Origin of the sequence: Streptomyces violens (assembly GCF_000717745.1) — a bacterium.
Lineage (GTDB): Bacteria > Actinomycetota > Actinomycetes > Streptomycetales > Streptomycetaceae > Streptomyces > Streptomyces violens.
The window spans coordinates 111,963-169,089 of sequence record NZ_JOBH01000008.1; the positions used below are offsets into that span (position 1 = coordinate 111,963).

Here is a 57,127-nt window from a genome sequence, read left to right on the forward strand (position 1 = left end):
CATCCGGCGGCCGGCAGGCGGGCATGCGCGCGCCTCGGGAAAAGCGTTCATGAAGTGGTTACTCCAGGCAGCGGGACGTTACGGCCACTGAGCCGTAAGGACGCTTCCGTGCCGGCACGACGAGCGGACCCCACCGGTCAGTACCGGTGCGGCTGCTGCCGTGGAACGGCACACCTGGAACTACTTCGTGACTGCGATACCCATGGGGAGATCGTAGCGGTGGCAATCGCGCCGGGGCGAAGCGATTTCTACGGCAGGGCCGCTACGTGGTCCCGGCTGTCGGTGGTCTCGTGCGGGGGCGGGCTGATCGTTATGCTGCGCGGCGAACGATCAAACGCACACAGGGGGGCGCAGCGATATGCGGGAACCGGTGGATCTCAGGCGGCAGCGGATCTTGGGCGTGGTGAGGTCGCGCGGTGCGGTGCGCGTCGGTGATCTCGCGGCCGAGCTGGAGGTTTCGGTGGTCACCGTGCGCCGGGACGTCGAGGAGCTGGCCCGCGCGGGGCAGCTGCGGCGCGGGCACGGAGTGGTGCGTTCGATCGTGCCGGTCGAGGAGGCCGGGGCGGTGGGAGCCGCGGCCGGTGTGCCGAGGGCGCGGCCGGGTGAGGACGGTGCCGCGATAGGGCTGGTGGTGCCCGAGCGGCACTCGTACCTCTTCGAGATCCTGCACGGTGCGCGCACGGTGCTGGAGGAGGCCGGCATGCGGATCGCGCTGCACATCGCGCCCGCGGTGTCCGGTGGCGAACGCCCCATGGTGGAGCAGGCGTTGGCGAGTGGTGTGCAGGGCCTGCTGATCGCGCCGCGCTGGCGCGGGCTGGGCGCCGAGGAGGCGGACTACGGCTGGCTCGGCTCGCTGGAGGTACCGACCGTACTGATGGAGCGCCGCCCGCGGCCCGGCAGCGCGCTGCACGCGCTCGATTCCGTGTGCTCCGACCACTGGTACGGCGTCCATCTCGCCGTCGAGCACCTGATCTCGTTGGGGCACCGGCGGATCGTCCTGGGCGCCCGGGACGACAGCCCCACGGCCCGGGCGGTGCGCGCGGCGTTCGCCGCGATCGCGGCGGAGCGGGCGGAGGTCGAGGACTGGGCGGTGACACTGAGTTCGCCGACCGCCGTGCCGGAGCCGGCGGAACGGCCCCGGTCGGAGTCCGCGGCGGAACCGACGCCCGACGTCCTCGACCTCCTCCGCGCACGCGGCGCCACCGCCGCCGTCCTGCACGGAGACGTGGACGCGCTGATGCTGGTCCAGCGGTTCCAGGAGGCCGGGATACGGGTGCCGGAGGACTTCTCCGTGGTGGCGTACGACGATGTCGTCGCGGCGCTGGGCAGTACTCCGCTGACCGCGGTGGCGCCGCCCAAGACGGAGGTGGGGCGGGCGGCGGCCGAGCTGCTGCTGCACCGGCTGCGGCGGCCTGCCGGGGAGCGCCCGGCACCCGTACGGCGTATCGAGCTGCTGCCGGATCTGCAGGTACGCGGGTCGACCGGGCCGGTGAGCGAGGCTGGTGAGTGACCGTCAGAAGCGGCCCCGTCCGCACGCAATGAGCGTTTGATCGTTTCATTTTCTTCTGATCGGTCTATTGACCGGGTTGTGTTGCGCCGATCACTATTCCCGTGTCCCGAAACGAGCCGCGGGAGGCACGCATGCCCGGTCGACAGAGCCGTCGTTCCGTACTCGCGGCGCTCGCCGCCCTGTCCCTGTCCGGCGTGAGCGCCTGCACCGGCAGCGGCGGCAGCCAGCCGCGCACCACCGGAAAGAGATCCAAGAAGACCACACGCATCACCTTCTGGTCCGCCCTGCGCGGCAGCCAGGAGGTGGTGGACGAGTTCAACCGTACGCACGACCACATCCAGGTGGACTTCCAGCAGGTCCCGTCCGGCGCGCTCGGCGGCTACGCCAAGCTGAGCAACGCCGCCCGCGCCGGTAACGCGCCGGACGTCGCCACCATCGAGTATCCCCAGGTCCCCGGCTTCGCCATCGACGGCGTCGCCCGCGACATCACCGATCTCGTCGACGACGGACTGCGCGACAAGCTGCTGCCGCAGGCCCTCGAACTGACCACCTTCGACCGCCGGGTCTTCAGCGTCCCGCTGGACATCGAGCCGATGGTGTTGCATTACCGCAAAGACCTCTTCAGGAAGTACGGCATCGACGTCCCGACCACGTGGGACGAGTTCGAGGAGGCCGCGCTGCTGGCACGGAAGCGCGCACCGGACCGTCATCTGTCGCTGTTCCCCACCGACGGCATGACGCAGTTCGCCGCGTTCTCCTGGCAGGCGGGCGCCCGCTGGTTCGACACTTCCCAGGGTGCCTGGAACGTCTCCATGGCCGATGCGCCCACCCGGCGGGTGGCGCGCTACTGGCAGCGGCTGGCGGACCAGGACCTGGTCGCCAGGTTCAACACCGACGGCAATCGCTTCCCCGCCGCGATCGGGCAGGGCCGGATCCTCAGCCGGCTGCACGGCGCCTGGGACGCGGGCGCGCAGATGAACGCCCACCCGGGGCAGGCGGGCAAGTGGGCGGTCGCGCCGCTCCCCCAGTGGGACACCCGGCGGCCGGTGAGCGCCACCCACGGTGGGTCCACGTTCGCCGTCACCAAGGACTGCCGGAATCCCGAAGCCGCGATGGAGTTCATCAGCTGGCAGGTCACCCACCCGGATGCGTTGCGTGCCCGGCTGTCCAGCGGTACGAGCAGCCAGTTCCCCGCCGCGCCCGGCCTGATCGAGGTGGGTCGCAAGGCGTTCGACCGCCGCTACTACTCGGGCCAGGACATCTACGCGCTCTTCCGCGAGCAGGCCGAGCTCATAGACGACCGGTGGACGTGGGGGCCGCGGATGACGGCGACACAGAAAGTCATGCAGGACGGGTTCGCCCGTGCCGCCGGGGGCCAGGGCACGATCATCGACGCCGTACGCGAGGCACAGCGCGGCACCCTGCCCGACCTCAAGGCCCTCGGCCTGTCCACCACCGAACGCAGCAGCTGACCAACCGTCAGAGAGCATCAGAGAGGCAGGTGACACCATGACCACGACCACCACCGGCACGGACACCGTCGCACTTCCGCGCCGGACCGCTCCCCTGTCGTCCGCCGACCAGCGGCGCGGGGCCCGCAGACGCCGGCTCGGCGCGTGCGGCGTGCTGATGACGCCGTTCTTCGTCCTGCTCGTGACGGTCTTCCTCATCCCCGTCGGTACCGCCGTGTGGCTGAGCTTCTTCGGCGCCGACCAGCCGGGACTCGGGTTCGGCCCGGAGCGGACCGTCTTCGTCGGGCTGCGCAGTTACGCGGCGGTCCTCACCGACCCGACCTTCCTCGGCGGCCTCGGCACGGTCGCCGCGTACTGCCTGTTCTACATCCCGCTGATGGTGGTGTGCGCCCTGGCGCTCGCCCTGCTGCTGGACTCGGGCGTGGTGCGGCTGCGGGCGTGGGCGCAGCTCGCGCTGTTCCTGCCGCACGCCGTGCCCGGCATCATCGCCGCGATCATCTGGCTGTACCTCTACACGCCCGGCATCAGCCCGGTGATCGAACTGCTGGCACGCGGCGACATCACCGTCGACTTCCTGGGCGTCCACACGGTCCTGCCCTCGATCGTGAACATCGCGGTGTGGAGCAACCTCGGCTACAACACCATCATCTTCTACGCCGCGCTGCAGGCCGTCCCGCGCGAGGTGATCGAAGCCTCGGTGGTCGACGGCGCGGGGCCGGTACGCACCGCCCTGCAGGTCAAGACCCCGCTGGTGCGCTCCTCGATCGTGATGGTCGCGATGTTCACACTGATCTGGGGACTGCAGCTGTTCACCGAGCCGATGCTGCTCGGCCAGCAGACCCCGATGATCAACTCGCGCTTCACCCCGAGCATGTACATCTACGACGCCGCCTTCAACCGCAACAACTACAGCCTGGCGGCGGCCGCCTCGGTGATCCTGCTCCTCTTCACCATCGCCCTGTCCTACGGCGTGACCCGCTGGACGAACCGGTCCGCCGAGAAGCAGGAGGCCGCCCGATGACCACCACCTCCGCAGCGCTGCGCCCCCGGCTGCTCGGCCGGACCGCCGTGAACACCGTCGTCGGCGTGTGCGTGCTGTACACCCTGCTGCCCGTCCTGTGGCTGGTGCTGGCCGCCACCAAGAACCGCGACGCGCTCTTCAGCAGCGAACTGCTGTCCCTCGGCGACTTCTCCTTCTTCGCCAATCTGGGCGAGCTGTTCGCCATGGACGGCGGGCTGTTCAGCCGGTGGTACGGCAACAGCCTGCTGTACGCGGTGCTGGGCGCGGCGCTCGGCGCGCTGATCAGCGTCGCCTGCGGTTACGCCTTCGACAAGTACGCCTTCCGGCACAAGGAGAAGCTCTTCGGCGTGGTGCTGGCCGCGGTCATGGTCCCGCAGACCGTGCTCGCACTGCCCCTGTACCTGATGGCGTCCGGCGTCGGGCTGGTCAACACCTTCTGGGCGGTCTTCCTCCCCGTCCTCTTCAACCCCTTCGGCGTCTACCTCGGCCGGATCTTCAGCCAGGGTTATGTGCCCGACGAGGTGCTGGAGGCGGCCCGCATCGACGGCGCCGGCGAGCTGGCCACCTACTTCCGGGTCGCCCTGCGGATGCTCGGGCCGGGGCTGGTGACCATCTTCCTCTTCCAGCTCACCGCGATCTGGAACAACTTCTTCCTGCCGATGGTGATGCTGTCCGACCAGGACCTTTACCCCCTGAGCCTGGGGCTGTACACGTGGAACAGCTCGGCGACCGTCTCGCCCGAGTACTACCCCGTCGTCGTCATGGGCTCGCTGCTCGCGGTGCTGCCGCTGATTCTCGCCTTCATGATGCTGCAGCGCTTCTGGCGCTCGGGGCTGACGGCGGGAGCGGTGAAGTAACCATCGGTACGAGTAACCACCGGTACGACCCGTACGACCCGTGCGACAAGTCGAAGGAGTTCCATGACCGAGGCGCGACACCGGCCGCGCGCCGCGCTCGCCATGAGCCAGGACGCCGCCACGGCCGTCTTCGGCCCGGACGAGACGGCCGCCCTCGCCGCCATCTGCGACCTGGCACCGCCCCCCGTACTCGACGACCTGACCACTGAACGGGCCCGCACGGTCCTCGCGGAGACGGAGGTGCTGGTCACCGGCTGGGGCTGCCCGCCCATCGACGCCGCGGTACTGGCCGCCGCGCCCCGCCTGCGAGCCATCGCGCACTCCGCGGGCAGTGTCCGCCACCACCTCACCGACGCCTGCTGGGACCGCGGTATCGAGGTCTCTTCGGCGGCCGCGGCCAACGCACTGCCGGTGGCCGAGTACACCGTCGCGATGATCCTGCTGGCGAACAAGCGCGTCCTGGAGCGGGCCCGCGACTACCGCGCCACCCGCAGCCGCGACGCCTGGCTGCGCACCGACCGCTCGGTGGGCAACTACCGCAATACCGTGGGCATTTGCTCCGCTTCGCTGATCGGGCGCCGGGTGATCGAGCTGCTGCGTCCGTACGATCTCCAGGTCCTGCTCTACGACCCGTACGTGACCGAGGCGGAGGCCGCGGCGCTGGGGGTGACGGGCGTCGGTATCGAGCAGCTGTTCGCCGCGAGCGACGTGGTCAGCGTGCACACGCCGCTGCTGCCCGCCACCCGCGGCCTGGTCAGCCGCGAGCTGATCGGCCGGCTGCGCCCCGGCGCCACACTGATCAACACCTCCCGGGGCGCCGTCGTCGACCAGGACGCACTCACCGACGCCGTGACCTCCGATCGCATCCACGCCGTCCTGGACGTCACCGAACCCGAGCTGCTGCCCCCCGACCACCCGCTGTGGGACTGCGACAACGCCCTGCTGACCCCGCATCTGGCGGGCTCCCAGGGCAACGAATGGCGCCGCCTCGCCGACCTGACGGTGAGTGAAGTGGCCCGGTGGGCCGCCGGCGACGGCTTCGCCCACCCCGTACACCGCGAAAGGCTGGCGTTCCTGGCATGACCGAAGTCACCGACTCCTTCCTCCAATTCCCCTCGGACGACCGCGTGTTGAGCCCGCACACGGGCTACACCCGTGCCCACTGGGAGGCCGCCGCCGACGGGCTGGTACGCGCCGCCCTGCGCTGGGCGACGCCCGGCGGGGCGCTGCTGGACCTGCCCGGGCGGCCGTCCCGGTCCGGCGTGCGCTCCGACGGGCTGGAGGGGTACGCGCGGACGTTCCTCGCCGCGGCGTTCCGCGTCGCGGGCGCGGACGGCGCGGACCCGCACGGCTTCCTGCCCCGGTACGCCGACGGGCTCGCGGCCGGCACCCGCACACCGGGCCGCGAGGACACCGAATCCTGGCCGCTGATCCTGGACCACCACATCCAGGGCCAGCCGATGGTGGAGTCGGCCTCCGTGGCGCTCGGCCTGCGACTGACCCGCCCGTGGCTGTGGGACCGCCTCGACACCGACGTACAGGACCGCACCGAGGAATGGCTGCGCGGCGCCCTGCGACACACCCCCGCACCCAACAACTGGTACCTCTTCGCCGTCACCGTCGCCGCCTTCCTGGAGTCGGTCGGCCGCGGCGACGCGGAGACCCGCCGTGCCATCGACCGCGGCCTGCACCTGCTGGAGACGTGGTACCGCGGCGACGGCTGGTACGCGGACGGCGACGGCCGCGCCTTCGACCACTACAACGGCTGGGCCCTGCACCTCTACCCGGTGCTGCACGCCCATCTGGCGGGCGACAAGGGCCTGCTGGACCTGTACGGGCCCCGGCTGAGCGAGCACCTGAAGGGTTACTCGCTCCTCTTCGGCGGCGACGGCGCCCCGATCCACTTCGGCCGCTCCCTGACCTACCGTTTCGCCGCGTCTGCGGCAGTGGGTCTCGGCGCACTGACCGGCCACACTCACCTCCCACCGGGTGTCTCCCGCCGCCTCCTCAGCGGCGCCCTGCGCCACTTCGTCACCCGGGGCGCGGTGGGAGCCGAGGACGGGCTGCTCAACCTGGGCTGGTACGGGCCGCACGAGCCCACCTGCCAGTCGTACTCGGGCCCCGGCTCCCCGTACTGGGCCTCCAAGGCGTTCGTCGCACTCCTCGCCCCCGCCGACGACCCGCTGTGGACGGCCACCGAGGAGACGGCCCCCGCCGAGACCGCCGACCGGGTGCTGGCGCTCCCCGCGCCCGGCCTGCTCGTCCAGACCACCGCGGCCGACGGCATCGCGCGGCTGCACAACCACGGCAGCGACCACGTCCGCCCGCACGAGGGCGACAACGCCGCCGCGCACGACGTGCTCTACGGCCGCTTCGCCTACTCGACCGGCACGGGCCCGACCTCCTCCGCCAACGCCCCCGACAACCACCTGGTCGTCGAGATCGGCGGACACTCCTCAGTACGCTGCCGAATCCATCCCCTGGGCGCCGGCGGCGACAACGACTGGGCCTGGGCAGCCTCCTGGCACCGCCCGGTGTTCGCCTCGGGCCCGCCGATGGTGCCGGGCCTGGAGGTACGCAGCGTCACGGTGGCCCGCGGCCGATACGAACTGAGGGTGCATCAGGTCACGGGCCTCCCGCACGGCGCCCGCATACACCTGACGGGCTGGGCAACGCCCCCGACCGGTGCACTGTCCTCGCAGCTCCACGGCCTGCACGGCTGGACGGACCGTGACGAGGTGCGCGCACCGCAGGGCACGGCCTTCACCCCCTGGGCGGTACTCCCCCGCCTCAGCACCACCCCCGTCGAGGACGCCGACGCAACGGTGACCGTGGCGGCCCTCGCCTCCCTGACCGGCACGGCAGAGGCGGCGCCACTGACCGATGTCGCCACCGTGGTGTCGGCGGACGCCGAGGAGATCCACATCCGGTGGCACGCCGACGACTCGGTCACCCGGATCACCTTCACGCCGATGACTGTGGAACACGGCTGGCCGGCCACCGACTCCATCGCTGCGGGCGCTGTATAGGCCCCTGTATAGGCTGGCGCGCATGGATGTGACGGGGTGTCTTGGGTGCGACCTTCTGGCCGGGCGCCGGGAGTTGCCCGGCGGTGTGCTGCACGAAACCGCTGCTTGGATGGTGAACCACGTCGTCGGTCCGATGAATCTCGGCACCTTGATCGTCGGCCCGCGGAAGCACGTCGTGGCCATCGCGGAGCTCGACGACACGGCAGCGGCGGAACTCGGCCCCTTGCTGCGCGAGACCGCCCGTGTCGTGGAGACGTTGTGCCGGCCCGAGCAGACCTACGTCTGCATGTGGTCGCATGGCCGCGATGCACGCAAGCACCTGCACATCGCGGTCCAGCCGGTGACCGCGGAAGTGCGGGCCCGCTACGGCGGGCTGCGCTCCGAGCAACTGCAGGCCCGCATGCTGGCGGACGGTGACGAGCCGGACATCAGGGATGTCGAGCAGTTCTGCGAGCGGGCTCGCGAGCTGTTCCGAACCGGGCAGGCTCAGCGGTTGTAGATGCGGATGCGGTAGCGCAGCCCGGACGTCGAGGACTGCCAGCCCTTGTCCTCGGCGACCTGCCACGTCGGATCCGGCGTCGGAGCGTACGTGTCGCCGTCCACCGTCGAGTCGACTTCGGTCACCGAGAGCGTCGTGGCGTACTGCAGGGCGGCACGGTAAATCTCACCGCCGCCGATCACCCATGCCGCTGCAGGGGCGGCCGGATCCAACGGCTCGGCTGCGAGCTCGAGAGCCTGGGCGATGGATCCGGCCCGTTCCGCGCCGTCGGCCGCCCATTGGGGATCGCGAGTCACCACGATGTTGCGCCTGCCGGGCAGCGGGCGGAATCGCGGGGGCAGCGAATCCCATGTCTTGCGCCCCATCACCACGGGATGGCCGAGAGTGGTCGCCTTGAAATGCGCCAGGTCCTCAGGCAGTCGCCACGGAATCGCGTTGTCCGCGCCGATCACGCCATCGAGGGTCTGCGCCCAGATCAGCCCGACGTTCATACCGCGACCGGGGCCTTGATGGCCGGGTGGTGCTGGTAGCCGACCACTTCCACGTCGGAGTACGCGTAGTCGAAGAGCGAGTCGGCGTGGCGCAGACGCAGCTCGGGGAACGCGAACGGGGTGCGTGTGAGCTGCTCGGTGACCTGCTCGACGTGATTGTCGTAGATGTGGCAGTCGCCGCCGGTCCAGATGAAGTCGCCCGGCTCGAGTCCGGTCTGCTGCGCCACCATGTGTGTGAGCAGGGCGTAGCTGGCGATGTTGAACGGGACGCCGAGGAACAGGTCCGCGCTGCGCTGGTAGAGCTGGCAGGAGAGCTTGCCGTCGGCGACGTAGAACTGGAAGAACGCGTGGCACGGGGCCAGCGCCATCCGGTCCAGCTCGGCGACGTTCCAGGCGGAGACGATCATCCGGCGGGAGTCCGGGTCGCGGCGCAGGGTGTCGAGGATCTGGCTGAGCTGGTCGATGTGGCTGCCGTCCGGGGTGGGCCAGGAGCGCCACTGCACGCCGTATACCGGGCCGAGCTCGCCGTCGGCGTCGGCCCACTCGTCCCAGATGCTGACACCGTGCTCTTGCAGCCAGCCGACGTTCGAGTCGCCGCGCAGGAACCACAGCAGCTCGTACACGATCGACTTGAGGTGCACCTTCTTGGTGGTGACCAGCGGGAACCCCTGCGAGAGGTCATAGCGCAGTTGGTGCCCGAAGATGCTCCGGGTGCCGGTGCCCGTCCGGTCGGCTTTGGCTGTCCCGGAGGTGAGCACCAGGCGCAATAGGTCTTCGTACTGGGTGTCCGCCACGGTCGTCGAGTCTACTGGCCTCTGCACGGGCTCGATTGTACCTACTAGTATGTATGCTCCTTCGGAAGATCCTTCAGGGAAGAGAACCGCTGGAAAGGGAGTCTCCGACATGCCATTTGTACGGATTGACGCGCTCGGGACCGACAGCGAGCGGCTCGACGCGCTCGGGCGGGCCGTACAGGACGCCCTCGGCGAGACGATCGGGTTTCCGCCCGAGGACCGGTTTCAGGTGTTGACCGGACACGATGGCGTCAACAGCACGTTGCGCTACGGCAGTTACCTGGGCGTGCGGCGCGATGAGGGGATCGTGTACGTCGCGATCACGATGCGTTCCGGGCGCGCCCCCGAGCAGAAGCGGGCGCTGTACCGGCGGATCGCCGAGCTCGCTCAGGAGTATGCGGGGACCGAACCGCGGAATGTGTTCATCACGCTGACCGAGAACGAGTCGATCGACTGGTCCTTCGGCCACGGGGTGGCGCAGTACGAGCCAGGGGCCGCTGACACACTGTGAGGCCGTCCCGGGCAGGGCCAGCGGCAGCACCAGTGACAGGAAGCGGAGCAGCACGTGACTACGGCGATTACCGAGATTGAGACGTATGGCGTCGAGCGGATACCGGACGAGGATCGTTCCGCGCGTCCGGTCGACCTCTTCCGGCTGGCCTTCGGCGGTGCCAATACGTTCGCGACCTGTGTGCTCGGGGCCTTTCCCGTGCTCTTCGGGTTGTCTTTTCTGCAGGGGCTCGCGGCGACCGTGCTCGGGCTGGTTGCCGGGGCGTTGCTGCTCGCTCCCATGGCGTTGTTCGGGCCGGTCAACGGTACGAACAATGCCGTGTCCTCCTCCGCGCACCTGGGCGTGCACGGGCGGATCGTCGGGTCTTTCCTCTCCCTGCTCACCGCCGTTGCGTTTTTCTCGATCTCGGTGTGGTCCTCGGGGGACGCGCTCGTCGGGGGTGCCCACCGGCTCGCTGGAGTCCCTGAATCGGGGCCGGCGTACGGACTCGCGTACGCGCTTTTCGGCGGGCTCGTTCTCGTCGTCTGCCTCTACGGTTTTCGCTTCATGTTGCTGGTCAACAAGGTGGCGGTGGTGGCGGCTTCGGCGATGTTCGTGCTCGGCGCGTTCGCGTTCGCGGGGGACTTCGATCCGGGTTACGCGGGCGCCTTCGCCTCCACCGGTGACCCACTGTTCTGGCCCTCGTTCGTCGGTGCCGCGCTGATCGTGCTGTCCAACCCGGTCTCCTTCGGTGCGTTCCTCGGCGACTGGTCCCGCTACATCCCCGACAAGACCTCGCGCCGCCGCGTGATGGGCGCCGCGTTCCTCGCCCAGTTGGCAACGCTGCTGCCCTTCGTCTTCGGTCTGGCCACCGCGTCGGTCATCGCGGAGAAGGCCGCGCGGTACGTCGACCCGGCGGCGCCCAACTACGTCGGCGGCCTCCTCGCCGTCTCGCCCGGCTGGTACTTCCTGCCGCTCTGCCTGATCGCCCTGATCGGCGGCCTGTCCACCGGTACCACCGCGCTCTACGGCACGGGCCTGGACTTCTCCAGCGTCTTCCCGCGCTTCAGCCGGGTGCAGGCCACGCTGTTCATCGGGGTGCTGTCGATCGCGTTCATCTTCGCCGGGCGCTTCGCGCTGAACCTCACCCAGTCCATCTCCACGTTCTCGACGCTGATCATCACCTGCACCGCGCCCTGGATGGTCGTCATGATCCTCGGCTATGTCACCCGCCGCGGCTGGTACGACGCGGACGCCATCCAGGTCTTCAACCGCCGCCAGCGTGGCGGCCGTTACTGGTTCACGCACGGCTGGAACTGGCGCGCCATGGCCGCCTGGCTGCTCTCCGCCACCGTGGGGCTGCTCTTCACCAACCTGCCCGGCCAGTTCGTCGGCCCGCTCGGTGGCCTCGCCGGCGGCGCCGACATCTCGCTGCCCGTCGGCCTCGTACTGGCCGCGGTGAGCTACCTCCTGCTGCTGACCGTTTTCCCCGAGCCGCGTGCGGTGTACGGGCCGGACGGGCCCCGGTTCGTCCGGGCGTCAGCGGCCGAAGTGCCGCCGATCGTCGGCGACTCCGGATCGTCGGTGTCCGCAGAGGCGCCGGTCACCGCCCGCTGACTGCACAGCAACCCCACCGCCACCTACACTTTTCGATCATGTTCAACGACGCCACCGGAACCGCCCAACCCCCGCTCTTCGACACTATGTCGACCATGCGGGCCATGCGCCGCCTGAAGCCCGATCCCGTGCCGGACGAGCTGCTGGAGCGGCTCGTCCAGGCCGCGGTCTGGGGTCCCAGCGGGGGCAACATGCAGCGGTACGAGTACGTCCTCGTCACCGACCCCGATGTCATGGCACGGCTGGCGCCGCTGTGGCAGCGGTGCGTGGACGCCTATCTGGCCACCACGGGCAAGCACGCGCCCGAGGGGATGGACGAGGCCGCGTACGGGCGCATGGTCGCGGCCATCGAGTACCAGCGCGACCACTTCGCGGAGACTCCCGCCCTGGTCATCCCCTGTTACCGGATGCCCGAGCAGCAGCCGGACGAGGCGGGGCTGCGGGCTTCGGCGCAGGCGTTGGGTGCGGACGCGGTGCAGGAGCTGGCGCGGATACAGCCGCGCTTCACCGCGCTCGCGGAAGGCTCGTGCGTCTATCCGGGCGTGCAGAACCTGCTGCTCGCCGCACGCGCGCTCGGCCTGGCCGCCAACATCACCATCTGGCATCTGATGCTGGAGCGGGAGTGGAAGCAGGTGCTGGGCATCCCCGAGGAGATGCGTACCTTCGCGGCGATTCCCGTGGGCTGGCCCGTCGGCAACTTCGGTCCGGTGCGGCGGCGCCCCGTCTCCGAGGTCATTCACCGCAACGCCTGGTGACCCTCTGTTGAGGGACTGGCCGCGCCCCGGCGGTGGGGGTGAGCCGACTCACTCCCCCGTCGGGGCGCGGTCACTCGCTCCGCACGGACTGTTAGGTGTAACATGCATCTATATGAGTGAGGTCAAGGCATGGTGCTCCGCCATCCAGCACAGCTTCCGGGCGGGGCTGAAGATGGAACGCGTACTCTCCGATCCCTGGGCGATCGGCCGGGCCGTACTCGCCGTCGTCGCAGCCTCCGTCGTCGGATGGCTGCTCGATGATCCGCTGGCCTGGGCCATGATGACGGTCGGGGCCTTCATCTGCGGGATCGGCACACTTCTGGCGCCGGTCCGGCACCGGGCGGTGAACGCGCTCGTCCTCGGGGTGGGCTTCACCCTCGCGACGCTGATCGGCGTGTACCTCCACCCGATGGGCTGGTGGTTCCTGATCGTGCTCGCCGTGGCGTCCTACGTCGCCGGACTGTGGCGCGCCCTGGGCGTGGCCCCCGGCATCCGGGCCTGCCTGGTCACGATCGGCCTCATGATCACCGCGGACCTCTCCCCCGGCATCCCGTCCGGGCTGACCATGGTCCAGTGGATCGCGGTCGGTTCCGCCATGGTCGTCGTCGCCCAGCTGCTGCCCCCGTACGGCCGTCGCCACCCCGCGCAGCGCAAGGCGGTGGCCGCCCTGTACCGGAGTCTGGCGAGCACCGCGCGGGCCGCCGGGCCCGCCGGGTACCTCTCGTCCGCGCCCTTCACGGCGGCCCGCTCGGCCCTCGACCTGCTGCCGGCGTTCGCCCGCCCCGCCGCGGCCCCGCTCTTCGGGCTGCTCTCGGAGGCGGAGGGCATCCGGCGGGCCCTGCACTTCCTGCCCCGGACGGCGCGCGTGCCGCGTACCGCCATCGCCGAGGCGCTCGACGCGGTCGCCGGTACGGTGCTGACCGCCCGGCGCCAGGACGCCGACCCCGAAGCGCTGCGGCTGCTCGACTCCTGGCGCGGCCCCGAGGCCGACGCGCTGCTCCCCCGCCTCCGGGAGGCGGCGCGGCTGGCCGACCACTGGCTCCAGGCCCGCGGTCCCGAAGGGCTGGACCAGGTACTGGACGCTTTCCCCGCCGAGAACGCGCTGCGCTCCGGATGGCGCCGGCTGTCCGCCGAGATGCGCCCGGGCGCTCCCCTCTTCCGGCACGCCATCCGCATCGCGGTCGGCACGGCTGCCGGTGAGGCGGCGGGCCGCGCGTTCGGCGACTTCTGGGGCCACGCCCTGCCCGACCACGGCTTCTGGGCGGCGCTCACCACGATGCTGGTGCTGTTCCCCGACTATGGGCACACCTTCGCGCGCGGCTGGAGCCGGCCGATCGGCTCGATCCTCGGCGGGCTCGTGGCGTGGGTGGTGCTGCTGCCCGGCGAGTGGAGCCCCGGCTGGCTGGTGATCGGCGCATCGGTCCTCGCGGCCTGCGTCTTCCTCACGCTCCGCGTCGGCCAGCTCGTACTGAACTTCTTCATCACCGCCTGGATCGTCTTCCTCATCAGCCGGCTCGGCTCGGCCCCCGACCTGATCGAGTGGGGCCGCCCCGCCGACACGCTCGTGGGCGCACTGCTCGGCCTGGTCGTCTTCGTGCTGATCCCGACCTACCACCACCACCGCACGCACGAGCTGCTGGCCGACTGGCTGCGGGTGCAGCAGCGGCTGCTGCCGGTGCTGGTCACCGGGTACGCCGAGGTCGGCGCCGTGGACCCGGCCGGCATCGATGTGCTGCGCCGGCAGTCCCGGCAGGCCAGGGAGCGCCTGGACGGCGCGATCGCCAGCCTCGGCCACGAGCCGCGCCGTCACCGCGCACGGTGGACCGCCGCGGAACTGGCCGGTATCCAGCGGTCGGTGTACGAGATCACCCAGTGCGCCGCGCTGCTGTACGACGGGCGGCCGGGTGCGGAGGCGGACGCCGTGCCTGAGACTGCCGAGTTCGCCGCGGTACTCGATCATCACCTCGCCGAGCTGGCCGCCGTCGTCGCCGCGAAGGGCCGGCCGCATCCCGGCGTCCTGCGCGCCGCCTTCGACGCGACGGCCGCCCGCAGCGGGCTCGCCGACCTGGTCGACCGCACCGCGCCCGACGGCGTCGCACACGCCCGTGGCCGCGCCCTCACGCTGTGCCTGCACACCGTGACGGCGGTCGAGGGGCTGGTCTCCCGACTGGCTTCCGGCGCGGAGGCCGGCGCACAGGGCCCGGCAGCGAGCCGGTTGGACGCCGTACGGGACCATCGAGCCCGGATGTCGTACGCCACCCCCCAACACACCACAGGGAGCTGACCGACCGATGACCACGAACACCGAGCACGCCCAGCGGCTCACCCAGCGCATCGAGGCAGCCGTCGCCGCCCCGGCGACCGATGACGCCTTCGACGTCGAGGCCGCCTTCGCCGAGGTGCTGGCAGGCATCGGCATGAGCCCGGAGGACACCGGGGGCAAGGTCACCTTCCTCGGTGCCGACCCGGTCGTACCGAGCACCCTGCGGCTGGGCGGGGCCGCCGCCATCGCGCTCGCGGCCAAGTCCGCGGCGGTCGCCAAGCTGTGGCGGCTGCGCGGCGGCGCCGGGCAGGACATCACCGTGGACCTGCGGAGCGCGCCGCACCGGCTGTGCCCGTTCTACGACCGCCGCTGGGAGCTGCTGAACGGCTATCCGGCAGCCTCCACGTCCAATGTGAACCAGGCGCTCGGCTTCTCCTTCTACCCCACCGCCGACGGGCGTTGGGTGATGCCGCTGAACCCCTACCCCGGCATCAAGGTGGCCGCCCAGAAGCTGCTGGACGTACCGGACGACGGCGCGGCCGTGGCGCGGGCGATCGCCCGGTGGAACGCCGCCGACCTGGAGCAGGCCGCCGTCGAGGCCGGGGTCGTGCTGCCCGTGCTCCGCTCCCCGCTGGAGATGCTCGACGAGCCGCAGTACCGCGACCACCTCGCGCACATGCCGCTGGTCGAGATCGAGAAGATCGGCGACAGCCCGGCCGAGCCCCTGCCGGAGGGCGTCGAACAGCCCCTGTCGGGCATCCGGGCTCTCGGCATGGGGCATGTGATCGCCGGTGCGGGCGCGGGCCGTGCGCTGGCGCTGCACGGTGCCGACGTACTCAACATCTGGCGCCCGAACGAGCACGAGCACGACACCACCTATGTGACGGCCAACGTCGGCGTCCGCTCCGCCACCCTCGACCCGCGCTCCGCCGACGGCTCGGCGCGGCTGCGCGAACTGCTGGGCGGGGCCGACGTGTTCTACGCCAATCGCCGCCCCGGTTACCTGGAGAGCATCGGGCTGGGTCCGGAGCAGGCCGCCGAGGCGCGCCCCGGCATCATCCACGCGACGGCCACCCTCAACGGCCCCACCGGGCCCTGGGCCGACCGGGTCGGCTTCGACCAGACGGCCGGCAGCCTGGTCGGCATGATGAACCTGGAGGGCGACGGCGAGCGGCCCGGCCTGCCGCCGATCCTCGTGGTCAATGACTACATCGTCTCCTGGCTGATGGCCGCCGGTGTCAGCGAGGCGCTGGCCCGCCGGGCGCGCGAGGGCGGCAGTTACCGGGTGCATGTCTCGCTGACCCGCGCCGCGTTGTGGATCCTCAGCCTCGGCGTCTTCGACAAGGCGTATGCGGCCGAGGTCGCCGGCACCGGTGAGCGCCACGCCTACCTCGACCCCGAGACCTTCACGGACGAGACCCCGCTCGGTACCTACCAAGGCGTCACCGATCAGGTACGGATGTCCGGCACTCCCGGCCGCTATTCCTTCACCCTCGTCGCGCGCGGCTCGTCCCGGCCGGAGTGGCTGGGGGCCTGACGCCCTTGGCGAGAACCGGTCCCAGCCGGAACGCACCGGGCTTCGCTCGCCTCCCTATCGATGAGCGGGGCCCGGGCCGCCCGCCGTAAAGGCGTTGCCGGGCGGCCCGGCCCCGGACGTCGCGACGGGTGGGAGTGATGGGTGCATGGGGCTGACCAGCCAGGCGCTCGTATACGTGGTGGCGGTGGCCGCCGTGCTCTGTGTGGTCCTCACGGTGTGGGGCTGGCCCCGGCTGGCCGGGCGCGGGCTCCGGCCCGTACTCGGTCGGCTCGCCTCGATCGCCGTCACCCAGCTCGCGATCGTCTGCGCGCTGGCCCTGGGCGTCAACTCCGCCTTCGAGTTCTACGGTTCGTGGGACGAGCTGCTCGGACGCAACGAGCAGGCGCCGGTGTCGGTCATCCGGCACGACGGCCGGGACGTGGCCGCCGGGGTGCGGGGCGGGCTGGTGCAGGCGGCCAGGCCGCAGGGGCTGGACCGGGTGACGGGGCTGCCCGCCGGGCCGCCGGAGAAGGCCGGCAAGGTGGAGTCCGTACGGATCATGGGGCGCCGGACCAGGGTGGTGAATCCGGCCTTCGTCTATCTGCCGCCGCAGTACTTCCAACGCCAGTTCCACCGGCAGCGGTTCCCCGTCATCGTCGCGATCAGCGGCTATCCCGGCGGCATCATGAACCTCGCGCAGTACTTGCAGGTGCCGCAGACCGCCGGGCGGCTGATCGCCCGGCACGCGATGCAGCCGACCGTCGTCGTCATGATCCGGCCGACCGTCGCACCGCCGCGGGACACCCAGTGCGTGGACGTGCCCGGCGGGCCGCAGGCCGAGACGTTCTTCACCAAGGACCTGCCGGACGCACTGAAGTCGGCCTACCGCGTCGGCCACGACCCCAGCGCCTGGGGCGCCCTCGGGTACTCCTCCGGTGGCACCTGCGCCCTCGAACTCGCCCTGCGCAATCCCGGTGTCTACACCTCGGCGGTCGCGCTGTCGGCCGACTACCGGATCCGGGACGACCTGACCACCGGCAGCCTCTTCGGCTCCGGGCCGCGGGCCGCCCAGCGGCAGCGCGAGCACGACCTGTTCTGGCGGCTGGCGCATCGGCCGGTGCCGCGGATCTCCGTACTGGTGGCCAGCAGCCGGCAGGGCGAGCCGGGGTACGCCGACACGATGCGGTTCGTGCGCGCGGCGAAACCGCCGATGACCGTGGACTCCATCATCCTGCCGCGGGGCAGCCACCACTTCACGACCTGGCGGCAGGAGATCACTCCGGCGATGCGGTGGATGGGCGGCCAGCTGACCTTCCCGCAGGATGTGGCGCCCCGGCCGCGGAAGAGCGGGCGGTCCTCGCCGTGACCCTTGACAACGGCATTGGTCTGAACCATTTTTAGCGCAGACACGGTGGCCACCGTCCCGTACGTGCCCCTTGGTTCGCCTCTTCCGTACCGGAGACAGTCATGCCCCGTACCTCAGATGTCAGACCCGGCCGGCACAGACGCCGACTCACGACCCTCCTCGCCGCCGTCGCGGCCGTCGTCTGCGCGGCAAGCAGCGCCCAAACGGTCGCCGCCGCCCCGCAGGCCGACGTCAATGTCGCCAAGAACTCGGGCTACGAGTCCGGGCTGAGCAACTGGACATGTTCCAACGGCAGTGGCACGACCGTCACGAGTCCCGTGCGCAGTGGCACGAGCGCCCTGAAGGCCACCCCGGCCGGCTCCGACCACGCCAAATGCACGCAGACCGTCGCGGTGAAGCCCGGCTCGACGTACAAACTCAGCGCGTACGTCCGGGGCGCGTACGTGTACCTCGGCGCGTCCGGCACCGGTACCACCGACGTCTCGACGTGGACGCAAGGCGGATCCGGCTGGCAGCAGATCGGTACCAGCTTCACCACCGGGCCCAGCACCACGTCCGTGACCGTCTACACCCACGGCTGGTACGGCCAGCCCGCCTACTTCGCCGACGACCTCAGCGTCTTCGGTCCCGACGGCGGTGGCGGCACCGATCCGATACCGGGCATACCCGCGGCCCCGACGGGCCTCGCCATCGGTTCCGTGACACCCTCCTCCGTCGCCCTCTCCTGGAACGCTGCCAAGGACGCCACCGGATACACCGTCTACCGTGACGGCGCCAAGGTGCAGTCCGTCAGTGGCACCTCCGCGACCGTGACCGGCCTGAGCCCGGCCACCGCGTACCGCTTCCAGGTCGCGGCGACCAACGCGGCCGGTGAGTCCGCAAGGTCCGCCGAGGTCACCGGTACCACGGCCGCCGACGGCGGGTCCGGAGGCAGTCCGGCGGTGCCCAAGCACGCGGTCACCGGCTACTGGCAGAACTTCAACAACGGCGCGGCCGTCCAGAAGATCAGCGATGTGCCGGGCCAGTACGACATCATCGCGGTCTCCTTCGCGGACGCCACGAGCACGCCCGGCGCGGTCACCTTCAACCTCGACACCGCGGGCCTGAACGGCTACACCGTCGACCAGTTCAAGGCGGACATCAAGGCCAAGCAGGCGGCCGGCAAGTCGGTGATCATCTCGGTCGGCGGCGAGAAGGGCACCGTCTCCGTCAACGACGCCACCTCGGCGGCGAACTTCGCGAACAGCGTGTACGCACTGATGCGGGAGTACGGATTCAACGGCGTCGACATCGACCTGGAGAACGGCCTCAACCCCACCTACATGACACAGGCGCTGCGCTCGCTGTCGCAGAAGGCGGGCAGTGGACTCGTCCTCACGATGGCCCCGCAGACCATCGACATGCAGTCGACGTCGGGCGGCTACTTCCAGACTGCGCTGAACGTCAAGGACATCCTGACCGTCGTCAACATGCAGTACTACAACAGCGGTTCGATGCTCGGCTGTGACGGCAAGGTGTACAGCCAGGGCTCGGTGGACTTCCTGACCGCACTGGCCTGCATCCAGCTCGAAGGCGGGCTCGACCCCTCCCAGGTGGGGATCGGGGTGCCTGCCTCCACGCGGGGCGCGGGCAGTGGTTATGTCGCGCCGAGCGTTGTCAACGCCGCTCTGGACTGCCTCACGAAGGGCACCGACTGTGGCACCTTCAAGCCCGCGAAGACCTACCCGGGCCTGCGCGGCGCCATGACCTGGTCGACGAACTGGGACGCGACCGCGGGCAACGCCTGGTCCAACGCGGTCGGCCCGCACGTCCACGCACTGCCGTAGCGACCGCCGTAACGTCTGCCGCAGCGGCGGTCCGCACGGCCGTGTTCACCTGGCCGTGATCCAGACATCACCTCCTGTTCGCCCGGGCGACACTCATCCCGTACGAAAGATCAGCGAGCATTCACGTGCAGTTCGTTGTGTTGGGATGAGTGTCGCCGTGAGGGGAACAAGAGTGCAAAGCCGTCGTCGGGTCCGTATGAGGCGTACGAGCCGATGGAGCACTCTGCTCGCCGGGGCCTGCGCGGGCACTCTGCTGCTCACCGGGTGCGGGGCGCAGGCCACCGATGAGGCGGAGGTGAGTCGCCGGTCCGCCGAGCCGGTACCGACCGGGGTCGACTGCGCGGGCGAGGGCAAGGCGCGTGGCTCCGGTTCGACGGCGCAGCAGAGCGCGATGGAGCACTGGATCGACGCGTACCAACGGGCCTGCCCGAGCGCGCAGATCGCCTACAACCCGCTGGGGTCGGGGGCCGGTGTCGCGCAGTTCCAGCGGGGGGCGACCGCGTTCGGTGCCACCGACGGGGTGCTGAGCAAGCAGGAGATCGCGTGGTCGCGGGAGGTCTGCCGGGGCGGCCGGGCGATCCATCTGCCGATGGCCGGCGGCCCCGTCGCCATCGGTTTCCATCTGCCGGGCGTGGAGAATCTGGTACTGGACGCACCGACGCTGGCGAAGATCTTCGATTCGCGGATCACCACCTGGGACGCCCCGGCCATCAAGAAGCTGAACCCGGGCACGAAGCTGCCGTCCCTGCCCATCCGGCCGATGCACCGCTCGGACGACTCGGGCACGACACAGAACTTCCAGGAGTACCTGGCCGGTGCCGCGCCCGAGGACTGGCCGCACCCCGCCGGAAAGGCGTGGGAGGGCAAGGGCGGTGGCTCCGCGACCGGTTCCTCCCGCGTCGCGGCGGAGGTGTCCTCCTCGGAGGGGACCATCGGCTACTTCGAGCTGTCCTCCGCCGTCTCCCGCAAGATCACCACGGTCAGCATCGACACGGGCGCGGGCGAGCCGGTGGCGCCCACGACGGAGACGGCCTCGGCCGGCATCGGCGCCGCGGACATCGTCGGAGAGGGCCACGACAAGACGCTCGCCTTTGACTACGACGCACCAAAGCCCGGCGCGTACCCCATCGTCCTGATGACCTATGAGGTCGTCTGCGACAAGGGCAACCAGGCCGCGTCCCTGCCGGTCCTCAAGTCGTTCCTGAGCTACACCGCCAGTACCGAGGGCCAGAAGCACCTCGCCGCGCTCCACTACGCCCCGCTCCCGGCCGCCGTCGCCACGGAGGTCCGCCGGGCGGTGCGCTCGCTGTCATGAGACCAGGGGCGGCCCCGGCGGGGCCGCCCCTGACTGCGTTGTGCGGTGCGATCAGAAGCCGCAGTACACGCTGGAGCCGTAGTCGCTCAGCAGGTCGTCGCGGACCCAGCCGGTGACACCCGTGCTGTCGTTTCTGAGGTACGTCCAGGTGTAGTCGCCGGCCACCGTGTAGCAGTGGTAGTCGAGCCGGTGGCCGGAGTAGGCGATGCCCTTGCTCACACAGCCGGTGCTGGACCCGCTGCGCTGGTTGGCGCCGCTCGCGGTGGCGTTCCAGGCGCTTCCGTCCTTGTCGGCGGCGGTCTTGCCGCAGGACGCGGCGGCCACCGCCGGAGTGGAAAGGGTGAACGGCAGGCAGACGGCCACCGCCGCGATGGCGGGCAGAACGGCTGCGAGTCGACGCTTCATGAAATCCCCCAGTTGCATTCTTTTGTTGGCACCGCTGTTGGCACCGCTTGTCGGCACGGCTCCTGCTTGCCGGGTGGCCTGAAGCAAGAACAGTGACCACTGCACCGCGTGGGATGCACGTGGCGTTAGTACGATCCTGTTCTGAACATGGCGAAGAAAGCATTCCGCCCCGGAGTGACCGATTTCGGGTGTCCGCGAGGCCGAAAAGCCGCTACGGGCGCACAAATTGGCACATGACGTGAGGAGAGGCACGTTGAGCGCTCGCATACTGGTCGCCGAGGACGACGTGAAACAGGCCCGCCTGATCCGGCTCTACCTGGAGCGGGAGGGGAACGAGGTGCAGGTCGTCGGCGACGGCCGCGCCGCCGTGGACCGGGCCCGCTCCTCCCGGCCCGACCTCATCGTGCTCGACGTGATGATGCCGAACGTCGACGGACTCGACGTCTGCCGCATCCTGCGCGCCGAGTCCCAGGTCCCGATCCTGCTGCTCACCGCGCGCACCACGGAGGAGGACATGCTGCTGGGGCTGGACCTCGGGGCCGACGACTACATGACCAAGCCGTACAGCCCACGCGAACTCACCGCGCGGGTCCGGGCGTTGTTACGGCGGGCGAAGGCGGCGGGGCGTACGGAGCCCGCCGTGCTCACGGTCGGGGACCTGGAGATCGACACCGCGCGCTTCGAGGTGCGGGTGGCCGGGGAGCCGGTGGTGCTGACCGGCAAGGAGTTCGCCATTCTGACCGTGCTCGCGGGCGAGCCCGGCCGCGCGTTCACGCGGGCCCAGATCATCGACCGGGTCTTCGGGTTCGATCAGAACGTCCTGGAGCGCACGGTCGACGCGCATGTGATGAACCTCCGGCGGAAGCTGGAGAAGGGGGGCGGCCCCGACGGACCGCGGTATGTGGAGACGGTGTACGGGCGGGGTTACCGGCTGGCGGCCGGGCAGTCCGGCCCGGAAGGGGCGGCACGGTGAGTTTCCGGCTGCGGGCGCTCGCCCTGCTGATGCTCGTCGCGATGGCCGCCACGGCGGCGACCGCCTGGCTGACGTGGCGTCAGGCGACGCGGCAGGCCGCCGATTCCGTCACCGCCGGGCGGCAGGTGGTCTCCCGTATCACCGGCGAGCTGTACGCCTACGGCTTCGCGCACGGCACCTGGGAAGGCATCTCCCCCACGGTGAGCCGGCTGGCGAAGGACACCGGACAGCGGATCTGGGTCGCCACGGAGGCCGACGAGCTGCTCGCCGACTCCGACGCGCTCACGGGCCGCGAGCCGCGCGCGGTGAGCCGGCAGCCCCCGGTCCTGGTCGACCCGCGCCCCACCCTGCGGCTGCCGACGGACCAGGTACCGCTGGCCTCGGTCAAGCGCACGGTCACCGCGATCGGCGAGTACCGGTCGGCCGCGGCCTACGCAGCCTGCCTCACCCGGGCCGGGGCCAAGGTGACGGCCCGCCCGAACAGCATCGGCGTGCCCCGCGTCAGTACGGACGGCACAGTGCCGGGGCAGTGCGAGGAGCCGGCGGCGGCATCCGACCCGAAAGCCGCCCGAGACCACGCGGCGGTCCAGAAGTGCGCGGACGAACGGCGGTTCGCCACCTGCCTGCAGCGGACCTTCGACGAACGGATCGGCTCGGCCGCACCACCTCGGCTCCAGGTCCGCCTCGGGGTGCGCGACGAATCCCCGCCCACCCTCGCCGCCGCGCCCACCGTGGCCGTCGCGGTCGGGGTCGCCCTCGCGGCCATCCTCGGCGCACTGCTGCTGAGCAGGGCCGTACTGCGCCCGATCCGCGCCCTGACGCTGGCCGCCCGGGGACTGGGGGACGGCGAGCTGGGGCAGCGGGTCCCGGTCTCCGGACGGGACGAGATCGCCGAACTGGGGCGGGCCTTCAACCGGATGGCCGACTCCCTCCAGGCCGGCGAGGAACGCCAGCGCCGCCTCACCGGCGACATCGCGCACGAGCTGCGCACTCCCCTGGCCAACCTGCGCGGCTACCTGGAAGCACTGCAGGACGGGGTCGTGGAGCCGACGCCCGAACTCCTCGCGTCCCTCCACGAGGAGGCGATGCTGCAGCAGCGGATCGTGGACGACCTGCAGGACCTGGCGCTGGCCGAGGCCGGCGCGCTCACCTACCACCGCGCCGACGTCGACCTGCGCGACCTGCTGGACACCTGCCGCACCGCCCACCGCGCCCAGGCCGAGAGCGCCGGTGTCGCGCTGGAACTGGCGGCGCCGCAGCCGACGTACACGGTCGCCGACGCCGACCGGCTGCGCCAGGTCATCGGCAATCTGGTCGGCAACGCGATCCGGGCCACGGCGCCGGGCGGCACGGTCACACTGGCCCTGGCCTCCCGCGACGACCTGGCGGTCCTCCAGGTCCGGGACACCGGCACGGGCATAGCGGCCGAGGACCTGCCGCACCTCTTCGACCGCTTCTGGCGCGCGGACGCGGCCCGGGGCCGCGCCACCGGCGGCAGCGGCCTGGGCCTGTCCATCGCCCGGCAGATCGTGCACGACCACCGGGGGACGATCGAGGTCGCGAGCACGGTGGGGGTGGGGACGGTCTTCACTGTGACGCTGCCGCTCGGTCACGGGGGCATGGACGGCACCGGCTGAGTCCCATCGCCGTCACGACCCCGCGAGCGCCTCGGTCGGGGAGAGCCGGCCGGCCCGTACCGCCGGGTAGAGGCCCGCTGTCGCGCCGATCAGCAGCGTGACGGCGATGCCCGCGCCGGCGGCCCATACCGGTACCTCGGTCGGCCAGTCCCGTACGGAGGCGTACGCGGCGGTGATCGCCGTACCGAGTACCGTCCCGCCGAGGCCGCCCAGCGCGGACAGCAGCAGCGACTCGGCGACGAACTGGCCGCGGATCTGGCCGCTGGTGGCGCCCAGCGCGCGGCGCAGACCGATCTCCGGGCGGCGTTCGAGCACCGAGATCACCATGGTGTTGCCCACTCCGACGCCGCCCACCAGCAGCGCGACCCCGCCGAGGCCGAGCAGCAACCCGGTCAACGCGGACTCGGTGGCCTCCCGGGCGGCCAGCGCGTCGGAGGGCCGGGAGACCAGCACCTCGTTCGGCTGCGCCGGGTTCGCGGTGGCCGCGAGGACATCGCGAACCGCCGTCACGCGGTCGTCCCGGGCACGTACGTACACGGTCGACGGATGGCCGTCGAAGTGCAGATACGTCCGCGCCGCCTGCCACCCGACCAGCGCCGAACTGTCGATCTCCGGGGCGAGCGGCGCCGGTTCCAGCACGCCCACGAGCGAGAACCACTTGCCGCCCAGCCACAGCCGCATCCCCGGGGTGTACGCGTCCAGCCTCCGGGCCGCCTCCGCGCCGAGTACCACCGCCGGGTACTCCTCGGTCGCCGAGGCGAGCCACCGGCCCGTACGGACGCTACCGCCGATCGCCGGCAGCAGCCGTGGCTCGGCCGCCGCCACCTGGACGCTGCTGGTCCGCCCCACGGGCACATGTTCGTTGCGGTAGACCGCGGCGCCGTCGAGCACACCGATCGCCGCCACCTGCTGCACGGGACCGATCCGCCGGATCATGGGCACCGCCTCCTCGGGGAGGCGGGTCTTGCGGCCGTCGGGGGTCTGGCCGGGGGCGACGCGCAGCATGTTGGTGCCCAGCGCGTCGAGCCTGCGGTCGACCTCGGCCCGGCTGGAGCTGGAGATGCCGACGACGGCGACCATCGCGGCGACCCCGATCGCGATCCCCAGCGCAGACAGGAAGACCCGCAGCGGGCGGGTGCGCAGCCCGGTACCGCCGAGCCGGAGGATGTCGGCGGGGGTCAGGCGGGCGGGGCGCAATGAGGTCGTGCGCCCTCGCGTTCGCCCTCGGCGGCTCATCGCTGCTCCTCGGTTCTGGTGGGGCCGCTGTCGGCGATGATCCGGCCGTCGCGCATTTCCACCCGCCGGTCGAAGGCCGTGGCCATCTCCCGGTCGTGGGTGATGACCACCACCGTGGTGCCGGCCGTGTGCAGATCGCGCAGCAGCTCCAGTACCGCGGCGCCGGAGGCCGAGTCGAGGTTGCCGGTGGGCTCGTCGGCGAGCAGCAGGGCCGGCTCGCCGATGACTGCGCGGGCGACCGCGGCCCGCTGCCGCTCGCCGCCGGAGAGCTGGTGCGGAAGGTGGTCGATCCGGTGGTCGAGACCCACCCGGGTCAGCGCGTCCGCCGCCCTGCGCCGGCGTTCGCGCAGCGGTACACCGGCGTACAGCAGCCCGTCGGCGACGGTGTCCAACACCGGTACGCCCACGGCCAGATGGAACTGCTGGAACACGAAGCCGATGCGCTGCGCGCGCAGTGCGGAGACCTCGCGGTCGGACAACTCGGCGATCGGGTGGCCGTCGACGGTGACCCGGCCGCTGGACGGCCGGTCGAGCGTACCCATGAGATGCAGCATGGTCGACTTTCCCGAGCCGGAGTGGCCGACGACGCAGGCCAGTTCGCCGTATTCGATGGTCAGGTCCACTCCGTCGACCGCGGTGACATGGCCGGGGTAGGTCTTCGACACGGCCTCGAACCGGACGACGGGAGTGCCGGGTTGCGGCTTCGGCGGGCCCGGCGAGCGGGTCGCTGAGGTCACTTGGGAATCCTCACCTTCATGCCCTCGTGGACCTCGGGCCCGCTCACCTCGACGCGACCGTTGGCGAACAGGCCGGTCTTCACAGGTACGAACTTGCTTGTCCCCTCGGCCAGTTCCAGACCGTGGCCGCCCTCGGCCAGGGCGACGAGGGAGGCGACCGGTACGGTCAGTACGCTCTTCCGCTGCTCGACCACATAGCGCACGGTGACCGGGCCGCTCTCCATCCTGCCCAGCGCGTCCTGGTCGTCGAAGGTGATCACCACGGACACGGTGGCCGCCTTCGTGTCCGCGTCGCCACCGCCCTCCGCGCCTTCGGTGTTCCCCTCGCCCTCGGCGGCGGAGGCGTCCTTGCCCACGCTCGCGACCTTGCCCGGCACGGAGCGCCCGTCCGGGAGTTCCACGGTGACCTCGCTGCCCCGGCGTGCCCAGTCCGTGTCGGCGGCGGGCGCGGCCACGGTGACCATGCGGGAGGTACGGGTGTAACTCACCGGGCTGCCGGCGGCCTCGGCCCCGACGCGCACGCTGGTGCCGGCGATCCGTACGGGACCGGACGCGTAGACGATGTCACCGGCGTCGACCCTGCCGGTCTGGGGCAGGCCGAGGTCCTTCTGCCAGCGCTTGACGGCGTCGGCGGTCAGCGTGGTGTACGTGTCGTCCACGGTGAAGCCGGAGTAGCCGAGGGCCTGGAGGTTGGTCTCGAACTGCTTGACGTCCATGCCGCGGAGTGGGGTCGGCTGGGAGGGTGGGGCGGGCTGCTGCTGCGGCGGAGTGCCACCATCGATGTCGGTGACTCCGTCGGTGTCCTTCGTGCCGCCGGCGCTCCCGTCGGTGTTTTTGGGCCCGTCGGCGCCCGCGGTGCCGTCAGCGCCCGCGGGCGCCGTTTCCGGCTCCACCATGCCCAGATCGCGGTACATCGGCAGGCTGCCGTACAGCAGCACCACCGGACGGTCGTCGACGCGCAGTACGGTCCCGCCGCGCCGTATCGTCCGGTCCGTTTCGGGCAGCCAGGTCACCGTTCCCTTCGCCTTGACGGGGAACGGGACCTCGGGCCCGTGGCCGAGCCGGCCGTCGATCTCCGTCTGGTCGGTCAGCGTGCCACGGGTGACCGGTACCGCCTGGCTGCTCCTGCCCTCCCCCGTTTGACCGGCGTCCGCGCCGCCCCCGCCCAGCCCGAGGGCGCCGACCGTACTGACCCCGGCGACCAGGAGAATCCCGGCCCCCACGAGCACGGGGCCGCGCCTGGGCCGCCCGGTTCTCCGGCCGTCGGCGCGGCTCTCCGATTCCCGTCCCGTTTCCATGGCTTCCTGTCCCCGCCCGTCGGATCCTGTCCCTGCCCTGCCCGTCAGCCCTTGGGCGTGGGCGCGTTCTCCGGGATGCCGATGATCGAGGCGCACTCGCGCGCGGCCCGCTTCGCACCCGCCGACGTGGAATCCCACTGGACGTCCCGGAAGTGGCCGTCCTCACCGGTGTCGGGGAAGTCGGGAGCGCCGTGCTCCTGCATGCACTTCGCGTACTCCCGGTTCTTCCCGATCTCCTCCTTGGAGAGCTCGGGCTGCTGCTCCTTCTGGACGCTGTCGGGGACGGGCAGGCTGAGGTCCGCGCACTTCTCCTGCGCCTGGAGGGCCTTCTGGTCGCGCTTCCACTTGGCGTTGTCGCCGAAGTCGACCCGGCCCTTGGCGTCCGGGTCGGGAACATCGAGCCCCGCGTCACGCAGGCACTTGACCCACTTGCGCTGGCCCTCGACGTACTCGGCCAACTCGCCGGCGCTGCTCTTGGTCGCGCCGGCGCCGGCCTTGCCGTTACCGGCGGACGCGATGTCGTCCCCGCCGTCGTCGCTCCCGCAGCCGGTCACCGTCAGCGCCATCACCGACACCGCCCCGACCAGCAACCGTCCCCCGAACCACCGACGCGAACCCATCGCAGCGCTCCTCATCCCTCGGCCACCGCCCGGCCCACCGAGGCCGGACGCGCCGAATGTAGAACCGCCCTGATGAAGAACCTATGAAGAAGCCATCAAGAACTTCTCCGCACGAACCGAACGAACCGAACGACAACGATCCGAGCGAGAAACGACCTGTAGGGATGCCAGACGGTCATGTTGTGTCGTGCGCAAGGCACGCCGTGTGCTCGCTCGCTAGCGTGGGGCGGACTTCTCGCCTGGCCAGGGAAAAAAGGCGAAGGCACGTGGGGCTGTGCGAAGGAACGTGGGGCTGCGATGGCGACACATCATGTGCGGGTGGCGGTCGACCTCCCGGCCGAGGTGACGAGCTTTGTGGGGCGGGCCGATGAGCTCGCGGCGGCGGAGCGGACGCTCGGCCGGGCCCGGCTGGTCACGCTCGTCGGGCCGGGAGGCGTGGGCAAGACCCGGATCGCGCTGCGTACTGCCACGCAGCTCGCTGCGCGGTTCGCCGACGGAGTGTGCCTGGTGGAGCTCTCCGCGCTGCGCGACGCCGCGCTGCTGCCGAACACCGTCATCGGTGCCCTGAACCTGCCCGAGCAGACCGGTCGTCCGCCACTCGACTACCTCATGGAGTATCTGAAGAACAAGGAACTCCTCCTGATCCTGGACACCTGCGAGCACGTCGTGGACACCTGCGGCATGCTCGCCGACGCCCTGCTCCGTACGGCCCCCGGCCTGCGGATCCTGGCCACCAGTCGGCAGGCGCTGAGCGTGCCGGGCGAGAACGTCCTGGAGGTTCCCCCGCTCGGCGTCCCGGACGAGGGCGGCACCGCTGAAGAGACCGACGCGGTACGGCTGTTCGCCCAGCGGGCGGCGGCGGTGCGCAGCGGCTTCACGGTCGACGACCGTAACCGTGCCGCGGTCGGCGCGCTGTGCCGGCGGCTCGACGGCATCCCGCTGGCCATCGAGCTGGCCACCGTACGGCTGCGTGCGCTCTCCCTCGATCAGCTCGTCAGCCGGCTCGACAGCAGGTTCCGTCTGCTCACCGGCGGCAACAGGACGGCGATGCCCCGGCACCAGACCCTGCGTACGGCCATCGGGTGGAGCCATGAACTGTGTTCGCCCGAGGAACGGCTGTTGTGGGCGCGACTGTCGGTCTTCGCCGGGTACTTCGACCTGGCCGCGGTGGAGGAGGTGTGCGCGGACGCCGAGCTGCCCGCCGACGAGATCGTCGAATCGCTGATCGAGCTCGTGGACAAGTCGATCGTGCTCAGGCGCGACGACGAGAGCGGGACCCACTACCGACTGCTCGACACCATCCGGGAATACGGCGAGGAGTGGCTCACCGAACTCGGCGAGGCACCGGCGCTGCGGGCCCGCCACCGCGACCACTACCTGGCCATGGCCGAGGAGTTCAAAGGGGAGTTCTGCACATCGCAACAGGTGCCCGGATATCTGCGGTTGCGGCGGTGCTCCGCCGATCTGCGGGCCGCACTGGAATTCTGCTTCACCGAGGGGGGCGGTGGGGCAGGAGCGGAGGACGAGGACGCGGCCGAGGCTGCCCGCGCGGGGCTCAGGCTCGCCAACTCGCTCTGGTGTTATTGGGTGTGCTCCTCGCGGTACAGCGAGGGACGGTACTGGATGAACAAGGGGCTCAGCCTGGTCGATGGCCCTGTTCCCGAACGGGCGGAAGCCCTGCGCTTCGTCGGCTGGTTCGCGATCATGCAGGGTGAGCACGACTTCGCCCTGCCACTCCTGGAGGAGTCCAAGGCCATCGCCGAGGAGCTGGCGGACGAATCCCTCCTCACGTACGCGCTGCAGTATCTGGGCGGCACGTACATGTTCATGTGCGAGGGCGAGCTCGCGCTGCGGTACTACGGGGAGGCCCGGCGCCGGCTCATCGCGCAGGAGGACCACGTCGGCATCGCGATCGTCCATTACCAGGAGGCGTTGATGCACGCCATGCTGGGCGACACCGAGACCTCGATCGAGCTCTGCGATGTGACCCTGGGTCTGCTGGCGGGAACGGAGGAGCGCTGGAACCAGGCATGGGCGCTGTGGGTGAAAGGGGTCGCCCTGTGGCTCGGCGGTGACCACGCCGCATGCGAGGACGCCACGCGCGCCGCCCTGGCGATGAAGTACGACGTCCTCGACATGACGGGCTTCGCCCACTCCCTCGAAGTGCTCGCCTGGCTCGGGGCCGATCGGGGGCGTCCCGAGGAGACCGCGTGGATGCTGGGCGCGACGAAGGTGCTTTACGAAAAGATCGGCGCCCCGCTCTTCGGCATCGCCATGCTCCAGAGCCACCATGACGCGGCCGTATGCAAGGCCAGGGCGGAGCTCGGCGATGCCGCGTACGACAAGGCGTTCGGCCGAGGATCGGTGATGGCGCTCGACGAGGTGATGGCCCGGGTCCGGTCCGGGACGGAACAGGACCGGTCCGGGACGCCACAGGACCGGTCCGGGACGGAACAGGCCCCGCCCGGCGCGGCGGGCCCCGAGGACCCGGCGGGCCCGCTGGAGTCGCTGACCCGCCGGGAGCGCGAAGTGGCCGAACTGGTCGCCGCCGGACTCTCGAACCGTCAGATCGCGGACCGGCTGGTGATCTCCAAGCGGACCGTGGACGCCCATCTGGAGCACATCCTGGGCAAACTGGGATTCTCGTCCCGGGCCGGGATCGCCGCCTTGGTGGGGGAAATGCCGATGGCGCAGTTGGACACCCGCCGGAATGCCTGAGAGCGGTGGATCGGTGGGCCGGGTCAGCAGCCGGTCCGGGTCGGGGTGAAGCGCAGCTTGGCGTGGTCTTCCTTGCCGAGTGCGGTGGTGTAGGTGGCGTGCGGGACGCGGTACCAGACGCCGTCCTTGCCGGGCCGGCCGTTGACGTCGTCGAGCCGTACGCACCAGCGTTCCGGCCGGACGATCCGCCGGTACGTCTCCGTGCCCTGCCGGACCTTGCGGCACTTCTCGTACCGCTCGGTGGTGTGCCAGGTCCTCTTCTTGCCGCCGCTGCGCTTGGTGTGCTTGACCCGCTTCGTTGCGGGCGCGCACTTCTTCACCTTGTGCGGCCGGGTCGCCTTGACCGTCTTCTTGGTGACGTGGCGGACGCCCGCCCGGAGCCCCGTGACCTCGTCCGAGTGCGGCCGCACGTTCTGGGCGCTCCCCGTGCCGTGACCGCTGCCGTCGCTCCCCCGGTGGCCGTCCGCTCCCGCTCCGCAGGCGCTGAGCCCCGCCACGAGAAGCGCCGTCAGCCCGGCCTGTATCAGTCGCTGCTTGGTGAGCATGTCTCCCCCTGTGGTCGCTCCGGCAGCGGTCAGCGTAGCTGATCTTCGCAGCTCGGAGTCCGGCCCTCAGGTATTGAACTATGCTGAAGAGATGTCCTCCGGCGAAGAGCTCGATCACGCGGCCGTCGAGCTGCGTAACAGCCTGATGCGCATGGCGCGCCGCCTGCGGGCGCAGCGGCCGCCCGGTGAGCTGACGCTCGGGACGATGGCCGTACTGGGGCGGCTGGAGCGCGACGGGCCGGCGACCGCGAGCGAGCTGGCCGCGGCCGAGCGGGTCACCCCGCAGTCGATGGCACGCCCGGTCGCCAGGCTCGTGGAGCTGGGGCTGGTCGAGCGCCGCCCCGACCCGGCCGACGGGCGGCAGACGCTGCTGCATCCCACGGACGGCGGACGGGAGTTGATCCGGGCCGACCGTGCGCGCAAGGACGTCTGGCTGGCCCGCGCGATGGCGACCCACCTCAACGACGTGGAGCGCGATCTGCTGCTGCTCACCACCCGTCTGCTGGACCGGCTGGCCGCCGCCCCCGACGCCCCCACCGAACACTGATGGACTCCCGTGCCCCGTTCCCGCGAAACCCCCCACGCACCTACACCTACCGCTCAAGTAGACAGCACGGCTGAAGACAAGCAGAGTGCCGCACCGCCTCAGGCCCGGCCCCAGCTGCCGCAGCGCATGGTCGGTCCCATCGCGTTCGGCACGATCCTGCAGCCGCTGAACTCCTCGATGATCGCGGTCGCGCTGGTCGGTATCCAGGCGCACTTCGGGGCCGGACCCGCCACCGCTTGGCTGGTCTCCGGGCTCTATCTCGCCACCGCCGTGGCGGCGCCCGCCGCCGGCCGGCTGGCCGACACGCTCGGCCCGCGCAAGGTGTCGCTCGCCGGGCTGGTCCTGGTCGCGCTGGCCTCGCTCGCCGCCCCCTTCGCCCCGTCCGTCGGCGTGCTGGTCGCCTGCCGCGTCGTCATCGGCATCGGCACCGCCGCGCAGTACCCCTGCGGGCTCGCCATGGTCCGCCGCGCCGCCGACCGGATGCGGGCCGACTCGCACAACGCGCTGGCGGCACTCACGGTCTGCTCCCAGGTCATGGTCGCGCTCGGCCCGACGCTGGGCGGCGTGCTCGTCGGCGGCTTCGGCTGGTCCGGCATCTTCTGGGCCAACGTGCCGCTGACGGTGATCGGCGCGGTCGCGATCCTGCTGTGGGCCCCCACCGACCCCGTACGCGAGGGCAGGGCGCTGCGCCGGACCGTCACACAGCTGGACATCCCCGGGATGCTGCTCTTCGTGGCGGCCATGGGCCTGCTCATGTACTGGCTGCTGTCCCTGGCCCGGACGCCGCACTGGTGGGCGCTGGGTGGCGCGGTGGCCGCCGGGCTGTGCACGGTGTGGCGCTCGCTGCGGGCTCCGGTGCCGTTCCTGGACCTGCGGCTGCTCTCGAACCGCGCGCTGTCCTTCACGTACGTACGGACGATCGCGACGTACACCGCGTACTACGGCATCTTCTACGGCCTGCCGCAGTGGCTGGAGGAGTCCCGGGACCTGGGCGCCTCCGGGGCCGGGCTGGTGATGCTGCCGCTGGCCCTGATGGGCATCGTCTCCACGCTCACCGCCACCCGTGTGCAGAAGCGGCGCGGGCCCGGCCCGCTGCTCCTGATCGGTTCGGTGGTGCTCGCCGCGGGCGGGCTGCTGCTGACCCTGCCCACCGGCTCCTCCCCCGTATGGCTGCTGGTCCTGTTGTGCCTGGTGCTCGGCATCCCCAACGGCTACAACTCGATGGCCAACCAGAACGCCGTCTACCAGGCCGCGCCGGCCGCCCAGGCGGGCGCGGCGGGCGGGCTGTACCGCACCGCGCAGTACGTCGGCGCCAACCTCGCCTCGGCGATGCTCGCCCTGCTCATCGGCAGCCATTCGACCGACGGCGGCCTGCACCGCACCGGCCTCGCCATCGCCGCGATCAGCGGCTGCCTCGCGGTGGCCGCGCTGGGTGGGCTGCGCCGCGGTCGAGGGCTTACGCCAGGGCCAGGCGCATGATCGTCAGGTCCAGCCAACGGCCGAACTTGGTGCCGACCTCGCGCACGGTGCCGACGTCCTGGAAGCCGAACCGTTCGTGCAGGCGGATCGAGGCGGCGTTGCCCGACTCGATGTCGGCGATCATGACGTGGTAGCCGGCCGCCCGCGCCGAGGTGATGAGAACGTCCAGGAGCGCGGAGCCGACGCCCAGCCCATGGCGGTCGGTACGGACGTAGACGGAGTTCTCCGCCGAGTACCGGAAGCCCTCCAGTGGCCGCCAGGGCGCGTACACCCCGAAGCCGACGACCTCGCCCTCGTGCTCGGCGACGAATGCCGCGCCCTTGTCCAGGAACGCGGTGAGCCAGGCGGCGCCCTCGGCGGGCGTCTGGAGCGTCTCCGTCCACAATGCGGTCGAGTTCTCGATCGCATCGTTGCGAATGGCGAGAATGGCGTCCAGGTCACCGGACCGTGCCGGGCGCACCGTCGCCGCTTCCGCCACCGCGACCGCCACTCCCGACTCGTTCTCATATATTGGATCCATGTCCAATATGGTAGATCCTCTGGTGAGCCGCATCGGGGCACGGGTACGTGCCGAGCGGGAACGGCGCCGGTGGACATTGGCGCAGCTGGCGGATGCCTCCGGCGTCTCCCGCGCCATGGTCCACCGGATCGAGCGCGGCGAGAGCAGCCCGACCGCCGTCGTCCTCGGCAAGCTCTCCGGCGCCTTCCGCATCAGCGTCTCGTCGCTGCTCGCGATGGCGGAGGGCGCCATGGACGACGGGGACGGTAAAGAGGCCGGGATCGTGGACGCCGCCGCGGAGTGGCGGGACCCGGCCACCGGGTACCACCGCCGCCAGATCTCCGGTCCGCGGTTCCCCGCGGAGATCGCCGAGATCCGGCTGCCCGCCGGCGCGCACGTACCGTATCCGGCCGCGGCGTTCGCCTTCGTACAGCAGATCGTCTGGGTGCTGGACGGCCGGCTCACCTTCCACGACGGCGACGAGACGCACGAACTCGCAGCGGGCGACACGATCGAGCTCGGCGCCCCGGCCCCGCGCGCCTTCGCCAACAACACCGAGCAGGAGTGCCGCTACGCCGTCATACTCGTCCGCTCCGAGGCCCCCTGACGCCTCCGCTACGGCCTGGCGGCCGCGGTACCGGCCGAGTGATCAGGTACGGGTGCTGAGCTCGGGCCGGCGGGTGGTGGAGGTGGCGTCGGGTGCGGGGGCGTCCGGCTCTTGCCGCTTGCGCCCCGCCGAGAGGATCACGCTGGTGAGGACGCCTGCCAGCAGGCCCCAGAAGGCCGAGCCGATGCCGAGGAGGGTCACGCCGGAGGCCGTGGCGAGGAAGGTGACCACGGCCGCTTCGCGGGACGCGGTGTCGGACAGTGCGGTGGCCAGCGAGCTGGTGACGGTGGCGAGCAGGCCGATGCCGGCGATGCCGAGGACGAGGGCGTGCGGCATGGCGTCGAGCAGGGACGCCACCGTCGCGCCGAGGACGCCGACGCACAGGTAGAAGATGCCGGACCAGACGGCGGCGACATAGCGTTTGCGGCGGTCGGGGTGGGCCTCCTCGCTGGTACAGATGGCCGCGGTGATCGCCGCGAGGTTGAGGCCGTACGCGCCGAACGGCGCCAGCAGCAGGTTCGCGGCGCCGGTCCAGGTCATCAGGGGCGAGACCGGTACGTCGTAGCCCGCGCCCCGGAGTACCGCGACGCCGGGGAGGTTCTGGGAGGCCATGGTGACCACGAACAGCGGGAGGCCGACGCTGATCAGGACCTTCCAGTCGAACTCCGGGGTGACGAACACGGGCGTGGCCACGGAGAGCCGCACCCGCTCCGCGTGCCAGCCGCCGGTGAACACCGTGGCGACGATGCCGGCGGCGAGGGCGAGCAGTACGGCGTAGCGGGGCAGCAGCCGGCGGCCGAGCAGGTAGGCCACGAACATCGGGAAGGCCACGGCGAAGCTGCTGTGCATGGTGGTGAACAGGCCGGTACCGAACTGGAGCAGGACCCCCGCGAGCAGCGCGGCCGCCATGGTGACGGGGATGCGGTTCATCGCGCGGGCGAACCAGCCCGTCACCCCGCTGGCGAGGATGAGCAGCGCGGAGAACAGGAAGGCGCCCACGGCCTGAGCCATCGACACCCCGCTCAGGCTCGTGGCCAGAAGGGCCGCGCCCGGCGTCGACCAGGCCGTCACGATGGGCGCCCGGTAGCGCACGGACAGGCCGATGCAGGTGCAGGCTATGGCCACGCCGAAGGCGAGCATCCAGGAGGAGATCTCGCGGGAGTCGGCACCGGCCGCCTTGGCGGCGGTGAAGACGAGGGCGGCCGAGCTGGTGACGCCCACGGTCACCGCGATCAGTCCGGCGACGACCGCGGAGGGCGGGGCGGCGGCGCGTATTCGAGCCATCAGGGACATGCGTTCATTTCCAGGGTTCGGGCTGCCGAGAGGGAGGGGGGTTGTTCTGTTTATGGAACGTTCTGTTTGCGGAACAGTACGGAGTAGGCTGGTCGCTCGTCAATGACCTTCCGAAGACGGGAACGGACGCGCGCGGCATGGGCCTGAACGACGAGGTGGGGCGCCGGCTTCGGGAGCTTCGCCAGCAGCAACGCCTGTCCCTGTCCGAACTGGCCCGGCGCTCCGGCGTGGGCAAGGGGACGCTCTCGGAGCTGGAGTGCGGACAGCGCAACCCCACACTGGAGACGCTGTACGCGCTGACCACCGCGCTCAACAGTCCGCTCAGCGCCGTACTCAGCGATCATCCGCGGCACGATTTCGAGGCGCGGGCCGAAGGGGTCTCGGGCAGCGCCGTCACCGCGGTCCTCATCGAGCGCTTCGAGGAGCCGCCGGCCGTCACCGACATCTTCCGCATCCGCATCGCCGCGGGCAGCGTCCAGGAATCCGCCGCACACATCGCGGACACCTCGGAGAGCCTGATGGTGCTGGCGGGCACGGCCGTGGTGGGCGACCCGGCGGAACTCCGGACGGCGGGCCCGGGCGAGTACGCCCACTGGCGCGCCGACGCCCCGCACGTCTACAGCGCACCGCACGGCGAGGACGTGCACGGGATTCTCTTCGTGCGGTATCCGCAGGGCGGGGCGCACTCCGGGCTCTAGTCAGGACGGTTGCCTAAAACCCTTCCCGGGGTCTACGTTGCCCGTGTTTAGTAAGGAGCCCTGACCAAAGGAGTTCAGCGTGGCGACCACCACGTCCGGTCGGAAGCAGGAGCTTCCCGCGCTGCCCCACTGGGAGACCGTCCCCGAGGACCTGTCCGCGGCGATCCGCCGGATCAAACCGGCCCTGCGCGCCCGCATCGAAGCCTCCGGGCGCAGCGTCGCGGAGGTCTTCGCCGTCGTGGAGCGCCGGGTCGCCGCCCGGGTGGCCGAGATCAAGGCCGACAAGGAACGCGGCGAGGGCGTGTGGCCGGTCATCGAGTACGCCGACATCGCGAACGGCACCGTGACCGCCGCCCGGCTCGACAAGCTCAAGCGGCGCGGCTGCCTGGTCGTACGCGGCCACTTCGATCGCGAGCAGGCCCTCGCCTGGGACGCGGACATCGTCGATTACGTCGAGCGCAATCAGTTCTTCGAGACCTACCGCGGCCCCGGCGACGACTTCTTCGGCAGCGTCGGCTCCAAGCCCGAGATCTACCCGATCTACTGGTCGAACGCCCAGATGCAGGCCCGGCAGAGCGACCGGATGGCCCGCGTCCGGACCTTCCTCAACTCCCTCTGGAAGCACGAGTCCGACGGCGTGCGGTGGTTCGAGCCGGACCGCGACGCCCTGTACCCCGACCGCATCCGGCGCCGTCCGCCGGGCACCGACTCCGGCGGGCTGGGCGCGCACTGCGACCCGGGGACGCTCGATCTGTGGATGACCGAGGCGTACCAGCGTGCCTTCCGGCACCTGTTCGACGGCAGCGTCGAGGAGTACGACCCCTGGGACGCGGCGCACCGCACTTCGGGGCCGCAGTACCCCGGCTCCACGATGTGCTCCGCCTTCCGTACGTTCCAGGGCTGGACCGCTCTGTCGGACATGGACCACGACCAGGGCGTTCTGCACACCGTGCCCATTCCGGAGGCGATGGCCTATCTGATGCTGCGTCCGCTGCTGCCGGACGTGCCCGAGGACGACATGTGCGGGGTCACCACCAATCAGGTCTTCCCCGCGAGCGAGAAGTGGCATCCGCTGCTGATGGAGGCGCTCACCGGCATCCCCGACGTGCGGGCCGGCGATTCCGTCTGGTGGCACTGCGACATGATCCACAGTGTCGCGCCCGTCACTGACCAGCAGGGCTGGGGCAACGTCATGTACATCCCCGCGGCGCCCTGGTGTCCGCGCAACGAGGAGTACGCGGCGAGCGTGCGGGACGCCTTCGTCACCGGCTCCAGCCCCGCCGACTTCCCCGAGGAGCACTACGAACGCGGGTGGACCGGCCGCTTCACCGTCGATCAGCTCAATGAGGCGGGCCGCCGCGGGCTCGGTCTCGAAGGCCTCGACGACTGACAGGGCGTCAAACCTTATACAGGGCCGATCAGTTGTTTGCTCGCGCCCACAGGTCCGTACGGCCGCGGCGTACGGCGAGGGCGAGGGCGCCGCGGAGGGCGGCGTTCTCGCCCAGCGTCCCGGTCTCCACGCGCGGGGCCAGCGGCGCGAGCGCGTCGACGGTGGCGCGGACCGGTTCGAGCAGTGCGGGGTGGGCGCCGATGGGGCCGCCGAGGAGGACGAGTTCGGGGTCGACGACCGCGCAGACGGCGGCGACGGCCTCACCGATGGTGCGGCCTTCGCGTGCCACCACCGCCTGGGCCTCGGCGTCGCCCTCGGCGGCCCGGTCCAGGATCGTGCGCGCGGCTTCGACGGCGGCCGGGCCTCGGAGATCGGCCGCCGCACCGCCCGTTCCACCACCGGTTTCCGCGCCCGTGGCAAAGCCCTCGGCCACCGCTCGGGCGAAGCCGTGCCGGCCGCCCGCCCGGCCGTGGCTGCCGCCGAGGTAACCGATCTCGCCGGCCAACCCCCGGGCGCCGCGCACCAGTTCGTCCCCGATCACCAGGCCCATGCCCATCCCGGCGCCGATGTGGACGTACGCGCAGCTGCCGGCCTCCCCCGTCGCGCCGTGCCACCGCTCGGCGAGCGCGGCGAGGTTGACGTCGTTCTCCACCAGCAGCGGCGCGTCGGTCACGCCGGCCAGCGCCTCCCGGGGCTGGAAGAGGCCGGCGGGGTGCGGCGTCTCGGGCAGCGGGATCACCGCAGAGGTGCCGGGGTCGACCGGGTTCGCCACGGACAGGCCCACCGCGAGGAGGGGGCCGCGCGCGCCCCGGCTGCCGGCGATCGCGTCGCGCACCATCGCGCGCAGTTGTCCGGCCGCGTCAGCGGGCTTGCCCGAACCGGCGGGCGGCGCCGAGGCTTCGTGGAAGGGCTTGCCGAACAGGTCGGCGGCCGTCAGCCGTACTTCGGTGGAGTCCAGCGAGGCCGCGAGGACGAAGCCGGCGCCGGCCGCCACCCTGTAGTACGTACCCACCCGGCCCTGCCGGCCCGTCTGGGCGCCGGCCGGCAGCAGCAGGCCCGCGCCCTCCAGGCGGCGCACCGCCTCGGAGACGGTCGTCTTGGAGATGCCGGTCACCTGGGCGACCTCGGCGCGGGTGATGGGCGCCTGCTCGAACACCGTGTCCAGCACGATCTGGTCGGTCAGTTCACGCAGCAGCGTCATGCTCGGCAGCGCCGCGCGGCCGGGTCCGCCGAGCCCTCTGCGGATGTCCATTCCACCCCTCGTCCGCCGTCGATGCGGCTGTCACCTTATCGCCGGCGCGCTGGTCAGCGCCGTCCTGTCGCCCACGCTGACCCGCCGGCCGGCGCCGAAACGTGTGAGGTTAGCGTGACGGCATGGAACTCATGGGAGAGATCACTGCCGACCGGCCGCTGCTCGTGGTCGCCGTCAAGGAGGAGGCGCAGTTCCTCGGCGCCGACTTCCCGGTCCTGCTGACGGGCATCGGCAAGGTCAACGCGGCGACCGCGCTCGCCACCGTACTGGCGCGCGGCCCCCGCCCCTCCGGCATAGTCAACCTGGGCACCGCGGGCGCGCTGCGCCCGGGCTGGCGGGGTACGCATGTGATCGGCTCGGTGATCCAGCACGACCTGGACAGCGCGATGCTGGCCGCGCTGACGGGCGAGACGTACGGCGCGCCGCTGGACCTGGCGGACGAGGGCGGGCCGGTGCTGGCGACCGGCGACTCCTTCATAGCCGACGACGCCGCCCGCGACCGGCTGGCGGCGCATGCCGCGCTGGTGGACATGGAGGGGTACGCGGTTGCGGCCGCCGCGCAGCAGGCCGGTGTGCCGGTGCGCCTCGTCAAGCACGTCAGCGACGAGGCGGGGGACGACGCGGCCAGGACGTGGCAGGAGTCGGTGGCCGAGTGCGGCCGCGAGCTCGCCGCCTGGGCGGCGGAGCACATCGCTGTCGGCGCCTGAGTACGTGGGCACCTGCCCTATATACGTGGGCACCTGCCCTATAGGTGTACACAGCACACTGTGGCGTAGACGACAGTGAAATACGGATGACCATGCTGGTGGCGGGCGTTGCGAACAGCGGAACGTCCGCCTCCCGGCGGCGTTCTCCCCTCGCATGCCGACTTGAGGAGAACCACCCGTGACATCCAGCGACCCCGCCGCCCGCGCGGCCCAGGTGCTCTCCCGCCCCTTCTCCCTGGGCGGGCTGACCGTGCCGAACCGGATCGCCATGGCGCCGATGACCCGCGAGTTCTCGCCGGGCGGCGTCCCGGGCGCCGATGTCGCGGAGTACTACGCGCGCCGCGCCGCCGGTGGCGTCGGCCTGATCATCACCGAGGGTACGTACGTCGATCATCCGGCGGCCGGTACCAGCGGTGCCGTTCCCCGCTTCCACGGCGAGGACGCGCTCGGCGGCTGGCAGAAGGTCGTCGAGGCGGTGCACGCCGCGGGCGGCACGATCATGCCGCAGCTCTGGCACGTGGGCATGGCCCGGGAAGCGGGCGCGCCGCCCTTCCCGGACGCCCCGCCGTCCGGCCCGTCCGGCCTCGCCCTCGACGGCACGCCGTCCGGGCACGCCATGACGCAGCAGGACCTCGACGACGTCATCGCGGCGTTCGCCGAAGCGGCCCGCGCGGCCGAGCGCATCGGCTTCGACGGCATCGAGCTGCACGGCGCGCACGGTTACCTCATCGACCAGTTCCTGTGGTCGGGCACCAACCGGCGCACCGACGCGTACGGCGGCGACCCCGTGGCCCGTACCCGCTTCGCCGCCGAGATCGCGGCGGCCTGCCGCGCGGCGGTCTCCCCCGACTTCCCGATCCTCTTCCGGATGTCCCAGTGGAAGATGGGCAATTACGAGGCCCGGCTCGCCGACACCCCGGAGGAGCTGGACGCGATCGTGGCGCCGCTCACCGCCGCGGGCGTGAGCTCCTTCCACGCCTCGACGCGCCGCTACTGGCTGCCGGAGTTCGAGGACTCGGACCTGAACCTCGCCGGCTGGGTCAAGAAGCTCTCCGGGCTCCCGACCATCACCGTCGGCTCCGTCGGCCTCGACAACGAGTTCATCCAGGCGTTCCAGGGCAAGCAGGCCGGTGTCGCCGGCATCGACCGGCTGCTGGACCGGATGGAGCGCGACGAGTTCGACCTGGTCGCCGTGGGCCGGGCGCTGCTCGGCGACCCGGAGTGGGCCGCGAAGATCTTCGAGGGCCGCACCGGCGAGCTCGTACCGTTCGACGCCTCGATGCTGCGCACGCTGAGCTGAGCCGGCTGGCCAGCTGGCCAGCTGGCTGAGCGTCCTCCCCCACCCGCCCCGCCTTCTCACTGCTCGGCGAGCGGTGCGGAAGCGGGGGCGGGCAGCGAGGCGAGCAGATGGCGGCATGCCTGATGGCCCTCGGGGGTGGGCCACAGCGGGTAGACGTGGATCTGGCCGGGCGCCTCGTTGAAGTCGACGTCGACGCCCTCGGCCGTCGCCAGGTCGCGGAAGCGGCGGGCGTCGGCGGTGAGGATGTCACGGGTGCCGGCGAACACCGTCGTACGCGGCAGACCGGCGAGGCTGCCGCGCACCGGGCTCACCCAGGGGTGGGCGAGGTCCAGCTCGCCGGCCCACAGCGAGCCGCAGTAGCGCAGTGCCGCCACCCCCAGCATGGGGTCGTGCGACTGCAGACCGGCGATGCCGGAGTTGTCCAGGACGAGGTCCAACCAGGGCGATATCAGGACCAGTTGATCCGGCGAGGTGCCGCCGGTGTCCCGCAGCCGCTGCGCCAGCGTCACGGACAGTCCGCCGCCGGCCGAGTCGCCCATGAACACCGTGGGGAGCGTGCCGTCCGCGGTGAGCCGGCCCGCAAGTGCGGTGAGGTCGGGGACGACGGTGGAGGCCGTACCGCGCGGCGCCAGCGGGTGGACCGGTACGACCACGCGTGCCGCCCCACTGGTCGCCAGCTTCTCGATCAGGTTCCAGTGGTTGTCGCCGATCTCCTCGATATAGGCACCGCCATGGAGGTACAGGACCTGGACCTGTGCGTCGCCGTCCCGCGGGGCGACCTCGTAACAGGGCCACCCGTGGCGGAAGTGCGCGGTCACCCGGCAGTGCCGGTCCAGCCGCTTGGGCGGCCCGAACGCGGCGGGCCGCCGCTGCTGCCGCTCGACCTTCCGCCGCACCTCGTCCAGGTCGCGGTATCCCATCCGGTGCCCCAGCGCCGATGCGACGAGCAACAGGACTCGGCTGCTCAAGCTGGGCACGGCGCCACCTCCCTCGTCCACGACTGCAGTACACCCAGACGCGTTCCACGCAGTCACGATCGAAAACGGAGGGAGGCGGCGACGGCCGTCAGGCCTCCGGGAGGCGGGTGTCCTCCGGGAGGGTCACCAGCCAGTGGGTGTCCTGGCGGGGGCGGAGGTACAGGGCCCAGTACAGCGTCGCCGCGGCCATGATGCCGCCGGTCCACAGCAGGTACTGCATCTCCTGCTGGCTGAGGATGTACACGAGGACCACGATCAGCAGCAGCGGAACCGCGGGCCACAGCGGCATCCGCCAGGCGGCCGTGTTCTTGTGGGCGCCGCGCCGGGCCGCCAGCGCCGCGATGGCGACGAGCAGGTACATGCCGCTGACGGAGACGCCGGTCACGCCGTAGAGCGTGTCGAGGTTGACGAAGCACAGGGCCGCGCCGGGGAGACCGACGACCAGGGTCGCCACCCACGGGGAACCGAAGCGGCCGAGGCGGGACAGCCCCTCGTTGACCGGCCGGGGCCACGCCTTGTCGCGGGCGGAGGCGAACAGCACGCGGGAATTCTGGATGACCATGACAATTCCGGCGTTGATGATGGCCAGGGCGACACAGAGGCTGACGAAGGTGCCGACCGCTGAATTGCTCCACGCGGTGACCATGGTGCTGAGGTCGCCCGAGGTCAGCGCTTCGATGCTGGGGGCGCCGAGGGTGATCGCGATGACCGGGACGAGGATGACGGCGGCGGAGATCGCCAGCGTGGCCAGCACGGTACGGGCGACGTTGCGGCGCGGGTTCTCCAGCTCCTCGGAGAGGTAGACCGCGGTGGAGAAGCCCTGGGTGACGAAGAGGGCGATGGCCAGGCCCGAGACGATGAGCAGCGCGGTGACCGGTCCGGGGGCGCCGGTGGGGCCGGCGACGGTGCCGTGCAGCAGGGCGGAGCCGCCGCGCTCGGCGTGCGCGAAACCCAGTACCGCGACGACGCCCGCGGCGACGACCTCGAGGACCAGGAAGATGCCGGTGATCCAGGCGTTGGCGCGCAGGTCCAGCAGGCCGGCGAGGGTGGCCAGGAGCATCACCGCGGCGCCGGCGATCGGGGCCGGTATCTGGACCACGGGGGCGAGGTAGTCCGCGGTGCCCATGGCGATCACAGGCGGCACGATCATGACAACCAACAGGGAGAGGACGAACACCAGCCAGCCGGCCAGCCGCCCGGTCAGCGTCGACACCATGGCGTACTCGCCGCCGGCGCTCGGGATCAGGGTGCCCAGCTCCGAGTAGCAGAACGCCACCGCGATGCAGAGGACGGAACCGATCGCGATGGTCAGGGCGGTGAAGGTCCCCAGGTCGGCGAAGAGGTCGGGCACCACCACGAAGAGCGTGGAGGCGGGCGTGACGCAGGACAGGGTCAGCAGGGTGCCGCCGACGACGCCGATCGAGCGCTTCAGCGTCTTCGGGCCGTCCTGGCCCGGGGCGTCGGCGGCGTCGGTGGTCACCGCGGTGCGGTCACCGGTGGGTGGCTGGCTGAGGATGTCGGTCATGGAGCGGTTCCGATCGACTGGATGTGGCACGTGATGGCGGGAGCGTTATCGCCTCCGTAGACGGCTGGGTCGTGCTTGCGAGCTGACCGGCGGGTGTCGCCCGTCCGATGGCGGGGCGGCCGGTGAGCTTGATCTGCTCCCGGCGCATATAGAAGCCCGACGAGATCCGGAGCGTCAAGGCGTGTATGGGTGCGGAATTCGTTGCCTGGCAGGGACACCTATGCCGTTTTCCGCAGCATCGACACAAGGGGCGGTCTTCAGTCGTCGATGCTGCGGCCGCGGTAGGACCTTGGAAAGGGAGATGAATGGAGCGACCACGCCTGGCATGCGCAGGCCTGTGACGGCTCTGGCCAGGGAGTGTGCGACTGCCGACTGCGGGCCACGAGAACCGAAGAGTGGCCGTGCCGAAGAATTTCGCAGGTCAGGAGATGCTGTCGAGCTTGTTGCGCACCTTGTCCATGACCTTGGCGGGGAGGGTGGCGTAGCCCTGGAAGGAGAGATCCTGCTGGCCCTGCATCCCGGCGGCGTAGAGCAGGAACGACTTGGTGGCGGGCCAGGTCTTCGGCTTGTTGCCCTTGTCGCAGACGATCTCGTACGTGACCATGCCGATCGGGTACGCGCCGGACGCCTTGGGCTGGTAGTCGAGGTCGAGGACCAGGTCGCCGTCCGAGCCGGCGATCTTCGCGCCGGCCAGTGCCTTCGAGGCGTTGACGACGGTGGGGTCGACCGGGGCCGCGGCGCCGGTGTCGATCGAGGCCGTGGGGAGGGTCTTGCCGATCGCGTGGGCGAGTTCGACGTAGCCGATGGCGCCCTCGGTCTGCTTCACCTTGGTGGCCAGCCCGGAGGAACCGGTGGCGGAGTCACCGCCCTTGCCGCGCCACTTCTGGTCGTGCGGGTGCGGCCAGGCGCTCGGGGTGGCAGCGTGCAGATACGCGGTGAAGTTGTCGGTCGTGCCGGAGTCGTCGGAGCGGTGGACCGCCTTGATGACGGTCGCGGGCAGGTCGGCCTTGGGGTTCAGCTTCCTGATCGCCGGATCGTTCCACTTGGTGATCTTGCCGTCGAAGATCCGGGCGAGGGTGGGGGCGTCCAGTACCAGCTTCTCGACGCCCGACAGGTTGTAGGCGACGGCGATCGGGCCGCCGAGCATCGGCAGGTGCACGGCGCGGCCGCCGTCCGTACACGCCTTCTCTGCCCCGTCCCGCTGCGATTTCTTCAGCGCGGAGTCGGAACCGGCGAAGGCGGTACGGCCCGCCAGGAAGTCCTTCTGACCGGCGCCGGAGCCGGACCCCTCGTACTGGATCCGGGTGCCGTCGCAGGCCTTCTGGTAGTTCCTGATCCAGAACCGCATGGCGTTCTGCTGCGCGGTCGAGCCGGAGGCCTGCAGCGTGGCCGCCTTGCCGCACTTCACCGCGCCGCCCGGGGCCGCGGTACCGGAGCCGGAAGCGGACGCGGACGTCGCGCTGGGCGATCCGCCGGACTCCGGGGAATCGTCCGAGCCGCAGGACGCGAGGGCCAGTACGCCCGAAAGTGCCGCCAGGGCGGTGGCCAGGGCGCGCGGGCCCCGGGGACGCTGTGATGTCACGGTCGACTACTCCTTGAGCTTCGGGGGATCAAAAGTCACGGGGTCAGGACGGGGGTGCCGGCAGGGGGTGCGCGGCGAGGGCGCGGGCCGTGTGCGCCAGTTGGGAGGCCATGGCGCGGGCGGTGGAGGCGGACCAGTCGTGACCGCGGTCCTCGTCGAGGTAGTCGGGGCCCGGTCCGGGGCCGAGGTGCCAGTACGTCCAGCTCTGGCCGGGGATCGTGTAGCCGATGTCGACCAGGGCGCCGTTGAGCTCGCTGATGACGTGGTGCGCGCCGTCCTCGTTGCCGGTGACGACGACGCCGGCCACGCGGTTGAAGGCGACCGGGCGGCCCTGGTCGTCGGTCTCGCTCAGCATCGCGTCCATGCGCTCCAGTACGCGCTGCGCCACGGAGGACGGCCTGCCCAGCCAGGTGGGTGAGGCGATGACCAGGATCTCGGCGCTCAGGAGCTTCTCGTGCACCGCGGGCCAGTCGTCGCCCTCGCCCATATCGGTCTGCACGCCCGGGAGGAGGTTCAGGTCGACGGCCCGGACGGTCTGCGCGGTGACGCCGTGGGTGTCCAGGGCCTTGATGACGACGCCGGCGAGGGCTTCGGTGTTCGACGGCTGCGGGGAGGGTTTGAGGGTGCAGTTGATCACGAGGGCGCGCATGGGACTTCTGTACCCGGGCGTGGCGCGGGTCCGCGGGGAACGGCGGGGGCTTCACCCGCACGGCACCCCCACAGCTCCCCCACGGCTCCCCCGAGGGCCCCTGGCATCATTGACCCCATGGCCACCACGCGCGAACTCTTCATCGGCGGCAAGGACGTGCCCGCCGCCTCCGGACGTACCACCGAGGACATCAGCCCCTTCACCGGTGAGGTGTACGCGACCGTCGCCGCCGGCGGGCCCGAGGACATCACGCGGGCCGTGGACGCCGCGGACGCGGCCTTCCCCGCGTGGGCCGCGCTCGCCCCGTTCGCCCGCCGGGCCATCTTCCTCAAGGCCGCCGACCTGCTCGATGCCAAGGGCGAGCAGGCCGTCGAGCTGATGGCGCACGAGGTCGGCGGTACGGCACCGTGGGCGCACTTCAACGTCGCGCTCGCCGCGAACGTGCTGCGCGAGGCGGCCGCCGCCATCACCGCGCCGCGCGGCGAGGTGCTCAGCACGCAGGAGAGCGGCGCGCTGGGCATGGCGATACGCGAACCGCTGGGTGTGGTCGGGGCGTTCGCGCCGTGGAACGCGCCGCTGATCCTCGGCGTGCGTGCCGTCGCCGCGCCGCTCGCCGCGGGCAACACCGTCGTGGTCAAGCCGAGCGAGGACGCGCCGCTGGCCTGCGGGCTGTTCGTCGCCGACGTGCTGCGCGAGGCGGGGCTCCCGGACGGCGTACTGAACGTGGTCACCAACGCCCCCGAGGACGCGGCCGCCGTCGCCGAGACGCTGATCGCCGACGCACGCGTACGGGCCGTCAACTTCACCGGCTCGACCGGCGTCGGCCGGATCATCGGCACCCACGCGGCGAAGCACCTCAAGCCCGCCGTACTGGAGCTGGGCGGCAAGAACGCGATCCTCGTGCTGGACGACGCGGACGTGGACTACGCGGTCGACGCGGTCACCTTCGGCGTGTTCATGAACGCGGGTCAGATCTGCATGTCGGGCGACCGGATCCTGGTGCACGAGAGTCTGGCGGAGGAGTTCACGCGGAAGTTCACGGCGAAGGTCGCGGCGCTGCCGTCCGGTGACCCGCGCGAACCGCAGACCGTCGTCGGGCCGCTGGTCAGTGCGGCGGCCGCAGAGCGCGTCGCGGCGCTGGTGAAGGACGCGGTGGACAAGGGCGCCACGGTACTGACCGGGGGCGGCGCGCCGGAGGGCGCGGTACACCCGGCGACCGTGCTGACCGGCGTCACCAAGGACGCGGAGCTGTACTACGGCGAGGCGTTCGGGCCGGTCTGCGTGCTCGAGACGTTCGCCGACGACGAGGCGGCCGTCGCCCTGGCCAATGACACGGAGAACGGCCTGACCTGTGGCGTCCTCACCGAGAACGCCACGCACGGGCTGGCCGTCGCGCGCCGCATCCGTACCGGAATCGTGCACGTCAACGACCAGTCCGTCGGCGACGAGCCGCAGGCGCCGTTCGGCGGCATCAAGGACTCCGGTTACGGGCGGTTCGGCGGCCGCTGGGGCATCGAGGCGTTCTCCAGCACCCGCTGGCTGACGGTCGCGACACAGCAGGCGCACTACCCGTTCTGAGGCGCCCGCGCCGCCGTATGACGTTCCGTCGTCCCCGGCGCGCCCGTGCGGCGCGCCAGGGGGACGAGGGCGATGGCGGCGGCGCCGAGGAGGCCGGCCAGGGCGAAGGCGGTGAAGCCCATGCTCTGACTGCCGGTGGCGGCGAGGACGCCGATCAGCCAGGGGCCGAAGGCCGCGCCCATCCGGCCGACGCCGGTGACCATGCCGAGCCCCGCGGCGCGTTCGCTGTCGCGGTAGACGGTGCCGGTGACGGCGTAGACCATGACCTGGGCGCTGAAGAGTACGACGCCGGTGACGGCGATGACGGCATAGGTGACGCCGAGCGGCAGGTGCGACTTGAGGAGCAGCGCGCCGGCCGCGGTGAGGGCGAACCAGAGCGCGGAGATCTTCACTGAGCCGAAGCGGTCGGCGGCGCGGCCCGCGACGAACATGCCGACGATCCCGCCCGCGTTGATGACCATCAGGAAGGTCACCGAGGAGCTGAGGCCGTAGCCGGAGGCGCGCATCATCTGCGGCAGCCAGGTGGACACGCCGTACACCAGCACCAGGCCGCAGAAGGAGGCCAGCCAGAGCAGGAGGGTGGCCCAGCGGGACTCGGCGCTGAAGAGGGCGCGGACGGCGGCGAGCCGGCCCTTGGCGCCGGCGGCCGGAGCCTGGACGGGGGTGGGCCGCGGCAGGCCGTACCGGTCGGCGACGGCGTCGGCGCGGGCGCGGTCGCCGCGCGCGAGGAGCACGCCGGGCGACTCGGGCAGGTACTTCAGGAGCAGCGGTACGGCGATCAGGGCGGGCAGCACGCCCGCCCAGAACACGGCGCGCCAGCCCGCGGCGGGCGCCAGGCCGAGCCCGATGCCGGTCGCCGCCATGCCGCCCGCGTGGTACGAGGACATCAGCAGGCCGGTGGTGAGCGCGGCCCGGCCGGGCGGCGCGAACTCCAGCACCATGGCGAGGGCCAGCGGGGTCAGGCCGCCGAGGCCGATGCCGGCGAGGAACCGGCCGGCGCCGAAGAGCGTCGGATCGCCGGCCAGGGCACAGACCCCGGAGCCGAGGGAGAAGAGCACGACGCTGGCGACGAGGGTGGAGCGGCGGCCGAGCCAGTCGGTGACGTTGCCGGCGGCGAGCGCGCCGAAGAACATGCCGAAGGCGGTCCAGCTGCCGATCGAGCCCGCGCTCGCGGGGGTGAGGCCGAGGCCGGGGTCGTCGAGCATGTGCGGCATGACGGCGCCGTAGATGTTGACGTCCATGCCGTCGAAGAAGACGGCCAGCCAGCACAGGGCCAGGACCGGGAAGACCGTGCGGAAGGTGTGGCGTGGGCGGTCGGCGGCCGGGCGGCCCGGCCCGGTCGTGCCGGAGGAAGTCATGGGTGTCCCTGGGATCTGTGCGGCGGTCGGCACATCGGCTCTTGTTTCATTGTTCGCCTAGTGAAATCCTATTCACCGAGCGAGTGGCATGAGTGTCGGGCCGCACTCGGCGGCTGTCAATGGGTGGAGCGCGGGAAGGGAAGAACCGATGGGAACCGTGCGGGACGCGACGTACGAGCTGCTCCGGGCGCACGGCCTGACGACCGTCTTCGGCAACCCGGGCTCGAACGAGCTGCCGTTCCTCGCCGGGCTGCCGACGGACTTCCGTTACGTCCTCGGGCTGCACGAGGGGGCGGTGCTGGCGATGGCCGACGGGTACGCGCAGGCACGCGGCGGCGCCGCGTTCGTGAATCTGCACGCGGCTGCCGGCACCGGCAATGCGATGGGCATGCTCGCCAACTCCGTGTACGCACGCAGCCCGTTGGTGATCACCGCGGGCCAGCAGGTGCGCTCGACGGTCGGCCAGGAAGTCATGCTGGCGAACGTGGACGCGCCCTCGCTGCCGAAGCCGCTGGTCAAGTGGGCGTGCGAGCCGGCCTGCGCGGCGGACGTGCCGCGTGCGCTCAGTCAGGCGATCCATCTGGCCAACCTGCCCGCCAGGGGGCCGGTGTACGTCTCGGTGCCGTACGACGACTGGGCGCAGGAAGCGCCGGAGAGTGTCCGGCATCTGACGGTGCGTCGGACAGCCGCGGCCGGTTCGCTGAGCGGGGCGCAGCTCGACGACCTCGTCGCGGCCCTGGACGCGGCCGAGAACCCGGTGCTGGTCCTGGGCCCCGAGGTCGACGCCGAAGAGGCCAATGCCGATGCCGTACGGCTGGTGGAGAAGCTGAGCGCGCCGGTGTGGATCGCGCCCTCGGCGTCCCGCTGCCCGTTCCCGACCCGGCACCCCGCCTTTCGGGGTGTACTGCCCGCCGCCGTGCGGGGCGTGAGTGACGCGCTGGCCGGGCACGACGTGATCCTGGTCGCCGGGGCTCCGGTGTTCCGGTACCACCAGTTCGTGCCCGGTGCGTATCTGCCCGAGGGCGCGCGGCTGATCCACCTCACCAGCGACCCGGGCGAGGCCGCGCGGGCGCCGATGGGCGAGGCGCTGGTCGGCGGGGTGCGGGACGCGCTGGCGCGAGTGGCGGACGCGGTGACCGGCGGGCGGCGCCCGGCGCTGCCACCGCTGCCGGACTTCCGCACCCCGCCCGCTGCGGCGTCCGGCGACCGGCTGCATCCGGAGGAGCTGTTCGCGCTGCTGCGCAGGACCGCGCCCCAGGACACGGTGTACGTGAAGGAGTCCACCTCCACGACCGGCGCGTTCTGGGAGCAGATGGGCCTGTCGCTGCCGGGCAGTTACTTCTTCCCGGCCTCCGGCGGACTGGGCTTCGGCCTGCCCGCCGCCGTCGGCGCGCAACTGGCGCACACCGAGCGGCAGGTGATCGGGCTGATCGGCGACGGGTCGGCGAACTACGGCATCACGGCGCTGTGGACGGCCGCCCGGTACGGCATTCCGGTGATCATCGTGATCCTCAACAACGGTACGTACGGCGCGCTGCGCTGGTTCTCCAAGGTGCTGGACTCCGGGGAGACGCCGGGCATGGACGTGCCCGGCATCGACTTCGTCCAGCTCGCCGGGGGTTACGGGGTCCCGGCGAGCGCCGTGCGGACCGGCGAGGACTTCGTGCGCGCCCTGAAGGACGCGCTCGGCAGCGGCCGGCCCGCCGTCATCGAGGTGGCGACCGAACTCACGGAGCCGTAGCCGGGACCACTTCCCCTCCCTTCTTCCGAGTCGCCAGCGCCTCCATGCGGGTGATCAGCGGCGGGAGGAAGGGCGAGCCCGCCGTCGCCGCGCCGGCCGCGCCCAGGGCGATCGTCCAGGCGACCGGCCCGAGCGGGGTGCAGCCGAAGAAGTGGCTGAGGCCCGGGGTCTGGACGACGGCCGCGAGGGCCGCCATCGAGCCGACGGCGGAGGCCACGACGGACCGGTCCCGGCCGCCGATCAGCAGCGTCTGGCCGAGCTGAGTGGCGACCAGCGCGGCGAGCGCGACCGTACGGGCGCGGGCCGGGCGGCCGGTGAGGCGCGCCGCGAGCCAGCCGGCGGCGGCGCCGGCCGCCGTGGCGAGCGCCCGCTGCGCGGTCTCGTCGGTCAGCGCGGTACCCAGTGACGCCTCCGGGCCCTCGCGGAGCAGCCGGTCGGCGGCTTCGGGGTGCGGCCGGCGGACGGCGAGGGCGATGGCCGGGAGCAGGTCGGTGAAGAGGTTGACCAGCAGGAGTTGACGGGCCGTCAGGGGCGAGGTGCCGGAGACGGTGGCGCCGAGGACGGTGAAGGCGATCTCGCCGAGGTTGCCGCCGACCAGCATGGCGAGCGCCTCGCGCACCGAGGCCCACATGGCGCGGCCCTCGATGAGCACGGCGAGGATGGTCTCCAGCCGGTCGTCGGTGACCACCAGGTCGGCGGCCGCGCGCGCCGCCGGGGTGCCCCGGCCGCCGAGCGCGATGCCGACGTCGGCGATCCGGATGGCGGGCGCGTCGTTGGCGCCGTCGCCGGTCATGGCGACCGTACGGCCCAGCCGCTGGAAGGCCTGGACGACGCGTACCTTGTGCACCGGCGTGCTGCGGGCGACGACGCCGACGTTCGGCAGCGCCCTGTCCAGTGCCGCGTCGTCCATCCCGTCCAGTTCCGCGCCGGTGATGACGCGGCGGCCGTCGATGACGCCGAGTTCCTTGGCGATGGACTCGGCGGTCTGCGGATGGTCACCGGTGATCATGACGATGTGCACGCCGGCGTCGGCGAGCTCCTGCACGGAGCCCGCGGCGGTGCCGCGCACCTGGTCGGAGAAGGCGAGGAAGCCGAGGAAGCCGAGCTTGCCGACGGCTTCGTCGGTGAGCTTGCCCTCCACGGTCGGGTCCTTGCGGGTGCGACGCTCGGCGACCGCGAGGACGCGGTGTCCCTCGGCGGCCAGCTTTTCGCCCTCGGCCAGGATCTCGTCGAGGTCGGCGCGCTCCAGCTTGTGCCCCGCCCGGCTCGTACACCGCTGGATCACTTCTTCGGGCGCGCCCTTCACCGACAGCACCCACTCCTTGCCGCTGCGGCCCACCGCCGCGTGGAAGCCGCGGCTCGGCTCGAACGGCAGGAGTGCGGTGCGCTTCCAGCCGGGGGCCGAGCCGGTGCGATGTACTCCCGCCTCCTCGGCACCGGTGACCACCGCGCTGTCGGTGACATGGGCGAACGCCTGCTTGCGGCGCCGCCGGGGTGTGGCGCGCAGCCCGGCCGCCAGTACGTCCTGATGCTCGGAGCCCAGGCGTTCCAGCGCGAGGCTGCGGCCGGCCGCCGACACGGCGGTGAGGGCCATCTGCCCGTGGGTGAGGGTGCCGGTCTTGTCGAAGCAGAGCACGTCCGTGCGGCCGACCGCCTCGATGGTGCGGGGGTCGCGGACGAGTACGCCCTGCGCCGACAGCCGCCGCGCCGCGGCGAGTTGGGCGGCCGAGACCAGGAAGGGCAGCCCTTCGGGGACGCTGGCCACCGCGAGGCCGACGCCCGCGCCGACCGTCTCCCGGGCGGGGCGGCCGCGCAGCAGGCCGACGGTCATCAGGGTGGCGGCCGCGCCGAGCGCCACCGGCAGCGTGATGCGGGTGATCTGCGCGAGGCGGCGCTCCACGCCGACCGCGGCCGCCGCGCCCCGCCCGGCCTGCGCGCCACGGCCCGCTTCGGTGGCGGCGCCGGTCGCGACGACCACGGCGCGCGCCCGGCCGGCCGCCACGGTGGTCCCCTCGTACGCCATGGACGTACGGTCGGCCACGTCCGAGGCGAGCACGGGCGCGATGTCCTTGGCCACCGGCAGCGACTCGCCGGTCAGCGCCGACTCGTCCGCCTCCAGGCCGCGGGCGGTGAGCAGCCGGCAGTCGGCCGGTACGACGTCGCCGGCGGCCAGCGCTACCACGTCACCCGCGACGAGCTCTTCGGAGGGGAGCTGGCGCTCCTCGCCGTCGCGCAGCGCGTGGGCCATGACGGCCGAGCGGCGGTGCAGATCGGCCACGGCGCGGTCGGCCAAGTACCGCTGGACGCCGCCGATGCAGCCGGAGAGCAGGGTGACGCCGATGATGATGTACGCGTCGAGCAGCGCGCCGACGCCGGCCGACAGCGCGGCGCCGCCGAGGAGCACCGGGGTGAGCGGGTTGGCGGTCTCGGTGGCGACCGCCCGGACCAGCGAGGGCTGTTGGACTCCCTCTCCCGCCGTCCTGGTGCGGCTGCGGGCCTGACGGGTACTCAGGCCGTCCTCGGAGCCATCGGTCAGGTCCAGCACCGTTTCCGGGGTCATGGCGTGCCAGGGCTGCCGGGCCGCGATCGGGGCGCCGCTGGTGCGCAGCGCCTGCGCGGCCGCCCACACGCCCTGCACCATGCCCAGCGTGGCGGCCACGTTGACGGCGAGCAGGCTGCGCGCGGCCATCCCGCGCCTGCGGCGGCCCGCCAGCGTCGCCACCGCACCGACCACGGCCGCCGCCTGGGCCAGCCGTACGCCGCGCTGCGAGGCGGGCCGGGCGGCGCCGCACGCCGCGACCAGCACCGCCGCCTGCGCGAGATCGGCGCCCAGGTACAGATCGGCGCCCCAGGGGAGTACGCCGTCCCGGCCGGTGACGCCCGCGCCGACGTCGGCGGCGGCGAGCGCGGCCCGGTCCCGGGAGATCAGCAGCACGCCCCTGCCGTCGCGTTGCGCGTCGCGGACGGCGGCGGCGAGCCGGTCGCCGCCGGGCACCGTGCCGTGCGCGTCGGAGAGGGCGACGTGGTCCGCGTGTGCGCCCGCCGCCAGGACGGTGAGCCCGGACCGGCGGCCCGCGGTGACCAGCCCTTCGGCGGCCTCGTGCAGCTCGGGCACCACGGCGGCCAGCGCGCGGGAACGCCCCTCGTGGGTCAGCGCCAGTACGTGCTGCGCGCCGGCGCCGCGCAGCCGGGCCGCCGCGTCCGCCTCCTCACCGCTCCCCGGCTCCCCCAGCGGCGCCAGCGACCAGCCGTCCTCCTCGTGCGACGCCGTGGGGTGCCGCCCGTCGAAGAGCCGGTACGCGGTCGCGGCGAGGTCGCCGGTGGAGCGCTCCGGGTCCAGCGGGGCCAGGTCGGCCAGAAGGTGACCGCCGGTCAGCAGGGCATCGGTGTCCAGTACGACGGTGCCGACGCGGTCCAGCCGGCGCAGCGCGCCGTGGTCGGCGACGAGAGTGCCGCGCAGGGACAGGCCGCGGCCCAGGATGGCGGCGAACGCCTCGCGGGCCGCCCAGGGCGGTTTGGGCACGGTGGCCAGGGCCGCGCTCGCCGCGGGCGCCGGCCTGCGGGTGACCGCGAAGGTGCCCGCGAAGACGGTACCGGCCACCCACCCGGCCCGGCGCGCGTACCGCTCGACCGGGCCCTCCCGCAGCGGCACCTCGCGCGGCGTGCCGGGCACCGCGGCGGCGCGGGCGTGCTCCTCGCTCTCGGTGACGCGCGGCGCCGCGGCTTCCCAGGCGTCGCGGTGGGCGACGGTCTCGGCCAGCCGCAGGGTGTGCCGGACGGTGTCCACGCCGAGCCCGGTCAGGCCGCCGGCGCCGGCCTGGGCGAGCGCGCTCAGGCCGGCGAGCGCCACGTCCACGTTGGCGGCGCCCAGCACGGCCGTCGCCCTGCGGCGCAGCGCCGGCTGGGTGTCGACGATGGTGACCAGCGCGGAGAGGGCGACCGGCAGCGGGGTGCGCCGGGAGAGCCGGACGGCGGTGGCGACCGGGACGGCCGCCGCCTGCAGGGCGAGGGAGAGCGCGGCGCGCCGGATGTCGCTGGGCGTGAGGGGGTGTTCGGGCAGCGGGCCGGTCAGCCCGTGCTCCTCCTCCACCGCCTCGACCGCTTCGGTCAGCGCCTGCGCCGTTTCGACGAGCTCCGGGGAGCCCTCCAGGACGACCACCGCGTGCCCGAGCACGGCGTTGACCGCCGCCCACCGTACGGCGGGCAGTTCAGCGAGCCGCCGCTCGATGGCTGCGGTCACCGTTGCTGCCGTCGCCTCCTCGGCGTCCCGCAGTCCGCGCACCGCGATGTGCGCCTGTTCGCCGATGATGCGTGTACGTGGCCGCGCCTGCGAGCCAAGTGCGCTCACCGCGGTCCGCGCCACCGTGTGCACGATGCCGATCCCCGGAACATTCACCGTCCGCCACCCGCCTCCCGGCACCCGGCCCCCCGAAGCCGGTGCCCGCCCGCCTCGATCCGATGCCCCGACGCGTCGCCGGACGCGCCAGAATGGAGTACGCACAGCACACCGTACTCGGGCCAAACGAGGAGTTGGGATGCCCAGTACAGCTGAAAGCACGCGGAAAACCGCTGCGAAACGGACCGCCCCGCCGGACACCACCGAGGACACGCACGTCCACCGCAGTAAGCAGGGCCTGAGCGTGCACACCCTCGATGTCCGTGCCCCGCTGCACGTCCCCTACTTCACGCCGGGGGACGTGGTGAACAACGCACGGACGGCCGGTGACTGGCTGCCGCCACTGCCGCCTGCCAGGGAACTCCTGTACTACGGCGGGCTGGGCGCGCTGGCCGTCGCCGGGGCGCTGGAGTGGCCGGTGGCGCTGGCCGTCGGCGGCGCGACCGTCCTGTTGCGGCGCTCGGGGCGGCAGGAACCGGCCGAACAGCCGGAGTCGGAGCGCGCTGACGGCTCCGAGCAGGCCACCAAGAAGAAGGACTGACCGCGCGGAAGGGGAGGAGGCGAGCCGCCGGTAAAGCGGCACAGGGCCCGGTTCCGCGAGGGGCCGGGCCCGGCACCGCAGCACGGCGGAGGCGGTCCTCCGCCGGGTGCGTAGGCGGGGCTCGCTCAGAGCTTCCGGGTGTCGCGCGGTTCGACGTACGGCTCCTCGTCCCGGGGATGCCCGGCTTCCAGGGCGCGGCTCCGCTCCATTTCGGCGTTGAATTCCAGCCCGAGCAGGATGGCGAGGTTGGAGATCCACAGCCACACCAGGAAGATGATGATCCCGGCGAGGCTGCCGTAGGTCTTGTTGTAGCTGCCGAAGTTGGCGACGTAGAGGGCGAAGAGCGCCGAGACGACCAGCCAGAGCAGCACGGCGAGCAGGCTGCCGGGGGTGACCCAGCGGAACCTGCGCTTGACGTTGGGGGCCGCCCAGTACAGCAGCGCGATGATGAAGCTCACCAGGATCACCATCACGGGCCACTTGGCGATGTTCCACACCGTGATCGCGGTGCTGCCGAGCCCGATGACGTCCCCGGCCTTCTGCGCCAGCGAGCCGGTGAACACCACGGCCACGGAGATGACCGCGAGGAGGACGACCGTCACGAGGGTGATGAGGAAGCGGGTCGGCAGGATCTTCCACGCCGGCCGGCCCTCGCCGATGTCGTACACGGCGTTCGAGGCGCGCATGAAGGCCGCGATGTAGCCGGAGGCCGACCACAGGGCGACGATGATGCCGATGACCAGGGCGATGCCGGCCTTGCCCCCGCTGCCCTGCATCTGTTTGAGCATGTTGGTGATGACGTCACGGGCGGCGCCCGGCGCGAACTTGCCGACGTTGTCGATCATCGGCTGAAGCGTCCCGCTGCCCATCAGGCCCAGGATCGACACCAGGGCCAGCAGGGCCGGGAAGATCGCGAGCACGCCGTAGTACGTGAGGGCGGCGGCCAGGTCGGTGAGGTTGTCCTTCTTGAACTCCTTCGCGGTGCGCTTCAGCACCGCCGTCCACGACGCCTTGGGCAGATCGCCCGGGCCCTTGGGCGCCCGGTGGTGGCCACCGGCACCGGCCCTGCCGCCGGCGCCCGCGCCGGCTCCGGCCCCGGCGCCTGCACCGGCCCCGGCACTGGCGCCCCCACCGGCGCTCGCTCCGCCGCCGCCACCATCGTGGTTTTCGTCTCGCTGATGCCCTCGCATGGGTACAGCACCTTCCGAAGCGGGTGATCGGATACCCAGCCTCACCCGCCCGAACGGCACCCCGCCCGCCGGACTGGTCCGTATGGAGTGCCCCGGACCGCGCCCGTACCGCTCACGGCAGGATCGAGTCCACGTAACCGCCGTCGACCCGGACGGCACCGCCGGTGGTCGCCGACGCCTGCTCGGAACTCAGATAGACGACCATATGGGCGATCTCCTCCGGCTCGATCAGCCGCTGCAGGAGCGACTGCGGGCGGTGCTCCCGCATGAAGACGCGCTGCGCCTCGTCCCACGGCAGGTCGCGGTCCACCAGCTCGTACACGAAGTCCCGCACGCCGCCGGTGTGCGTCGGCCCGGCGATGACGGAGTTGACGGTGACGCCGGTGCCGGCCGCCTGCTTCGCGAAGCCGCGGCCCACGGCGAGCAGGGCGGTCTTCGACATGCCGTAGTGGATCATCTCGGCGGGGATCACCACCGCCGAGTCGCTGGCGATGTACTGGATGCGGCCCCAGCCGCGCCCGGTCATGCCGGGCAGGTATGTTCGGGTGAGCCGGACCGCGGCCAGCACGTTCACCTCGAAGTAGCGCCGCCACTCCGCGTCGCTGATCTCCAGGGGATCCTGTGCGCCGAAGATGCCGAGGTTGTTGACGAGAATGTCCACCTCCGGCAGCGCCTCCGCCAGCCCGGCGGTGCCCTCTTCGGTGGTCACATCGGCGGTCGCCGCGACGAATTCCCCGCCGGGCACCTCCTCCCCGAGCCGCGCCACGGCCTCCTCGACCCGCCCGGCGTTCCGCCCATTCACCCCGACCCGCGCCCCCGACCGCGCGA

48 protein-coding genes (2 of these 48 only partly in view) are annotated in these 57,127 nt (G+C 71.8%); 28 read left to right on the plus strand and 20 right to left on the minus strand.

The window, feature by feature from the left end; genetic code table 11:
- Window positions 1–51, minus strand: partial view of an MFS transporter gene (locus IF04_RS0116690; RefSeq protein ID WP_078600396.1) — the start only. 1,320 nt of this gene lie to the left of the window's left edge; the window shows 51 of its 1,371 coding nt (coding positions 1–51); the start codon lies at window positions 49–51; its stop codon lies beyond the left edge, outside the window.
- Between the two features lie 307 nt (window positions 52–358).
- Here IF04_RS0116690 and IF04_RS0116695 point away from each other — a divergent pair, with 307 nt between their 5' ends.
- The 7 genes from IF04_RS0116695 (at window position 359) to IF04_RS0116725 (ending at window position 8,388) form a co-directional block, all read left to right on the plus strand.
- A complete protein-coding gene (locus IF04_RS0116695; RefSeq protein WP_030257348.1) occupies window positions 359–1,510 on the plus strand; it encodes a substrate-binding domain-containing protein in 1,152 nt (383 codons plus the stop codon).
- A gap of 131 nt (window positions 1,511–1,641) precedes the next feature.
- Complete coding sequence (locus IF04_RS0116700; RefSeq protein WP_030257352.1) at window positions 1,642–2,982, plus strand: ABC transporter substrate-binding protein; 1,341 nt, start codon at window positions 1,642–1,644, stop codon at window positions 2,980–2,982.
- 37 nt (window positions 2,983–3,019) lie between these two features.
- On the plus strand, window positions 3,020–4,003 hold the full coding sequence (locus IF04_RS0116705) for a carbohydrate ABC transporter permease (protein ID WP_030257356.1): 984 nt from the start codon (window positions 3,020–3,022) through the stop codon (window positions 4,001–4,003).
- On the plus strand, window positions 4,000–4,860 hold the full coding sequence (locus tag IF04_RS0116710) for a carbohydrate ABC transporter permease (protein WP_030257360.1): 861 nt from the start codon (window positions 4,000–4,002) through the stop codon (window positions 4,858–4,860). Before IF04_RS0116705 ends, IF04_RS0116710 begins: the two co-directional genes overlap by 4 nt.
- 63 nt (window positions 4,861–4,923) lie before the next feature.
- Window positions 4,924–5,943 (plus strand): hydroxyacid dehydrogenase, encoded by a 1,020-nt coding sequence (locus IF04_RS0116715; protein WP_030257364.1) that lies wholly within the window; start codon window positions 4,924–4,926, stop codon window positions 5,941–5,943.
- A complete protein-coding gene (locus IF04_RS0116720) occupies window positions 5,940–7,889 on the plus strand; it encodes a DUF2264 domain-containing protein (protein WP_037959694.1) in 1,950 nt (649 codons plus the stop codon). The genes IF04_RS0116715 and IF04_RS0116720 overlap by 4 nt, the downstream gene beginning before the upstream one ends.
- A 22-nt stretch (window positions 7,890–7,911) precedes the next feature.
- Window positions 7,912–8,388, plus strand: coding sequence for an HIT family protein (locus tag IF04_RS0116725; protein WP_030257372.1), 477 nt, complete (start codon window positions 7,912–7,914; stop codon window positions 8,386–8,388).
- On the opposite strand, the gene IF04_RS0116730 is transcribed toward IF04_RS0116725, so the two are convergent.
- Together IF04_RS0116730 and IF04_RS0116735 are read right to left on the minus strand one after the other, a co-directional pair.
- Window positions 8,376–8,879, minus strand: a complete 504-nt coding sequence (locus IF04_RS0116730) for a dihydrofolate reductase (protein ID WP_030257376.1) — start codon at window positions 8,877–8,879, stop codon at window positions 8,376–8,378. The two genes, IF04_RS0116725 and IF04_RS0116730, sit on opposite strands and share 13 nt — an antisense overlap.
- Window positions 8,876–9,673 (minus strand): thymidylate synthase, encoded by a 798-nt coding sequence (locus IF04_RS0116735; RefSeq protein WP_030257380.1) that lies wholly within the window; start codon window positions 9,671–9,673, stop codon window positions 8,876–8,878. The genes IF04_RS0116730 and IF04_RS0116735 overlap by 4 nt, the downstream gene beginning before the upstream one ends.
- A gap of 109 nt (window positions 9,674–9,782) precedes the next feature.
- On the opposite strand from IF04_RS0116735, the gene IF04_RS0116740 reads away from it, so the two are divergent.
- From IF04_RS0116740 to pstS (IF04_RS0116775), 8 genes are all read left to right on the plus strand, one after another.
- Window positions 9,783–10,184: a tautomerase family protein gene (locus IF04_RS0116740; RefSeq protein ID WP_030257383.1), complete on the plus strand. Its 402-nt coding sequence runs from the start codon at window positions 9,783–9,785 to the stop codon at window positions 10,182–10,184.
- A 54-nt stretch (window positions 10,185–10,238) separates the two neighbouring features.
- Entirely contained in the window at window positions 10,239–11,780 is a 1,542-nt protein-coding gene (locus IF04_RS0116745; protein ID WP_030257387.1) for a purine-cytosine permease family protein, read from the plus strand.
- Between the two features lie 38 nt (window positions 11,781–11,818).
- Complete coding sequence (locus IF04_RS0116750; RefSeq protein ID WP_030257389.1) at window positions 11,819–12,535, plus strand: nitroreductase family protein; 717 nt, start codon at window positions 11,819–11,821, stop codon at window positions 12,533–12,535.
- Window positions 12,536–12,647: 112 nt separating this feature from the next.
- Complete coding sequence (locus IF04_RS0116755; protein WP_030257392.1) at window positions 12,648–14,819, plus strand: FUSC family protein; 2,172 nt, start codon at window positions 12,648–12,650, stop codon at window positions 14,817–14,819.
- A gap of 7 nt (window positions 14,820–14,826) precedes the next feature.
- Window positions 14,827–16,335 carry a CoA transferase gene (locus IF04_RS0116760; RefSeq protein WP_030257394.1) on the plus strand — a complete coding sequence of 503 codons (1,509 nt, stop codon included), beginning with the start codon at window positions 14,827–14,829 and terminating at the stop codon, window positions 16,333–16,335.
- Window positions 16,336–16,480: 145 nt separating this feature from the next.
- On the plus strand, window positions 16,481–17,680 hold the full coding sequence (locus IF04_RS0116765) for an alpha/beta hydrolase (RefSeq protein WP_051831305.1): 1,200 nt from the start codon (window positions 16,481–16,483) through the stop codon (window positions 17,678–17,680).
- A gap of 101 nt (window positions 17,681–17,781) precedes the next feature.
- Window positions 17,782–19,506 carry a chitinase gene (locus IF04_RS0116770; RefSeq protein WP_030257400.1) on the plus strand — a complete coding sequence of 575 codons (1,725 nt, stop codon included), beginning with the start codon at window positions 17,782–17,784 and terminating at the stop codon, window positions 19,504–19,506.
- Window positions 19,507–19,801: 295 nt separating this feature from the next.
- The gene (pstS, locus tag IF04_RS0116775; protein ID WP_245654423.1) at window positions 19,802–20,821 is read left to right on the plus strand and encodes a phosphate ABC transporter substrate-binding protein PstS; all 1,020 of its coding nucleotides are present in this window, start codon (window positions 19,802–19,804) and stop codon (window positions 20,819–20,821) included.
- Between the two features lie 51 nt (window positions 20,822–20,872).
- Here pstS (IF04_RS0116775) and IF04_RS0116780 read toward each other — a convergent pair whose 3' ends face one another.
- Window positions 20,873–21,226 (minus strand): hypothetical protein, encoded by a 354-nt coding sequence (locus IF04_RS0116780; RefSeq protein ID WP_030257406.1) that lies wholly within the window; start codon window positions 21,224–21,226, stop codon window positions 20,873–20,875.
- Window positions 21,227–21,479: 253 nt separating this feature from the next.
- Here IF04_RS0116780 and IF04_RS0116785 point away from each other — a divergent pair, with 253 nt between their 5' ends.
- Both IF04_RS0116785 and IF04_RS0116790 read left to right on the plus strand, forming a co-directional pair.
- Window positions 21,480–22,199, plus strand: coding sequence for a response regulator transcription factor (locus tag IF04_RS0116785; RefSeq protein WP_030257410.1), 720 nt, complete (start codon window positions 21,480–21,482; stop codon window positions 22,197–22,199).
- On the plus strand, window positions 22,196–23,836 hold the full coding sequence (locus tag IF04_RS0116790) for a sensor histidine kinase (protein WP_030257413.1): 1,641 nt from the start codon (window positions 22,196–22,198) through the stop codon (window positions 23,834–23,836). Before IF04_RS0116785 ends, IF04_RS0116790 begins: the two co-directional genes overlap by 4 nt.
- Before the next feature lie 12 nt (window positions 23,837–23,848).
- On the opposite strand, the gene IF04_RS0116795 is transcribed toward IF04_RS0116790, so the two are convergent.
- The 4 genes from IF04_RS0116795 to IF04_RS0116810 are packed head-to-tail and all read right to left on the minus strand — an operon-like array spanning window position 23,849 to window position 27,727.
- Window positions 23,849–25,072 carry an ABC transporter permease gene (locus IF04_RS0116795; RefSeq protein WP_030257416.1) on the minus strand — a complete coding sequence of 408 codons (1,224 nt, stop codon included), beginning with the start codon at window positions 25,070–25,072 and terminating at the stop codon, window positions 23,849–23,851.
- Window positions 25,069–25,809, minus strand: coding sequence for an ABC transporter ATP-binding protein (locus IF04_RS0116800; protein ID WP_051831307.1), 741 nt, complete (start codon window positions 25,807–25,809; stop codon window positions 25,069–25,071). The genes IF04_RS0116795 and IF04_RS0116800 overlap by 4 nt, the downstream gene beginning before the upstream one ends.
- Window positions 25,806–27,107 (minus strand): peptidoglycan-binding protein, encoded by a 1,302-nt coding sequence (locus IF04_RS0116805; RefSeq protein ID WP_051831308.1) that lies wholly within the window; start codon window positions 27,105–27,107, stop codon window positions 25,806–25,808. Before IF04_RS0116805 ends, IF04_RS0116800 begins: the two co-directional genes overlap by 4 nt.
- A 44-nt stretch (window positions 27,108–27,151) precedes the next feature.
- Window positions 27,152–27,727 carry a regulator of G-protein signaling domain-containing protein gene (locus IF04_RS0116810; RefSeq protein WP_030257425.1) on the minus strand — a complete coding sequence of 192 codons (576 nt, stop codon included), beginning with the start codon at window positions 27,725–27,727 and terminating at the stop codon, window positions 27,152–27,154.
- A gap of 297 nt (window positions 27,728–28,024) precedes the next feature.
- Between IF04_RS0116810 and IF04_RS0116815 the strand changes: the two genes are divergently transcribed.
- Window positions 28,025–30,445: an ATP-binding protein gene (locus IF04_RS0116815; protein WP_030257427.1), complete on the plus strand. Its 2,421-nt coding sequence runs from the start codon at window positions 28,025–28,027 to the stop codon at window positions 30,443–30,445.
- 23 nt (window positions 30,446–30,468) lie between these two features.
- Here the strand turns inward: IF04_RS0116815 and IF04_RS0116820 are convergent, their stop codons facing one another.
- Complete coding sequence (locus tag IF04_RS0116820; RefSeq protein WP_030257429.1) at window positions 30,469–30,990, minus strand: hypothetical protein; 522 nt, start codon at window positions 30,988–30,990, stop codon at window positions 30,469–30,471.
- A 91-nt stretch (window positions 30,991–31,081) separates the two neighbouring features.
- Here IF04_RS0116820 and IF04_RS0116825 point away from each other — a divergent pair, with 91 nt between their 5' ends.
- Together IF04_RS0116825 and IF04_RS0116830 are read left to right on the plus strand one after the other, a co-directional pair.
- On the plus strand, window positions 31,082–31,537 hold the full coding sequence (locus tag IF04_RS0116825; RefSeq protein WP_030257431.1) for a MarR family winged helix-turn-helix transcriptional regulator: 456 nt from the start codon (window positions 31,082–31,084) through the stop codon (window positions 31,535–31,537).
- 126 nt (window positions 31,538–31,663) lie between these two features.
- On the plus strand, window positions 31,664–33,016 hold the full coding sequence (locus IF04_RS0116830; protein WP_078600398.1) for an MFS transporter: 1,353 nt from the start codon (window positions 31,664–31,666) through the stop codon (window positions 33,014–33,016).
- On the opposite strand, the gene IF04_RS0116835 is transcribed toward IF04_RS0116830, so the two are convergent.
- Window positions 32,994–33,536 carry a GNAT family N-acetyltransferase gene (locus IF04_RS0116835; protein WP_030257438.1) on the minus strand — a complete coding sequence of 181 codons (543 nt, stop codon included), beginning with the start codon at window positions 33,534–33,536 and terminating at the stop codon, window positions 32,994–32,996. The genes IF04_RS0116830 and IF04_RS0116835 overlap by 23 nt on opposite strands.
- On the opposite strand from IF04_RS0116835, the gene IF04_RS0116840 reads away from it, so the two are divergent.
- Window positions 33,535–34,122: a helix-turn-helix domain-containing protein gene (locus IF04_RS0116840; RefSeq protein WP_030257442.1), complete on the plus strand. Its 588-nt coding sequence runs from the start codon at window positions 33,535–33,537 to the stop codon at window positions 34,120–34,122. The genes IF04_RS0116835 and IF04_RS0116840 overlap by 2 nt on opposite strands.
- A gap of 42 nt (window positions 34,123–34,164) precedes the next feature.
- On the opposite strand, the gene IF04_RS0116845 is transcribed toward IF04_RS0116840, so the two are convergent.
- Window positions 34,165–35,415: a benzoate/H(+) symporter BenE family transporter gene (locus IF04_RS0116845; RefSeq protein WP_030257446.1), complete on the minus strand. Its 1,251-nt coding sequence runs from the start codon at window positions 35,413–35,415 to the stop codon at window positions 34,165–34,167.
- Between the two features lie 137 nt (window positions 35,416–35,552).
- Between IF04_RS0116845 and IF04_RS0116850 the strand changes: the two genes are divergently transcribed.
- Window positions 35,553–36,113: a helix-turn-helix domain-containing protein gene (locus tag IF04_RS0116850; protein ID WP_030257449.1), complete on the plus strand. Its 561-nt coding sequence runs from the start codon at window positions 35,553–35,555 to the stop codon at window positions 36,111–36,113.
- Window positions 36,114–36,192: 79 nt separating this feature from the next.
- Window positions 36,193–37,503 carry a DUF1479 domain-containing protein gene (locus tag IF04_RS0116855; protein WP_030257453.1) on the plus strand — a complete coding sequence of 437 codons (1,311 nt, stop codon included), beginning with the start codon at window positions 36,193–36,195 and terminating at the stop codon, window positions 37,501–37,503.
- Window positions 37,504–37,531: 28 nt separating this feature from the next.
- On the opposite strand, the gene IF04_RS0116860 is transcribed toward IF04_RS0116855, so the two are convergent.
- Window positions 37,532–38,755 (minus strand): ROK family transcriptional regulator, encoded by a 1,224-nt coding sequence (locus IF04_RS0116860; protein ID WP_030257457.1) that lies wholly within the window; start codon window positions 38,753–38,755, stop codon window positions 37,532–37,534.
- Between the two features lie 122 nt (window positions 38,756–38,877).
- Between IF04_RS0116860 and IF04_RS0116865 the strand changes: the two genes are divergently transcribed.
- Window positions 38,878–39,462, plus strand: a complete 585-nt coding sequence (locus IF04_RS0116865; RefSeq protein WP_030257460.1) for a nucleosidase — start codon at window positions 38,878–38,880, stop codon at window positions 39,460–39,462.
- A 178-nt stretch (window positions 39,463–39,640) separates the two neighbouring features.
- The gene (locus IF04_RS0116870; protein ID WP_030257464.1) at window positions 39,641–40,762 is read left to right on the plus strand and encodes an NADH:flavin oxidoreductase; all 1,122 of its coding nucleotides are present in this window, start codon (window positions 39,641–39,643) and stop codon (window positions 40,760–40,762) included.
- A gap of 56 nt (window positions 40,763–40,818) precedes the next feature.
- On the opposite strand, the gene IF04_RS0116875 is transcribed toward IF04_RS0116870, so the two are convergent.
- The 4 genes from IF04_RS0116875 to IF04_RS0116890 form a co-directional block, all read right to left on the minus strand.
- Complete coding sequence (locus tag IF04_RS0116875) at window positions 40,819–41,730, minus strand: alpha/beta hydrolase fold domain-containing protein (RefSeq protein ID WP_211259824.1); 912 nt, start codon at window positions 41,728–41,730, stop codon at window positions 40,819–40,821.
- A 97-nt stretch (window positions 41,731–41,827) separates the two neighbouring features.
- Window positions 41,828–43,264 (minus strand): APC family permease, encoded by a 1,437-nt coding sequence (locus IF04_RS0116880; protein WP_030257471.1) that lies wholly within the window; start codon window positions 43,262–43,264, stop codon window positions 41,828–41,830.
- A 421-nt stretch (window positions 43,265–43,685) separates the two neighbouring features.
- Window positions 43,686–44,846, minus strand: coding sequence for a phosphate ABC transporter substrate-binding protein PstS (gene pstS / locus IF04_RS0116885; protein WP_037959700.1), 1,161 nt, complete (start codon window positions 44,844–44,846; stop codon window positions 43,686–43,688).
- A gap of 43 nt (window positions 44,847–44,889) precedes the next feature.
- A complete protein-coding gene (locus IF04_RS0116890; protein WP_030257478.1) occupies window positions 44,890–45,495 on the minus strand; it encodes a flavodoxin family protein in 606 nt (201 codons plus the stop codon).
- 117 nt (window positions 45,496–45,612) lie between these two features.
- On the opposite strand from IF04_RS0116890, the gene IF04_RS0116895 reads away from it, so the two are divergent.
- The gene (locus tag IF04_RS0116895; RefSeq protein ID WP_030257481.1) at window positions 45,613–47,073 is read left to right on the plus strand and encodes an aldehyde dehydrogenase family protein; all 1,461 of its coding nucleotides are present in this window, start codon (window positions 45,613–45,615) and stop codon (window positions 47,071–47,073) included.
- Here IF04_RS0116895 and IF04_RS0116900 read toward each other — a convergent pair.
- Window positions 47,061–48,431: an MFS transporter gene (locus IF04_RS0116900; RefSeq protein ID WP_051831311.1), complete on the minus strand. Its 1,371-nt coding sequence runs from the start codon at window positions 48,429–48,431 to the stop codon at window positions 47,061–47,063. The genes IF04_RS0116895 and IF04_RS0116900 overlap by 13 nt on opposite strands.
- A 148-nt stretch (window positions 48,432–48,579) precedes the next feature.
- On the opposite strand from IF04_RS0116900, the gene mdlC reads away from it, so the two are divergent.
- Window positions 48,580–50,172, plus strand: a complete 1,593-nt coding sequence (mdlC, locus tag IF04_RS0116905) for a benzoylformate decarboxylase (RefSeq protein WP_030257488.1) — start codon at window positions 48,580–48,582, stop codon at window positions 50,170–50,172.
- Here the strand turns inward: mdlC and IF04_RS0116910 are convergent.
- A complete protein-coding gene (locus tag IF04_RS0116910; RefSeq protein WP_051831312.1) occupies window positions 50,159–54,568 on the minus strand; it encodes a cation-translocating P-type ATPase in 4,410 nt (1,469 codons plus the stop codon). The two genes, mdlC and IF04_RS0116910, sit on opposite strands and share 14 nt — an antisense overlap.
- A 139-nt stretch (window positions 54,569–54,707) precedes the next feature.
- Between IF04_RS0116910 and IF04_RS0116915 the strand changes: the two genes are divergently transcribed.
- Window positions 54,708–55,109, plus strand: a complete 402-nt coding sequence (locus IF04_RS0116915; RefSeq protein WP_030257490.1) for a hypothetical protein — start codon at window positions 54,708–54,710, stop codon at window positions 55,107–55,109.
- Between the two features lie 125 nt (window positions 55,110–55,234).
- Here the strand turns inward: IF04_RS0116915 and IF04_RS0116920 are convergent, their stop codons facing one another.
- Window positions 55,235–56,299, minus strand: coding sequence for a YihY/virulence factor BrkB family protein (locus IF04_RS0116920; protein WP_078600400.1), 1,065 nt, complete (start codon window positions 56,297–56,299; stop codon window positions 55,235–55,237).
- A gap of 112 nt (window positions 56,300–56,411) precedes the next feature.
- A protein-coding gene (locus IF04_RS0116925) for an SDR family NAD(P)-dependent oxidoreductase (RefSeq protein WP_030257495.1) crosses the window boundary here: on the minus strand, window positions 56,412–57,127 show its 3' portion. 79 nt of this gene lie beyond the right edge of the window; 716 of the gene's 795 nt are visible here — the last part of the coding sequence; the start codon falls outside the window, past its right edge; its stop codon occupies window positions 56,412–56,414.

What these genes read in the sequence shown, in the direction of transcription:
- IF04_RS0116695 (WP_030257348.1), top strand. Translation starts at nt 359, where the DNA reads ATGCGGGAACCGGTGGATCTCAGGCGGCAGCGGATCTTGGGCGTGGTG.
- IF04_RS0116700 (WP_030257352.1), top strand. Translation starts at nt 1,642, where the DNA reads ATGCCCGGTCGACAGAGCCGTCGTTCCGTACTCGCGGCGCTCGCCGCC.
- IF04_RS0116705 (WP_030257356.1), top strand. Translation starts at nt 3,020, where the DNA reads ATGACCACGACCACCACCGGCACGGACACCGTCGCACTTCCGCGCCGG.
- IF04_RS0116710 (WP_030257360.1), top strand. Translation starts at nt 4,000, where the DNA reads ATGACCACCACCTCCGCAGCGCTGCGCCCCCGGCTGCTCGGCCGGACC.
- IF04_RS0116715 (WP_030257364.1), top strand. Translation starts at nt 4,924, where the DNA reads ATGACCGAGGCGCGACACCGGCCGCGCGCCGCGCTCGCCATGAGCCAG.
- IF04_RS0116720 (WP_037959694.1), top strand. Translation starts at nt 5,940, where the DNA reads ATGACCGAAGTCACCGACTCCTTCCTCCAATTCCCCTCGGACGACCGC.
- IF04_RS0116725 (WP_030257372.1), top strand. Translation starts at nt 7,912, where the DNA reads ATGGATGTGACGGGGTGTCTTGGGTGCGACCTTCTGGCCGGGCGCCGG.
- IF04_RS0116730 (WP_030257376.1), bottom strand. Translation starts at nt 8,879, where the DNA reads ATGAACGTCGGGCTGATCTGGGCGCAGACCCTCGATGGCGTGATCGGC.
- IF04_RS0116740 (WP_030257383.1), top strand. Translation starts at nt 9,783, where the DNA reads ATGCCATTTGTACGGATTGACGCGCTCGGGACCGACAGCGAGCGGCTC.
- IF04_RS0116750 (WP_030257389.1), top strand. Translation starts at nt 11,819, where the DNA reads ATGTTCAACGACGCCACCGGAACCGCCCAACCCCCGCTCTTCGACACT.
- IF04_RS0116755 (WP_030257392.1), top strand. Translation starts at nt 12,648, where the DNA reads ATGAGTGAGGTCAAGGCATGGTGCTCCGCCATCCAGCACAGCTTCCGG.
- IF04_RS0116760 (WP_030257394.1), top strand. Translation starts at nt 14,827, where the DNA reads ATGACCACGAACACCGAGCACGCCCAGCGGCTCACCCAGCGCATCGAG.
- IF04_RS0116765 (WP_051831305.1), top strand. Translation starts at nt 16,481, where the DNA reads ATGGGGCTGACCAGCCAGGCGCTCGTATACGTGGTGGCGGTGGCCGCC.
- IF04_RS0116770 (WP_030257400.1), top strand. Translation starts at nt 17,782, where the DNA reads ATGCCCCGTACCTCAGATGTCAGACCCGGCCGGCACAGACGCCGACTC.
- IF04_RS0116780 (WP_030257406.1), bottom strand. Translation starts at nt 21,226, where the DNA reads ATGAAGCGTCGACTCGCAGCCGTTCTGCCCGCCATCGCGGCGGTGGCC.
- IF04_RS0116795 (WP_030257416.1), bottom strand. Translation starts at nt 25,072, where the DNA reads ATGAGCCGCCGAGGGCGAACGCGAGGGCGCACGACCTCATTGCGCCCC.
- IF04_RS0116805 (WP_051831308.1), bottom strand. Translation starts at nt 27,107, where the DNA reads ATGGAAACGGGACGGGAATCGGAGAGCCGCGCCGACGGCCGGAGAACC.
- IF04_RS0116810 (WP_030257425.1), bottom strand. Translation starts at nt 27,727, where the DNA reads ATGGGTTCGCGTCGGTGGTTCGGGGGACGGTTGCTGGTCGGGGCGGTG.
- IF04_RS0116815 (WP_030257427.1), top strand. Translation starts at nt 28,025, where the DNA reads ATGGCGACACATCATGTGCGGGTGGCGGTCGACCTCCCGGCCGAGGTG.
- IF04_RS0116820 (WP_030257429.1), bottom strand. Translation starts at nt 30,990, where the DNA reads ATGCTCACCAAGCAGCGACTGATACAGGCCGGGCTGACGGCGCTTCTC.
- IF04_RS0116825 (WP_030257431.1), top strand. Translation starts at nt 31,082, where the DNA reads ATGTCCTCCGGCGAAGAGCTCGATCACGCGGCCGTCGAGCTGCGTAAC.
- IF04_RS0116830 (WP_078600398.1), top strand. Translation starts at nt 31,664, where the DNA reads ATGGTCGGTCCCATCGCGTTCGGCACGATCCTGCAGCCGCTGAACTCC.
- IF04_RS0116840 (WP_030257442.1), top strand. Translation starts at nt 33,535, where the DNA reads ATGTCCAATATGGTAGATCCTCTGGTGAGCCGCATCGGGGCACGGGTA.
- IF04_RS0116835 (WP_030257438.1), bottom strand. Translation starts at nt 33,536, where the DNA reads ATGGATCCAATATATGAGAACGAGTCGGGAGTGGCGGTCGCGGTGGCG.
- IF04_RS0116845 (WP_030257446.1), bottom strand. Translation starts at nt 35,415, where the DNA reads ATGTCCCTGATGGCTCGAATACGCGCCGCCGCCCCGCCCTCCGCGGTC.
- IF04_RS0116850 (WP_030257449.1), top strand. Translation starts at nt 35,553, where the DNA reads ATGGGCCTGAACGACGAGGTGGGGCGCCGGCTTCGGGAGCTTCGCCAG.
- IF04_RS0116860 (WP_030257457.1), bottom strand. Translation starts at nt 38,755, where the DNA reads ATGGACATCCGCAGAGGGCTCGGCGGACCCGGCCGCGCGGCGCTGCCG.
- IF04_RS0116865 (WP_030257460.1), top strand. Translation starts at nt 38,878, where the DNA reads ATGGAACTCATGGGAGAGATCACTGCCGACCGGCCGCTGCTCGTGGTC.
- IF04_RS0116880 (WP_030257471.1), bottom strand. Translation starts at nt 43,264, where the DNA reads ATGACCGACATCCTCAGCCAGCCACCCACCGGTGACCGCACCGCGGTG.
- IF04_RS0116890 (WP_030257478.1), bottom strand. Translation starts at nt 45,495, where the DNA reads ATGCGCGCCCTCGTGATCAACTGCACCCTCAAACCCTCCCCGCAGCCG.
- IF04_RS0116895 (WP_030257481.1), top strand. Translation starts at nt 45,613, where the DNA reads ATGGCCACCACGCGCGAACTCTTCATCGGCGGCAAGGACGTGCCCGCC.
- IF04_RS0116900 (WP_051831311.1), bottom strand. Translation starts at nt 48,431, where the DNA reads ATGACTTCCTCCGGCACGACCGGGCCGGGCCGCCCGGCCGCCGACCGC.
- mdlC (WP_030257488.1), top strand. Translation starts at nt 48,580, where the DNA reads ATGGGAACCGTGCGGGACGCGACGTACGAGCTGCTCCGGGCGCACGGC.
- IF04_RS0116915 (WP_030257490.1), top strand. Translation starts at nt 54,708, where the DNA reads ATGCCCAGTACAGCTGAAAGCACGCGGAAAACCGCTGCGAAACGGACC.
- IF04_RS0116920 (WP_078600400.1), bottom strand. Translation starts at nt 56,299, where the DNA reads ATGCGAGGGCATCAGCGAGACGAAAACCACGATGGTGGCGGCGGCGGA.